We start from the raw sequence: 56,938 nt of genomic DNA on the forward strand, positions 1-56,938 counted from the left end.
CAAACAAACTCACTTATTTTTTCGAGTTTTTATAACCCCCCCCCGCCAAATACTGTGCCCCCCCCCACCCCGGGGGGGGCCCCCCCCCCCGGGGGCCCCCACGCTCCCCCAACAGATCAGACCAGCGGGAATTAACCAATGAACGTACCCATTCTTCAGATGCGCGGGATCACCAAGACCTTCCCCGGCGTCAAAGCCCTCCAGGACGTCACCCTGGATGTCAACCGCGGCGAGGTACACGCGATCTGCGGCGAAAACGGGGCAGGCAAGTCCACCCTGATGAAGGTGCTCTCCGGCGTGTACGCCCACAACACCTTCGAGGGGGACATCCTCTTTGAGAACGAGCCGTGCGACTTCGCCTCCATCAGCGACAGCGAAAAGCGCGGCATCGTGATCATCCACCAGGAACTGGCCCTGAGCCCGTACCTGTCCATCGCGGAGAACATCTTCCTGGGCAACGAAATGGCTTCCCGCGGCTGGGTCGACTGGCGCAAGACCAACTTGGAGGCAGCCAAGCTGCTCGCCCGGGTGGGCCTGGACGAAAACCCCGTCACCCCCATCCAGCACATCAGCGTCGGCAAGCAGCAGCTCGTCGAAATTGCCAAGGCACTGTCCAAAGAAGTGAAGCTGCTCATCCTGGACGAGCCCACGGCCGCCCTAAACGACGAGGACTCTGACCACCTGCTGGACCTGATCCTGCACCTGAAGGGCCAGGGCGTCACCAGCATCATCATCAGCCACAAACTCAACGAGATCCGCAAAGTGGCTGACGCCGTCACGATTATCCGCGACGGCAAGTCCATCGAGACACTGCGCGTGGACCAGGGACAGATCACCCAGGAACGCATCATCCGCGGCATGGTGGGCCGCGACCTGGACAGCCTCTACCCCGAGCGCGAACCGCAGATCGGCGAGGAAGTCCTGCGCATCGAGGACTGGACGGTCCAGCACCCGCAGGACCACACCCGTACCGTGGTCCACAACGCCAGCCTCAACGTCCGCAAGGGTGAAGTGGTGGGACTCGCCGGCCTGATGGGCGCCGGCCGCACCGAACTGGCCATGAGCGTCTTCGGCCGGACCTACGGCCGCGCCGTTTCCGGAAAGGTGTTCAAGTACGGCAAGGAAATCAACACCGCCACGGTCCCGGACGCCATCCGCCACGGCATCGCCTACGCCACCGAGGACCGCAAGCACTACGGGCTGAACCTCATCGAGGACATCAAGCGGAACATCTCCATGGCCGCCCTGCCCAAGCTCGCCAGGCGCGGCTGGGTGGACAAGAACAAGGAAACCACGGTGGCCAACAGCTACCGGAAGAGCATGAACATCAAGGCCCCCTCGGTTGCGGCCATCACCGGGAAGCTCTCCGGCGGCAACCAGCAAAAAGTGGTCCTGAGCAAGTGGATGTTCTCGGACCCCGACGTGCTGATCCTGGACGAGCCCACCCGCGGCATCGACGTCGGCGCCAAGTTCGAGATCTACACGATCATCGCCGAGCTCGCCGCGCAGGGAAAAGCCGTCATCGTGATCTCCTCCGAGCTCCCCGAACTCCTGGGCATCTGCGACCGGATCTACACCCTGTCCGCTGGCCACGTCACGGGTGAAGTCCCCATCGCCGAGGCCTCCCAGGAAACCCTCATGCACTACATGACCCAAGAGAAGGAATAACGAACCATGTCCGCCTTACGAGAATCCCTCGGCTTCCTGGCAAGCCGCCTCCGCCAGGTCGGCATCTTCGTCGCCCTGATCCTGATCGTCCTGCTGTTCCAGGTCCTCACCGACGGAATCCTGCTGGAACCGCAGAACGTCACCAACCTCGTGGTCCAGAACAGCTACATCCTCATCCTGGCCATCGGCATGGTCATGGTGATCATCGCCGGCCACATCGACCTCTCCGTCGGCTCCATCGCCGGGTTCATCGGCGCCGTCGCCGGCGTCATGATCGTGCACTGGGGCTGGGCCTGGTGGGCTGCCATCCCGGCCTGCCTCCTGGTCGGAGCGCTCGTCGGCGCCTGGCAGGGTTACTGGATCGCCTACGTCGGCATCCCCGCGTTCATCGTCACGCTGGCCGGCATGCTTATTTTCCGCGGCCTGACCCTGATCACCCTTAAGAACCAGCAGATCACCCCGTTCCCGGACGAGCTCCGCGCCCTCGGCGGCGGCTTCCTGCCCGACATCTCCGGCGGCACCTCCGTCCTCGAATGGCTCACCGTGATCCTCGGCGTCGGCGGCACCGCGGCCCTGCTGTTCCAGTCCATCAAGGAACGCCGCATCCGCCGCAAATTCAACCTCGAGAACGAGCCCATGGCCTGGTTCGCCACCAAGACCGCGTTCATCGCCCTGCTGATGCTCGTCATCACGTTCCTGCTGGCCAGCTACCGCGGCACCCCCATCGTGCTGATCGTCCTCGCCGGCCTGGTGATCGCCTACTCCGCGCTGATGAACAACAGCATCTTCGGCCGCCACACGTACGCCATCGGCGGCAACCTGCACGCCGCAGAGCTCTCCGGCATCAAGACCAAGGCCGTGACCTTCCGGCTCTTCGTGAACATGGGCGTCCTCGCCGCACTGGCCGGCCTGATCTTCACCGCGCGCCTGAACTCGGCCCAGCCCGCCGGCGGCACCGGCTTCGAACTCGACTCCATCGCCGCCGCCTTCATCGGCGGAGCCGCAGTCCAGGGCGGCATCGGCACGGTCGCCGGTGCCATGATCGGCGGCCTCATCATGGGCGTCCTCAACAACGGCATGTCCATCCTGGGCCTCGGCACCGACTACCAGCAGCTCATCAAGGGCCTGGTCCTCCTGCTCGCCGTCGGCTTCGACATCTTCAACAAGAACCGCGCCGGCGGCGGATCCTCCATCGCCAAGCGCTTCAAGCTGAAGACCACACCGCCCGCCTCCGAAGGGACCAAGGCGCCCGCCGAACCCCAGGCACCGGTAACCGCCGGCGCCAGGGAGTCGAGCCACGCGTAGCAGGCAGCACAGAAGTACGACGGCGGCCCCGCACCTTTTGCGAAAAAGGTGCGGGGCCGTCGTCGTACTGTTTCCCAAAAACTATCCGGGTGCCGCGGTAGAGCCCCGCACCACCAGCCTGGGGTTGAGGACCGTGGCCGCCCCCGACGGGCCGTTTTCCAGGTCGGACAGGAGCATCCGCATGCAGCGGGCGCCGAGCTCCTTGAAGCCCTGGTTCACCGTGGTCAGCGGCGGGACGAAGTAGCCGGCCTCGGGCTGGTCGTCGAAGCCCACCACGCTGATGTCCTCCGGGACGCGCAGTCCGGCCTCGCTGAAGGCGCGCAGCGCGCCGAGGGCCATCTGGTCGTTGGCCGCGAACACGGCCGTCACGTCACCGGCGGCGGCCAGTTCCAGCCCCGTCCGGTAGCCGCTTTCGGCACTCCAGTCCCCCGGGATCAGCACACGGTCTGGGAGCCCGGCCTGCTGCAGTGCGCGCCGCCAGCCCTCGGTGCGGGCCGCGGCGTCCATCCAGTCCTGCGGGCCTGAAATATGGGCGATCGAGGTGTGGCCGAGGCTGGCCAGGTGCTGCACGGCAAGGGCGGCGCCCGCGCGCTGGTTCACGGCAGCTACCGTCAGGCGCTCATCGGCACCGAATCCCACTGCCACCAGCGGGACGGACACGTTGATGGATCGCAGCGACTTCAGCATGGTCTGGTGCGGAACGATCACCACGATTCCGTCCACGGACTGCAGCAGGAAGTGTTCGAGGGCACCGTGGATGCCGGCAGGTGTGACCTCGCTGAGGCTGGCCATGCTCACGGCATAACCCTCGTTCCGGGCTGCCTCCTGGACGCCGAGCAGCGTGTTGGCCGGGCCGTACTGGGCGGTGCCGGCGGCCAGGACGCCGATGGCCTGGGAACGCCGCGTGACCAGGCTGCGGGCCGCGGTGTTGCGGCGGTAACCCAGCTCCGCGATGGCGCGTTCCACGCGCTTGCGGGTGCGGGCGCTGACATTTGGATGCGCGTTCAGCACGCGCGACACGGTCTGGTGGGACACGCCAGCAAGACGCGCCACGTCCTCCATCACAGGAGGACGTGGCGCGGGGGTGGCTGTCACGTTATAGGGCTTGCTGTCGGGTTTGATCTCATAGGGCGAAGATGGTCCAGGACGCCGAGTGCGTGGCCCCCGGCTCCAGCCGGATCAGGTCCACGCCGCTGTTGAAGGCATCCGGCGGGCAGGTCATCGGTTCCACGGCCAGGCCCAGGCGGTTGGGGAACGGGGGCTTCTTGTCGGCGGTGTGGATCTGGAGCCACTGGCAGGTGCCGTCCCAGGCCATGCCGACGCCGGTCCCGCCCGGGTCCCGGACCAGCACGCGGGCCTGCCCGCCGCCGTCGAACGCCAGGTCCGTGAAGGCGTGGTCGATCTCCGTGGCGCCAATGCGGCGCGGTGAGCGGAAATCAAACTCGTGCCCCTCCACAGTCCGCGTCTCCTTGGGCAGCAGGCGGTCCGGCGTGACCTCCAGGAAGGTCGCGGCCGGAATTTCCAGGGTCCACTCATCGAGCCGTGCCGGCCCCGCCACCAGGTAGGGGTGCGGGCAGGCGCCGTACGGCGCCGCCGTGCCGCCGAGGTTCGTGGCGGTGACGGTGCCGTGCAGTCCGTCTTCCGCCAGCCGGTATTCGACGGCGACGCGAAGCTGGTGCGGGTAGCCCGCCGCCGGCTCCGGCGAGCAGGACAGCATCACGGACGACTCATCCTGCGACTCAAGGGTCCAGTCGAGCGGAAACACCAGCCCGTGCAGCGCGCAGCCACGGTCGGTCTCGTTGACCGGCACCTCGTATTCGGCGCCGTCGAACGTGTACCGGCCGTCAGCGATCCGGTTGGGCCACGGTGCCGCGACGATGCCCCGGTAATCCGGGATGGGCCCGCCCTCCGGGAACGGGACGATGAGGTTCCGTTCCCGGTGGCGCAGCTCCCGCAGGGCTCCCGCATGGGCAGTGACGGTTGCGGTGTACTCCCCCGCCCGGATCCTGTATTCGCTCACAGCCCTATTCTGGGTCACAGCCTGCCGGCCAGCCGGTAGTAGGCGGCGTTCCAGGCAAGTTCTTTCTTGAACTGCTTCAGGGTGGTGCCCTCGTCGATGGTGAGCAGTTCGGTCTGGGCGATCTCGGCGAAGTCCTCGAACACGTCCACGCCCACCTGGGTGGAGAGGACGGTGTGGTGCGCCGCGCCGGCGGTCAGCCAGGCGGCGGCGGAGGTGGCGAAGTCCGGCTTCGGTTCCCAGAGGGCGCGGGCCACCGGCAGGTTGGGCAGCGGCTGGTCGAGGTCGACGACGTCAACGGCGTTCGCCACGAGGCGGAACCGGTCGCGCATGTCGGACAGGGCGACCACGACGCCGGGGCCGGCGTCGGTGTCGAACACCATCCGCACCGGGTCCTCCTTGCCGCCGATGCCCAGCGGGTGGATCTCCACGCGCGGCTTCTTCGCGGTCAGCGAGGGGCAGACCTCCAGCATGTGTGCGCCGAGGATCTTCTCCTGGCCGGGTGCGAGGTGGTAGGTGTAGTCCTCCATCAGGGAGGCGCCACCGGGCAGGCCTGCACCCATCACCTTGGCGGCACGGATCACGATGGCGGTCTTCCAGTCGCCCTCGGCGCCGAAGCCGTAGCCGTCGGCCATGAGCCGCTGCACGGCCATGCCCGGGAGCTGGCGCAGCTCGCCGAGGTCCTCGAAGGAGGTGGTGAAGGCCGCGGAGCCGTTGGCCTCGAGGAAGCTGCGCAGGCCCAGCTCGATCCGGGCGCTGTAGCGGAGGGACTCGTGGCGGGCCCCGCCGGAGCGCAGCTCCGGCGCCACGTCGTAAAGCCGCTCGTACTCGGCAACCAGGGTGTCGACGTCGGACTCCGCGGCGCCGTGGACGGCGTCGGCGAGCTCATTGACGGACCAGGTGTTGACCGAGACGCCGAAGCGCAGCTCGGCTTCGGTCTTGTCGCCCTCGGTGACGGCGACATTGCGCATGTTGTCGCCGAAGCGGGTCAGCTTCAGGTTCCGGACGGCGGCCCAGCCGGCAGCCGCACGCTGCCAGACACCCACCTGCCGGGCCACCTCCGGGTTGGACACGTGGCCCACCACCGTCTTGCGCGGCACGCCCAGCCGGGACTGGATGTAGCCGAACTCGCGGTCACCGTGCGCGGCCTGGTTCAGGTTCATGAAGTCGAAGTCGATGTCGGCCCAGGGCAGGTCCACGTTGGCCTGGGTGTGCAGGTGCAGGAGGGGCTTGCGGAGCAGGTCCAGGCCCTGGATCCACATCTTGGCCGGGGAGAACGTGTGCATCCACGCCGTCACGCCGATCACCGAGTCGTCCGAGTTGGCCTCCAGCGCTGTGCGGCGGATCGCGTCGGAGTCCGTCAGCACGGGCTTCCAGACCAGCCTGACCGGGACCTCGGACGATGCGTTCAGGGCTGCCGCGATCTCCTGGGACTGGGCGGCCACCTGCTTCAGGACGTCCTCGCCGTAGAGGTGCTGGCTGCCGGTGAGGAACCAGACCTCGTAGTGCTCGAGGGAGGTGTTGTTGGCCTTGGACATGGTGTGTCTCCTAGGGGAAGTCTTGGGGTGTATGCGGTCCGGGCCTAGCGCCCGTAGACGTTCTGGTAGCGGTCGTAGAGCGACTCGATCTTGGCCGGGTCGATGGCCAGCGGTTCGCCGAGCTGCCGGGAAACGTGGACGGTGCGGGCCACCTCCTCGCACATTACGGCGGCCTTGACCGCGGAGCGGGCGTCCTTGCCGATGGTGAACGGGCCGTGGTTCTGCATGAGCACCGCGGGCGAGTTGGAGCCGCGCAGGGTCTCCACGATCCCGCGGCCGATCGAATCGTCGCCGATCAGCGCGAACGGGCCCACCGGGATGGGGCCGCCGAACTCGTCGCCCATCATGGTGAGCACGCAGGGGATCTCCTCGCCGCGCGCCGCCCAGGCCGTGGCATAGGTGGAGTGGGTGTGGACCACGCCGCCGACGTCGGGCATGTTCCGGTACACGTAGGCATGCGCTGCCGTGTCCGACGACGGCGTGAGGTCCGGGTTGTCCCACTCGGCCGGGACGCCGTCGAGGTCGGCGCTGAGGCTGCTGACCGGCGTCCCGTAGAGGTCGGTGACCACCATGACGTCCGGGGTCAGCGCATCGTACGAGACGCCGGAGGGCTTGATGACCATGAGGTCGTAGCCGGGGATCCGGCCGGACACGTTCCCGGCAGTCCAGACCACCAGGTCGTAGCGGGTCAGCTCGGCGTGCAGGTCGCAGACCTCGCGGCGGACACGGGCGATGGTTTCCAGCAGGGCGCTCATGCCGAAACCTCCTCGGCGGTCAGGGATTCGGGGTTCAGGGATTCGGGGTTCAGGGTTTCGGCGCTTGGTGGCCCCGCTGTCAGTGACCGGGCGGCACTGCGCTGGATGGCCTTGAGCCGGTGCATGACTTCATTGGTTCCCCGGCCGAAGTAGTCATGCAGGGTCCGGTATTCGCGGAACAGTTCGTCGTAGGCTGCGACGTTTTCCGGGATGGGGGTGTAGACGGCGCCGGGTGCGGCGCCCATCGCCGCGGAGGCGGCCCTGACGTCGGCGTACTTTCCGGCGGCGACGGCAGCGTGGATGGCCGAGCCCAGGGCAGGTCCCTGCGCGGAGCCGATGGTGGAGAGCTGCAGGCCGGTCACGTCCGAGTAGATCTGCATGAGGAGCCGGTTCTTCAGCAGGCCGCCGGCCACGATGAACTCCTTCACCGGCACGCCGGAGTCCCGGAAGGCCTCGACGATGGTGCGGGTGCCGAAGGCCGTGGCCTCAAGCAGTGCCCGGTAGATGTCCTCCGGCCGGGTGGCCAGGGTCTGGCCGACAACAATGCCGGAAAGCTCGTGGTCCACCAGCACCGAGCGGTTCCCTGAATGCCAGTCGAGTGCGATCAGGCCGTGCTGCCCGATCGCCTGCCTGGCGGCCAGGTCCGTCAGGTATTCGTGGATGCCCTTCCCCGCCCCGGCGGCGGCCTGGTGGTATTCGGGCGGGACGCCGTACTTGGTGAACCAGCCGAAGATGTCGCCCACGCCGGACTGGCCTGCCTCGTAGCCCCAGAGCCCGTCCATGATGCCGCCGTCCACCACGCCGCACATGCCCGGCACTTCGCGGAGCTCGGTGCCGTTCATGACGTGGCAGGTGGAGGTGCCCATGATGGCCACCAGCTGGCCGGGTTCCACGGCCTTGGCTGCGGGGGCGGTGACGTGGGCGTCGACGTTGCCGACCGCGACGGCGATCCCCTCCGGCAGCCCGGTCCAGGCGGCGGCCTCGGCCGTCAGGTAGCCGGCGGCGTCGCCCAGCCGGCCGATGGTGTGGTCCAGCTTAGCGCTAACAAAATCCTTGAACTGCGGATTCAGCGCGGCGAGGAAGTCATCGGACGGGTAGTGGCCGTCCTGGTAGATGCCCTTGTACCCGGCCGTGCAGGCGTTCCGGACGTAATTGCCGCAGAGCTGCCAGACAATCCAGTCGGCGGCCTCCACCCAATGGTCCATTTCGGCGTAGGCCTCGGGGTCCTCCTCCAGCAGCTGCAGCCCCTTGGCGAACTCCCATTCCGAGGAGATCAGCCCGCCGTACCGCGGCAGCCAGGATTCGCCCAGCTCCGCGGCCAGCGCGTTGATGCGGTCCGCCTGGCCCTGCGCGGCGTGGTGGCGCCACAGCTTCACATACGCGTGCGGCCGGTTCGCGAAGCCCGGCACCTCGTTCAGCGGGGTGCCGTCCGCCTTGACGGGAACCATGGTGCAGGCTGTGAAGTCCGTTGCGATTCCGACGACGGCGGCCGGGTCGATCCCGGCGTCAGCAATGGCGGCCGGAACAGCGTGCCGGAGCACGTCGCGGTAGTCGCCCGGCACCTGGAGCGCCCATTCCCCGGGAAGTTGCGGGGCGCCGTCGCCGGCCACGTCCGCCGGGAGCGCGTCCGTGACTACCGCGTGCGGGTAGTCGAACACGCCGCTGCCGAGTTCCTTGCCGTCCCGGACCCGCACAACCACGGCCCGGCCGGACAGGGTGCCGTAGTCCACCCCGATGACATAGTTTTCGCTGCCGTCTGCTGTGACGTCCATGAATCCTCCAGATAACCCGCCCGGCTGTGTCGCGGGCTGAAACTATTGTGAGCGCTAACAACTTAGTGCGTCAAGTGCTGGGGATCACTGAGTTCCGGATCCGCGCCGTCAGGCCGGCGCGGCGGTGCTCCGGCGGACCACGAGCTCGGGTTCCACCACCGTGGTGCTGACCGTGTCACCGTTGGCGATGGCGTTCAGCATCAGGTCCATGCAGCGCCTGCCCAGTTCCTCGAAGTCCTGGCGCACGGTGGTCAGCGGCGGCGTGAAGTAGCCCGACTCGGGCTGGTCGTCGAAGCCCACCACGGAAATGTCCTCGGGAACCCTGACGCCTGCCTCATTGAAGGCGCGCAGCAGGCCCAGGGACATCTGGTCGTTGCCCACGAACAGTGCCGTGGCAGTCCGTTCGGCGGCCAGCTTCCGGCCGATTTCATACCCGCTGCCGGCGCTCCAGTCCCCCTCAACCACCAGGCTGTCGTCCAGCCCGGCCGAGCGCAGCGCGGCACTCCAGCCCTCGGCACGCGCCACCGCATCGATCCAGTCCTGCGGGCCGGCGATGTGGCCGATCCGCCGGTGCCCCTGCTCAATCAGATGCCCGACGGCGAGCTCGGCCCCCCGCTTCTGGTCCACCATGGCGCCGCTCACCGCCTCACTCCCCAACGACCCCACGGCCACCACCGGCACGCCGGGGTTCAGCTCAGCCAGTGCCACGAGAGTCTCGGAATGCGGAACGATCACCACAATGCCGTCCACAGACTGGTCCAGGAAGTGCCGGATGGCATCGAAGATCGCCTCCCGGTTCACCGACCGCAGGGCGGCGATGCTCACGAAGTAGCCGGCGTCGCGGGCGGCCTGCTCAACCCCCAGGAGTGTGTTCGCGGGGCCGTACTGCGACAGCTCGCTGCCCAGCACGCCGATGGTCTGAGACTTCCGCGTGACCAGGCTCCGCGCTGCCGTGTTGCGCCGGTAGCCGAGCTCGGCGATGGCGGCCTCGACGCGCTCGCGCGTGGCCTTGCTGACATTGGGATGGTTGTTGATCACCCGGGACACCGTCTGGTGCGAGACTCCCGCGCGCTCCGCCACATCCTCCAGCCGGGGTGACCGGGCATTGCTTTTTGCCATGTGGTAATTCTGCTGGACCGCGGCCGTATGCACGAATAGGCGCAGCGCGACAGATCCAGGCGGACGTAAACTGGTGGGAGTAAAGGAGCGCTGGCGATGGACGGCAAAGTTCATCATTCTGGGGCCGGTTTTTCCGCACGGCACATGCTGACGGGCCTCTTGGTGTTGCTCGCCCTGTTCTTCGCATACCTTCCTGGCGCGACCCCTGCACGCGCCGTATCGCTCAACGGCCACGATATCTCCTGGCCCCAATGCCCGACGGCGGTGGGCGGCTTTGGCCTGCCGCTGCCGCCGGCGTCGTCCCAGTTCGTGGTGATCGGCCTGACGAAGGGACTGCCCTTCACCGAGAACCCGTGCCTGGCCAGCCAGGTTGCCTGGGCGTCCGGCAACCGGAAGCCGGCGCAGGCCTACACGATGGCCGCCTTCCCCACGGCCGCCCAGCTCAGCACCTACCGCGCGCAGGGGCCATGGTCCGCCGCCACCAGGGCAGGCCAGCTTTCCAATGTGGGCTACGCGGAGGCCAAGTTTGCGGCGGCGAGCCTGGCGCGGGTGCGGTTTGCGCCGCGCGTGGTGTGGATCGACGTCGAGCCCCGCCCGGCCCAGCCGTGGCCCACCGCGGGCGCGGCCCAGCAACGGGAGAACCGGTACATCATCGAGGGCCTGATGCGCGGCCTGCGCGACTCCGGCTACTCGTACGGCCTGTACTCGTTCGCGTCCGGTTGGGCCAGCATCACCGGTTCCTGGCGGCTCTCCGGCGTTCCGGTGTGGGCCACCGCCGGCCGGCTGGACTTCCCCGGCGAAGCCCAGAACCTTTGCCGCACCGCCAGCTTCTCCGGCGGCCGCGTGTACCTGTCCCAGTGGTACGACGACACCCGGGACTACGACCTGACCTGCGACCCCTACGCCTTCACTCCCCTGCCTGTTCCCGCGTCCACGCTGTCCCGCTCGACGGCCGACTTTAACGGTGACTGGAACACGGACATCCTGGCCCGGGTGACGGCAACGGCCGAGTTGCGCCTGTACCCCGGCAACGGGCGCGGCGGCAGCCTCGCCCCGGTGCGCATCGGCACCGGCTGGAGGAACTTCAACGCCCTTGAAACGCCCGGCGATTTCAACGGCGACGGCCCGCAGGACGTCCTTGCCAGGGAGACATCCACCGGATATCTCTGGCTGTACCGCGGCAACGGCACGGGCGGGTTCCTCCCGCGGATCAGGATCGGAACCGGCTGGAACAATTTCAGCGCGATTATTGGCCCGGGTGACTTCAACGGCGACCAGCGGGTGGACATCCTTGGCCGCGAAAAGGCCACGGGACTCCTGTGGCTCTACCGCGGCAACGGTACGGGCGGGTTCCTGCCAAGGGTCCGCGCGGGCTCCGGCTGGAACGCCTTCACCGCCCTGGCTGGTCCGGGCGATGTGAACGGCGATGGCGCCGCCGATGTGCTGGCCCGGGAGGCGGCCACCGGCGTGCTGTGGGTGTACCGCGGCAACGGCGCGGGCGGCTGGCTCCCCCGCATCCGGGTGGGCGCCGGCTGGAACGCCATGACCGCCGTCGTAAGCCCGGGCGACTACAACGGCGACCGCAACCCTGACCTGCTGGCCCGTGACGCCGCCGGTGTCCTGTGGCTCTATCCCGGGCTCGGCACGGGACAGTTCGCCGCGCGCATGCGAATTGGCGCCGGCTGGAACGCGCTCGCTCCGCTGTTCTGACCTCGCTCCGCTGTTCTGACGCGGATCTTTGATCGATCGTTTCACCAGCAACCTTTATTACCCGACCGTAGCCCTATGCCGGCCACCCCCTCTTACCCATCTTCTTGCGGGGTTATGCACCGCATCGATCCAACGTTTTTCCAAGCCTCCGCCCGCACTGTAGTTGCGCGGGGCAACGACAAGCGCGGCCAACCTCCGCAAAGCCAGGCTCTTCCGGTGATGAAACCGCCGGAGAGGGCCCTGAGACAGCTCGATAGCCGGGGCCAGCAGGCCATTCTTTTTTGCCCCGAAGGAGGCGCGTGACCATGTCAGAAGAAGCCGCAACACCGAAAAAAGTGGTGACGAACACGGAAACCACGACCGGCGTGTCCCGACGCACCCTCTTGCGGCTCGGCGCGGCCGGAGGCGCCGGCGCGGCAGTCGTCGCCGCCCAGGGCTGGGCCGGCCCACTGCTCGCGCAAAAGGGGCTCCTGTCGCCGGACGGAGCCTTCGCCGCCTCGTCCACCGCGTTGGGTGACCTGTTGTTCTACATCGAGGCGTTCCCCACCAGCCCGCTGATCCTGACTCCGTTCAAGGACCAGCTGCCCGTCCCCAAGGCGCTGGCACCGACGCCGGCCGTGGGCGACGGCAACATCAAGGGCTACACCGAGTGGAGCGACCCGCCCGGCCCGGGACAGGGCCAGCAGAGTTCCTTCAAGAATGAGCGGCACCAGATCTGGCCGTCCAAGCTGAACTACCCGGACCCCCTGGTCTACAAGATCGACCTGCTCCTGCGGCAGCACGCGTTCACCACCTCGCAGGTCCTGCCAATCGACGCGAACGGCCGGCCGACGATCTCGTTCGACGCGGACCGCAAGACGTACCCCGCCGGCACCAAGAGGTACCTTCCGCTCAGCACGATCTACGGCTTCAACGGGACCTTCCCGGGGCCGATGATCAACGCCGAATACGGCAAGCCGGCGCTGGTCCGGTTCGAGAACCACCTGGACGAGAACCCGCTGAACCTGGACCGCCAGGACTTCGGTTCCCCGGACTGGTCCTTCCTCACCCACCTGCACAACGGCCACACCGCACCCGAAAGCGACGGCAACCCGCACTACACCATGGTGAGCGGCCCCAAGTACGAGGGCTACATGCCAAAGACGTTCTGCGACAACCTGTACCTCAACTGGCCGGCCGGTGGCGACGACCGGGAGAAGCAGAGCTTCTTCTGGTTCCACGACCACCGGATGGACCACACCGGCTCCAACGTCTACAAGGGCATGGTTGGCCTCTACCCGATCTACGACCCCAAGGGCGGGATGGACATGGGCGACGAGCGCCAGGGCCTGCACCTGCCCGGCGTGCGCAAGGACAACCCGGACGGGTCGTTCGACGTCGACTACGACATCCCGCTGGCCTTCTACGACTGCCGGCTCGACGACGGCGTCACCATGCACAAGGACATCCACGACGTGCAGAAGGAGTTCCCGGACGCCAAGAACCCGGCCAAGCACCCCGAGTGGTGGGGCAAGACCTTCTACAAGCACTTCCCCAACCACGGCTTCGTGGGCGACATCTTCACAGTGAACGGCACCGCCTACCCGGAACTGGTGGTGCGGCGGCGCAAGTACCGCTTCCGGTTCCTGGACGCCTCCATCGCCAGGATCTACGAATTCAAGCTGATGAGCTCCACCAAAGGGCCCAAGAGCTCCGCCTCGCTCGGCTACAAGGGCGACGAACTGGAGGGCCAGTACCGCATCCCCGACGGGCAGCAGTGCATGCAGTTCACCCAGATCGCGTCCGACGGCGGCCTGCTGCCGTTCCCGATCAAGCGCGACTCCTTCGAGCTGTGGCCGGCCAAGCGGCGCGAAGTGGTGGTCGACTTCACCCGGTACCAGGACGGCACGCCCACCACCAAGGGCGACGTCATCTACCTGACCAACGTGATGAAGATGCCCAACGGCCGGATGTGGAGCAATTCGTCCCGCTTCTCTCCGGATCCGGCCTACAAGGTGCCCGTGATGAAGATCGTCATCGGCGATGACGCCCCTGATGACAGCGTTATTCCCGCGAAGATGCGCGACCTGCCGCCACTGCCAGGCAACTGGCAGACCATGCTGGACAACCGGCTGATCTTCGAGGTGGAGCGCGGTTCCGGCGGCGGTGAAACGGAGTGGCTCATCAACGGCAAGCCCTTCACACCCAACACCGTTGCCACCAGCCTCAAAAACCGCGCCGGCCGGTCACCGCTTGCCCAGCAGAAGATGGGCAGCTACAACCTGTGGGAGATCCGCAACGGCGGCGGCGGCTGGGTGCACCCGTTCCACCTGCACATGGAGGAACACCGGACCGTCATGCGCAACGGCAGGGACGTCACCCGCGGCGGCGACAAATCCCATCCGGACGACGTGTCACGCGAGGACTTGGTGGCCCTGGATCCCGGCGAGTCGGTGATCATCTACCGCGGCTTCCGGGACTTCGTGGGCCCCTACGTCGCCCACTGCCACAACCTGGCGCATGAGGACCACGCCATGATGTTCGGCTGGGAGATCACGCCATGACCGCGGTGCCGGCGGGCCAGGTCAGCGGGGGCAGCGGCGGAGCCGCCACCGGGAGCGTTGGCGAAGCCGGCGCCCTGGCGCCGGCCCGCCCCGCGGTCCCGTGGCGGACGATCATCCCGCTCGCCGCGATGATGGCGTACGCCGACGGCTTCTGGATGGTGTCCCTCCGGGGCGCCGTCGGGGCCATCGAGCGCACCCAGGAGCCTTTCCTGAGCTGGCTTCGCGAGTCGACCGTGCTGCTTCCGCTGTTCGTCGCGGCGGTCATCGCAGCCCTGGCCCTGGCGCTGCGGTGGTTCGGGCCGGTACTGGCGGGCAGGAAGGCATTCTTCACCACAGCGTTGCTGGTTGCCGCGGCCGGCACCGTGGCAGGCGCGCTCACGCTGGCCGCCAGCGAAGCGTGGGACTACGCCCTGCAGCACAACCTGATGGGCGCCCTGCACCACGCGAACTCCGTCCAGTCAGTGGAGCAGCTGGACCAGGCATCGCTCGGGCTCCAGCTGGCCGCCTTTGGCTATGGTGCGGCCCTGCTCCTGGCCACCAACCTTGTGGTCACCGGCTGGACAGTGGCCATCCAGGGCGGACGGCTGGAGGTCAGCCGCCGGGCAAAGGCGTCTCCGCCAAAGAAGGCGCCGCAACGCGCCCGGCGCCGCCCGCAGCTCGCCGGTGCCACCGGCATGGACCTCAGGCAAAGGCTGGCGGCGGTGGCACTGTTCGGCTGCGCCGCTATCCACATCGCCGTCATCCCCGACCACCTCAACCACTGGGTGGTCGCGAGCGCCTTCTTCCTGGCCCTGGCCCTGGCGGAGGTGGCTGGCGGTGTCCTGCTGCTGGGCCGGACGGGCCAGAACGTCCTCGTTGGAGTGGCAGCCGCCTCCGTGGTGCCGCCGCTGCTGTGGCTCTGGTCCCGGACGTCGGGCCTGCCGTTCGGCCCCAACGCCGGCGTGCCCGAGCCCGTGGGCCTGGCCGATCTGGCCGCAGGACTCCTGGAGCTTGGCACCCTGGCGATTGCCGTCGTCCTGCTCCGCGCCAGGCGCAGGAGAACAGCCAAGCCGGAGCGGCCGGCGACGGCGTCCGCCCACCTCCGTGCACTGGCTGTGGCGGGGGTAATCGCGGTCGGATCCCTGGGCGTGGCCGGAGCCATTCCCGGCTGGCTGGGCGACGTGGACACCTCGGGAAACACCACCCACACCATCCCCCATTAGCGGCATTTCCGCTCTGCGGCAGATACGGCGACGGCGGCCCCTCCCCCAGGGGCCGCCGTCGCCATGTGGGCGAAAAAACAGCGGTGACGAGCAATTTACATGGCCGAAACCCACTGCCGTTTCCGGAGTTCTATGTTGTGGGGACAAACGGCATTCGTCCGGTCTCAGCAAAATGCCACACACCGATTTCTTGAGTGGAGTTCGACGTGAACGCTGGAGATGTTGCCTGGATCCTGGCAAGTTCTGCACTGGTGTGCATGATGATTCCCGCCCTCGCCCTCTTCTATGGAGGCATGGTGGGGTCCCGCCGGATCCTGAACATGATGATGATGTGCTTCGGCGGCGCCAGCCTGGTGGCCGTCCTGTGGGCACTGTTCGGATACTCGATGGCCTTTGGCAACTCCGTGAACGGCCTGGGCCTGATCGGGGACATTACGCAGTACGCAGGCCTCGAGCCCGTGCTGCAGGACAATCCCGACGCCGCGCTCCCGGCGGCCCTGTTCACCGCCTTCCAGCTGTTCTTCGCCTGCGTCACCACGGCACTGGTTGCCGGCGCGGCCGCCGGGCGGATGAAGTTCGGCGCCTGGATGGTGTTTGCCGGTGTATGGGCCACCCTGGTCTACTTCCCCATCGCACACTGGGTTTTCGCGTTCAGCTCGGCGGACGGCTCGGTGACCGGCGGGTGGATCGCCAGCGGCATCAAGGCCATCGACTTCGCCGGCGGAACGGCCGTGCACATGAACGCGGGTGCCGCCGCCCTGGCGCTGGCACTGGTCCTGGGCCGCAGCTCCGGCTGGCCCAAGATGGAGCATTCGAAGCCCCACAGCCGGCCCCTGGTGCTGGTGGGCGCCGGCCTGCTCTGGGTGGGGTGGTTCGGATTCAACGCCGGCTCCGCGCTGGCCGCCGGCCACTCGGCGTCGGTGGTGTTCCTCAACACGGCCGTGGCAGCTGCCGCCGGCCTGCTCGCCTGGGCCCTCGTGGAGCGGATCCGGCACGGCGCCACCACCAGCATGGGCGCGGCGTCCGGGCTGGTCTCCGCCCTCGTAGCCATCACGCCCGCCTGCGGCGCGGTCAGCCCGCTGGGCGCCGTGGCCATAGGCGCCATCGCAGGTGCCGTCTGCTCGCTCGCAATCGAATGGAAGTTCCGCCTGGGCTTCGACGACTCACTCGATGTGGTGGGCGTGCACCTGGTGGGCGGCATCATCGGCACGCTCCTGATTGGCATCTTCGCCACCAGCAGCGCACCCAACGGCGTCAGCGGACTGCTCTACGGCGGCGGGCTGCGGCAGCTGGGCATCCAGTCCCTGGCCACCGTTGCTGTGCTGGCCTACTCCTTCGGCCTGACCTGGGTGATCGCCAAGGTGGTGGACCTGGCCATGGGCCTGCGCATCCACGAAGAGGACGAACTCCGCGGCATCGACATCGCCGCGCACTCGGAGTTCGCCTACCTGACGGATGAAGACCCCGTGAACCTCGGCTCCTCGCCCCGCTCCTGAGCCGGGGCCTGAGCGGGGTCTCCTGCCTGCACTGAAACCAGGTCCTTGGTGAACGCCAGCGGCCCGACGGTCACGGGATCGGCGGCAAGGTCGAACTGCGCCGTGTACCCGGTGTTCAGGTACAGGTGCTTGGCCTCCGGCTGGCGCGGGCCCGTGGTGAGGTACACACCCCGGTACCCGCGGCCGGCCGCCAGCTGTTCCAGTTCCGCCAGCACCCGCCGGGCCAGACCGCGCCGCCGGTGCGCCGAATGCGTCCAGATCCGCTTGAACTCGGCGGTTTCGGCGTCGTACCGGCGGAAGGCCCCGCCGGCCACTGATTCGCCGTTTTCCTGGATGATCAGCAGGGCCCCGCCGGGCGCCTCGAATTCCTCGGCCGGGTACCTGTTGAGTTCCTCCGCCGCGGCACCGCGGCCGAACAGGTCCCCGTAGCGGGAGTCATACTCGACGGCGAGCTCGTCCAAAAGCGGCCGGACCCGGGGATCGTGCATGGGCAGTTCGAGCACGGTGAGGCCGGCGGGGGCTTCCGGGGCTTGCGGGGCTTGGGCTGTTTCAAGTGTCTGGGCTGTTTGAAGTGTCTGGGCTGTTTCAAGTGTCCGGGCTGTTTGAAAAGTCATGAGTCAGGCCTTTCCGGCGGCGGCTGTGCGTGGCCGGCTGGTGCCGGACACCGCATCAAGTATTTTTCGGGCCAGGGCGTCGTTCTCCCGGAACGGCGCCGCGTTGGTGTTCGGCCGGGCAAACGCGCCGGCTCCCCAGCCGGAGGTCCCGGGGCCGATGCCGAACAGGCGGCTCCCGCGTTCGCCGCCGCGGCCCACAATCTCGTGGTCCGGGGTGATCAGGAGCCGGCCGGTGGAGTGGGCGCCGTCGGAGGTGAGCAGGTGCTGCTCGGCCCCAAGGCCGGTGCCGTGCAGCGAGCGCAGCAGCGGATTGGCAGAGCGGGCCACGGCGGGGCCGGGGAGCCGGGCCTCGATGAAGGCCCTGGCCCGCACGGCCACCGGTGACTGCGCCGACGTCGCCACGAAATCGCCGGTGGCATCATCAGAGGCGACAGCAAGTCCCGGCCCGAGGAAATTCAGGAGCCCGGCGCGGTGGACGGCCAGCAGTTCGCGGAGCCGGCGGGGCGGCGGGCCGGAGTCAACGAAGCTGAAGAAGCCGTGCCACCAGCCGTGCACTTCCTCCTGCGAGCGGGCATTCAGCCGCTCGGGCGGAACGATCCTGCCGAGCTCCATGTACACCTTCAGCAAGGACATGAACAGTGCCAGCGTTTCCGGGTGGTCGGGCCCTGTCCGCAGTTCAAGGTCGTGCTCGATATAGGCGGTGACCGCGGCCTGGACGTCATCGTGCCCGGCAAAGAGCTGCCCGCCGAAAGGCTTGTCCAGCCGCTCGAGGTCCAGGTGCAGCTCAACGTCCGGCACGGCCGCCGCAACCAGCTCCCGCCGGGCACTGCTGTACCAGTCAACGGCAGCGAACCGCCCGGCAAACTCGTCCCAGCCGAGGGCCACCCGCTCGGGGCTGCCGGTGAACACCTCGCGGTAGTAGCCGTAGCCGGCATCCTTCGCGATGAGGGGCCAGAGGTGGCTGCGGAAGTCCAGCTCGGCATGCTCCGCCAGGAGCGCCCCGACGGCGCCGGCGGTGAAGAACCTCGGTGCCGCGGCCGGTTCGCCGCGCAGTGCCACCGAGATCTTGGAGTGGAACGGCACGCCGCGGCGCGACCCGGCCCAGAGCCTGGGCTCGGCGCCGGACGGCAGGTAGCGCAGCCCGCCGTCGGGCGCCTCCTCGAAACGGCCGCCGCGGCCTTCGGTGAGCAGCACCAGGAGGTCCACAAAGGCCAGGCCCATGCCGGAGACGATGACGTCCTGGCCGGGGGCGATTGGGGAATAGTCGACGTCGGTGGTGTAGCTGGGTGCCGCATGGAACCCGCCGTGCGTGGCCGCGAACGCGGACCAGGCCGCGGAGCGGGCGTCCGGTTCGGCGTCGGTGTGCCCCAGCGCGGTGACCACGACGTCGGCGTGCAGGGTGGCACCGCCGGCCAGCCGCACGCTGTACCCGCCGTCGCCGGAAGCGTCCTGCCCTTCAGCGCTGACGGGCTCAATGCCGACGGCGGTCTCCCGGTGGACCGTGACACGGACGTCCCCGCCCAGGGCGCGGACCGCGCGGCGGAAGAACCACTCCAGGTATTTGCTCTGCAGCTGGCGGGTGGGAAAGGCGCCGCCCGTCAGCGAGCGCAGCTGTTCCTGCAGGTGCGGCGGCAGCGCGGGCACGTCGGTGATGGAACCGTCCAGGACGCCGGCGGCCCAGGCCGCGAGCCCCGGCCCGTCAATGGCGGGTCCCTCGCAGGCCACTGAGGAGTCGGTGAACATGGTGACGTCGGCGGCCGTGGAATTCAGCATCAGGCCGGGGTTCTGGCCGTAGCGCCAGATCCTGCCCGACCCCGGCTCATGCGGCTCCACGATGTGGAGCTGCAGCGGCCCCTCCCCCAGTGCGGGCCGGTTGGCCGCGAGCCGCTCGAGAATGCCGGCCGTGCGCGGGCCGCCGCCGATGAAGACCACGGATGGGTGCTGCGCTGGCATCGGAGACTCCTGGGGAAAGGCGGTTGGAAGGGCTTGGTTGAAACGGTTTGGGAGCCCTCAATCTAGGGTCTGGACAAACCCCCGGTCGAGGGCCCTGTCACGGCCGTTCACCCCGCGTCATGCCGCGTAAATCCGCGCAAAGATTCGTCTCATGACGCCCCGCTAAGCCCCGTGAACGAATGCAACAGGGCGCTTTGCCGGACCTTCCGGACGCACCTAGATTTGCAGCCAACTACCCCCGAATGACCAACCGGAAGAGGCGAGATGGCTTCGAGTTCAGCAGCAACCAGGACGTCCCAGTCGTTCACTGAGACGACTGAAACACCGTCCGCCGGCGGCACGCCGGCCGCACCTGGGCCGTCTGCCGTTTCCGAAACCCCGGCTGCCGTCGCTTCGGGCTCCGCGGGAGAACCGCCTGCCCCCGAAACCCGCGCCGCCGTCGACTACGCCGACTACCGCCTTGTTCCGGCCCGCCGCCCGTGGCGCTGGGTTGGCACCGCAGTGGTGGCGCTCGGGGTAGCCGCCGTCGTCTGGTCCCTGGCTACGAACCCGCGCTGGGAATGGGGCGTGGTGGCCCAGTGGTTCACCGCCAAGTCCGTGGTGAACGGCCTGGTGGAAACCCTCAAGCTCACCGCCATCTCCGGGGCGCTCGGCTTCATCCTGGGCTTCATCCTCGCCCTCATGCGGCTGTCCGCTTCGCCGCTGCTGGTCTCCGTGTCCTGGACGTTCTCCTGGATCTTCCGGTCCACGCCGCTGCTGGTCCAGATGCTCCTTTGGTACAACCTCGGCTACCTGTACGAGAAGATCAGCTTGGGCATCCCGTTCACGGACATCCGGTTCTTCGAGGCGCAGACCACCACGCTGATCAGCCAGTTCGCGGCCGCCGTGCTGGGCCTGACCCTGAACCAGGCCGCCTACTCGGCGGAGATCATCCGCGGCGGAATCCTGTCCGTGGACCAGGGCCAGCTCGAGGCGGCCTCGGCCCTGGGCATTCCGGCCTGGCGCCGGTCCACCCGGATCGTGCTGCCCCAGGCCATGCGTGCCATCCTGCCGACCGCCTTCAACGAAATCATCGGCCTGGTCAAGGGCACCTCGATCGTCTACGTCCTGGCCTACTCGGAGCTCTTCTACACCGTCCAGGTCATTTACAACCGCACCCAGCAGGTCCTGCCGCTGCTGCTTGTGGCCACGCTCTGGTACGTGGTGATCACCTCCGTGCTCAGCGTGTTCCAGTACTACATCGAACGCCACTACTCCAAGGGAGCCGTGCGCACCCTGCCCCTCACACCGCTGCAGAAGGCCCGGAAGTTCTTCGCCACCCACGCACCGGTCAACACCAAAGACACGGTCAACACCGCCGGAAGGAAATGATTCCGATGAGCACAACTCTTCAGGCCCCCGCCAATGCTGAGACCCCCGCCGTCACCCGCGGACTGGTGGAAATCACCAGGGTCAGGAAGTCCTTCGGCGCCACCGAGGTGCTGAAGGGGATTTCCCTCACCGTGGAGCCGGGCGGTGTGGCCGTCATCGTGGGACCGTCCGGTTCCGGGAAGTCCACCCTGCTGCGGACCATCAACCACCTCGAAAAGGTGGATGCCGGCTTCATCGCCATCGACGGCCAGCTGGTGGGCTACCGGGTCAAGGGCAACAAACTGCATGAGCTGCCTGAGCGGGACATCCTGAAGCAGCGCACCGAGATCGGCATGGTGTTCCAGAACTTCAACCTGTTCCCGCACCTGACGGCACTGGAAAACGTTGCCGAGGCACCGGTCGTTGCCCCGCGTTCCGGCAAAGCCCGCAGGTCACCGGCGGAGGCCCGGGAGCGCGGCCTCGAACTCCTGGACCGCGTGGGCCTGCGGGACCGCGCCGATGCCTACCCGCGGCAGCTCTCCGGCGGCCAGCAGCAGCGCGTCGCCATCGCCCGGGCGCTGGCCCTTGACCCCAAGATCCTGCTCTTCGACGAGCCCACCTCGGCCCTCGATCCCGAACTGGTTAACGAAGTGCTGGACGTGATCCGCGAGTTGGCCAAGTCCGGCACCACCCTGGTCATTGTCACGCACGAGATGGGCTTCGCCCGCGACGTGGCGGACACCGTGGTGTTCATGGACCAGGGCCAGATCGTCGAACAGGGCAAACCCCAGGACATTTTCACCAACCCGCAGGAAGAACGCACCCGGAGTTTCTTCTCCAAGGTGATCGAGCCCGCCTTCAACATCTAAGGAAACTCCCATGGCCCCCTTCTCCACCCGGCAGCCCCGCAGCCGCGCCCTGCCCGCCGTCGTACTTCTCGGCCTCCTGAGCACCGCGGCGCTGTCCGCCTGCTCCGATCCCGGCGCCGCCGCCTCCGGCGCTTCAGCCGGCAGCTCCGGAGCACCGGCGACGACGGCGGCCCGCAACGGCGTCGTCTACAACACCTCACCGGACCAGCAGCGAATCCGCGCCGACAAGGACGCCGCCCTGGCCGCCAAAGTGCCTGCACTGATCGGCAAAGACGGCAAGCTCACCGTGGCCACCACTGCCGGCTCCATCCCGCTGTCCTTCCACGCCACGGACGACAAGACACCCATAGGCTCCGAGCTGGACATCGCGCAGCTGGTGGCCGACAAGCTGGGACTGGAACTCGACATCCAGGTCACATCCTGGGAGAACTGGCCCCTGAAGACGCAGTCCGGCGATTTCGAGGCCGTGTTCTCCAATGTGGGCATCAACAAGGACCGCGTGAAACTGTTCGACTTCGCCAGCTACCGCGCCGCCTACATGGGCTTCGAGGCCAAGAAATCCTCGACCTACAACATCCAGGGCGCCGACGACATCTCCGGCCTGAAGATCTCGGTTGGTTCGGGCACCAACCAGGAGAAGATCCTGCTGGCATGGAACAAGGAGCTCGAGGCCAAGGGCAAGGAACCCGCCAGCCTGCAGTACTACCCGTCGGACGCCGACACCATCCTGGCGCTGTCCTCCGGCCGGACCGACCTGAACATCGCGCCCTACCCCTCGACGCTCTACCGGGAGAACACCCGCGACGACCTCAAGGTGGTGGGCAAGGTCAATGCCGGCTGGCCCTCCGAAAGCCTGGTGGCCGCCACCACGCTCAAGGGCAACGGCCTGGCACCCGTGATCACGGAGGCGCTGAACTCGGCCATCAAGGACGGTTCGTACGCCAAGGTCCTGGAGCGCTGGGGCCTGTCCGACGAAGCCCTGCCGGAATCCAAGACCGTGACCGAGGCCAACTTTGCCTCCACCCAGAAGGGTTTGTAGCACAGCCCTGCTACAACGCCGCTTACGCCGTCAGCACCGACCACCACAGGAGCCATGATGCCCACGTCTACGCAAACTGAAACTGCCGCGGCTTTCGCCACCGAATGGGAGCAGTGGCATGCCACCCACGAGTTCCACCGCGCCGATCCCCACGGTTTCCTCGCCGTCACCCACCTGCACTGGTTGGGTGCAGAGCCCTCCCGCCTCGAGGGCGTTCCGGGCTTCTGGAGCGTGAAGGACGACGCCGTCACGGTGGTTCTGGAGGCGGGCGAAAGCCTGCTGCGGGACGGCACGGAACTGAACAGCAACCCAGCTGCGAACGGAAGCACCGCCGTCGTCTTCGATCCCATCGCCGAGCGTGACGGCATCAACCTCACCGCCGGTCCCGCCATCGTCGAACTCGCCAAACGCGGCGGGGAGTACATCGTGCGGCCCCGGCACCCGGAGAACCCGCTGCTCAAGGAGTACCGCGGCACCCCGGCGTACGCGCCGGACCCGCGCTTCGCCGTCGAAGGTGTGTACGTGCCGTTCGACGAGCCGCGCCCCACCACTGTGGGCGCCGCCGTCGAGGGCATCGTGCACGTGTACCAGGCGCCGGGCGAGATCCGGTTTGCCCTGGATGGCCGGGAGCTTGCCCTTACGGCGTTCAACGGCCACGCGCCGGGCACACTGTCCGTGCTGTTCACGGATGCGACGTCCGGCAAGACCACCTACGCGGCGAACCGCTCGCTCACGGTGGGGGCACCCGATGCGGACGGCCGCGTGACCCTGGATTTCAACCGCGCGGTGAACCTGCCGTGCGCCTACACCGACCTCGCCACCTGCCCGCTGCCGCCGTCCGAAAACCGCCTGGCGGTGGCCATCGAAGCCGGCGAACAGATTCCCCACGAAAGGCAGGCCGGACAGTGAGCACGACTCCCACCGCTGCACCTTCTACTACGGCACGTGCTGCTAAGGCACTTGGGCAGGGCTTCCTCGCCCTGGAACTCGACGGCGACGGCGCCCACCCCGCCGCCTGGCGCAGGGCCCGGCACACCCCCGCCGAACTGCTCGACGGAACCCGGGTCCGCGCCACGGTGCTGGCCGCCGAATCGGCCGGGTTCCACGTGGCGACGTTCGCCGACGGATCCCTGCCGGCCGCGTCTTCCGGGCCCGGCGGCCGCGACGTCCCGGGCCGGCTGAACGCCCTGCAGCGCGCGGCGTTCGCCGGCCCCGTCACCGGCTCCATTGTCCTGGTCCCCGAGGTGGACACTGTCTACACGGAGCCGTTCCACATCTCCACACAGCTGGCCAGCCTGGATTACGTGTCCGGCGGCCGGGCCGGGTGGCTGGTCGCCGCGTCGGACAAGGCTTCTGATGCCGCGGCCGTTGGGCGGTCCCATGTTTCCGGTGAGGGGCTGGGCCGGGAGGCGGCCGATTCCATCGAGGCCGGCCGCCGGCTCTGGGACTCCTGGGAGGACGGCGCCGTGATCCGCGACGTCGCCACCGGCCGGTACATCGACGTCGACAAGCTGCACTATGTCGATTTCCAAAGCACTCCCGCGGCCGCCGGCGCCGGCTATTCCATCAAGGGGCCGTCCATCATTCCCCGGCCGCTGCAGGGCCAGCTCCCGGTCCTCGCACCGGCCGGCCTGCTGAACGCGGACCAGCTGTCCGCCGGGGCGGCAGACGCCCTGCTCGTGTCCGCGCCCACGCCGGAGCTGCTGGCCGGGGAGGCCGCCGAGGCCCGTGCAGCCGCTCCCGCCGCGGCCATCATCGCCGAGCTCGACGTCGTCCTCGACGCCCGCGGGCAGAGCGCCGCCGGCAGGCTCGCCGAACTGGATGCGCACACCCCGTGGCAGAGCAGCCGTGCACGGTTCGTTGGCACCGCGGCGGAGCTCACCGAGCTGCTGTCCGCCGTGTTGGAAACCGCCGACGGCGTGCGCCTGCACCCGGCAGTGCTGGATGTGGACCTGGAGGAGCTGGCCCAGCTGGTGCTTCCCGCCCTGCGCAGCCGGGGCCTGCTGGCCCCGCAGCAGCCTGGTTCCACGTTCCGGGACCTGCTCGGCCTGCAGCGCCCGGTTAGCCGGTATGCCGCTTCGCCCGCTGCGCCAGCAACTGTTTTCGCATTGTCCGCGGCCGACCACTAGGGAGACCCATGACAGACACACACATCGGCAACGGCTTCGTTCCCTCCGGCCGGCTGCAGCTCGGCGTCTTCTTCCAGGGCGTGAACTCGGGCACCGTCTGGAAGTCGGCCGAATCGGGATCGCAGACGGACTTCGAGTCCTTCCGCCGCATCGCCCAGACCGCGGAACGGGGCCTGTTCGCAGCGTTCTTCCTCGGTGAGGGGCTGCGGCTCCGCGAGCACCTCGGCCGCCCGCACGCGCTGGACGTCGTGGGCCGGCCTGACGCGCAGACCATGCTGGCCGCCCTGGCCTCCGTGACCAAACGGATCGGCCTGGTGGCCACGCAGAACACCACATACAACGACCCCGCCGACCTGGCACACCGGCTCTCCTCGCTGGACCTGCTCTCCGGCGGCCGCGCTGCCTGGAACGTGGTCACCACGGACAACGCCTGGACCGGCGCGAACTTCCGCCGCGGCGGCTACCTGGACCACTCCGACCGGTACGTCCACGCCGAAGCGTTCGTCACCACGGCCAAGCGGATCTGGGACTCCTGGGAGGACGGCGCCATCGCCGCATCCGCCACTGCTCCCGCGTGGGCCTCGCCCCGTTCGGCCCGGCCCGTGCGCCACGAAGGGCAGCACTACACGGTGGACTACGTGGCGAAGCTCCCTCGCAGCGCCCAGTACCGCCCGGTGCTGTTCCAGGCCGGCGACTCACCGGAAGGCCGCGACTTCGCGGCCCGGCAGGCCGACGTCATCTTCTCCGCCCACCCGCGGCTCGACGACGCCCTCGACTTCCGCCGCGACATCGTCCGGCGCACGGTCAACGCCGGCCGCGGCGCGAACGACGTCAAGATCATGCCCGCCAGCGAGTTCATCCTCGCCGCCACCCCGCAGGAGGCACTCGAGAAGAAGAACTGGGTGCGAAACCTGCAGATCGGGCCCGAGCAGGCCATCGCCTACCTGGAACAGTTCTGGGGCCGCGAGCTTCAGGCATTCGATCCGGACGGGCCGCTGCCCGAGATCGACCCCGTGGTGGAAGAGACCTCCGAAACCCGCGGCAGCGGATTCCACGGAGCCAAGGCCAAGCAGCTGGCGGACCAGTGGCGCGCCGAAGCCAGGGACAAGGGACTGAGCATCCGGCAGTTCGTCTCGGCCCGGACCAGCCGCGGGGACTCCAGCTTCACGGGCTCCTACACCGAGGTGGCGGACCGGCTGGCGGAATATGCCCGCACGGGTGCCGTGGACGGCTTCAACATCTCGCCGTGGCTGATCCCCACCGGCCTGGACGACATCGTTAACCACCTCGTCCCGGAGCTGCAGGAGCGCGGCGTCTACCCCACCGAGTACGCAGGCAACACTCTGCGCGAGAACCTCGGGCTTTCGACGCCGGTCCGGCAGGCGGACTCGGGGCAGCACACCGCCGTCGGGAACACCGCCGTCGGTCTGGAAGTCTAGGCTTGTGGACGGCGGCCGTGGCGGTGACGACCGCGCCGTTGAAGACCGGGTGTCGGGCCTCGGCGGGTCGAACAACGGCGGGCCGAAGTGGTCCGGGCACACCGATGCCGCCGCCGAAACCATCCGGCTCCAGCTGACTGTTGCTGAGCTGCTCCTCTAATGGCTTCTCGACTGCTCCGTAGGTGCCCTTTTCGCGCCTCATAAGGGCCTCTACAGAGCAACGGATTGGAATTTTCTGGCCGTACCGCTGTCAGCGCGCAGCTCCAGCCGGGACCGCCAGGGACAGGAAGTCCTCGATCCAGGTCTGCATCCGGGCGTCCTCCAGATGCAGACGGTGCCTGCCGCCGTCGACCCGGATTAGCTGCGCATCCGGAATCCGCCCGGCCATCTCGGCGGCGTTGGCAACCGGTGCCAGGGCGTCCTCGCTGCCGTGAATGACCAGGGCCGGGGCCTGGATTGAGGAAAGAACGTCCCAGGCATCGTGCAGGCGGCTGGCCCGGAAGTGCCTGCTCTTGACCGCTGCGGAGGCCTGAACCCGGAAGAACGCAGCTACAACCGCAGGATTTTGCTCGACAAAGCCGGGGCTGAAGAACAGCGGCGCCATGCGTGCAAGGTCCCCGCTGGTGAGCGCGGCTGTGGCCGCAGCGGTCCGGGCCGGCCCCCTGGCGTCGCCGGCACTCGTGGCCGCCAGGATCAGGGACGCCACCCGGTCGGGGAAGTCCACGGCCATCCACTGGGCAGCGCGGCCACCCATCGAGTGCCCATAGACGTGAGCCCTGCGGACACCGGCAGCATCCAGAACAGCAACGGCATCTGCCGCGAAGGCCGGCGTGGTGTAGTTTTCCGCGCTGCCTTCCGAGCTGGCGCCGATGCCGCGGTGATCGAAGCGGATGACCCGGAACGAACGGGCCAGACCAGGAACCACCGGGTCCCAGCCGGCCATTCCCGTCGCCTGGCCAGCCACGAGCAGCAGGGGTTCCCCGCTGCCTTCCTCCGTCCAGGCAAGCTCCGCGCCGTCTTCGGTCACGGCCTTTTTCAACGTCGGGGTCACCTGTTCAATGTACCTTCGCCCGGGTGCGGCCAAAATAAAAGGCGCGAACGTAGAGTTGCGGCCCCGATTCCGGGCGGAAATGGGGCCGCAACTGTCCGTTCGCGCCGTGATTGGGGGCTCAGGAGGCCTTCGCGCCTGCCTTTGCGCTCCAGTCCATCGCGGGCTGGGTTTCGACGTTGTTGAAGGTGTAGAGGTGGATGCCGGCGAGTGCGGGTTCCGTGACGGCCAGCTCGGAGACCAGCGACCCGGAGGAGTAGCTGCCGGCATTCAGGAGCCTGCGCGCGAGCGGGCCCTTGCGGTTCAGGAACTTCAGCGACGGACCGACGCCGATCTTGGTGGCCAGCGAGATCAGCTTCGCCCGCGGCACGGGCCCGGCCACTCCCGCCCAGATGGGAAGGTCAACGCCCTCACGGCGGAGCAGTTCCGCGTACCAGCCGACCCTGGCCGCCGAAAAGCACATCTGGGTGACCACGTTCGAGGCCAGATGCTGCTTTTCGAGCAGCGCATCGAGCATGTGCAGCTCGTTGTGCTTCGGATGGCCTTCCGGATATCCGGCCACGCCGATGGCCATGGTCCCGCCGGTCAGTTCGGCGATGTCCTCCATGAGACGGAAGCTGTTGCCATAGGGGCCGGCGGCTTCGGCAGCATCCCCTCCGATGGCGAAAACCTCCGTGATTCCCGCGGCCTCGCAGTCGCGGAGCAGGCCCGCGAGCTGGGCCCGGCTGCCGAGGCCCCGCGCGGCCAGGTGGGGTATCACGCTGTAGCCGAGCCCGCCCAGCTGGACGGCGGCCCGCACAGTGGACTCCGGCCCGTGGTGCGGCAGGCAGGTCACCGTCAGCGTGGATCCGGCAGGAACGTGAGCCTGGACTTTGGGAATGATGCCGTCCGTGGGAATGATCTCCAGGCGTACCGGGAATGGGTTGAATCGCTCGTTTGTCACCGCAGGATGACCGTCCGGTTCCCGGAGAGGATGATTCTTCCCTCGGCGTGCCAGCGGACGGCATTCGTCAGGGCCTTGCACTCCGCGTCCTTGCCCACCGACACCAGGTCCGCGGGAGTGAAGGTGTGGTCGACCTCGATCACCTGCTGCGCGATGATCGGCCCCTCATCCAGCTCTGAATTGACGTAGTGCGCTGTGGCGCCGACGGTCTTGACGCCGCGCTCGTACGCCTGGTGGTAGGGCTTGGCACCCTTGAAGCTGGGCAGGAACGAGTGGTGGATGTTGATGGCCCTGCCGGCGAGCCGTGCGGTGGCGGAGTCGCTGAGGACCTGCATGTAGCGGGCCAGGACCACGAGTTCGACGTCGAGCGCCTTCACGAGTTCCAGCAGGGCAGCTTCCGCTTCGGGCTTGGTAGCTGCTGTCACGGGGATGTGGTGGAACGGGATTCCGTGCCAGGCCGCGAGCCCCGCCAGGTCAGGGTGGTTGGACACCACGGCTGCGATCTCCACCGGGAGTTCGCCGCTGCGGGTGCGGACCAGCAGGTCGTTGAGGCAGTGGTCGTACTTGGAGACCATCACCAGGATGCGCTGCCTGCGGCTATGCCGCTCCAGGCGCCAGTCCATGTTCCACTCGTCGGCAAGCGGCGCGAAGCTTTCGCGGAGCTGTTCGACGGCGGGCTGTTCGACGGCGTCCGTGTCACCAGCGGTTTCGCCCGGGGCGGCGGCTGAGGCGAAGTGCACCCGCATGAAGAAGTGCCCCGCGCTCCGGTCGCCGAACTGCTTGAGGTCCACGATGTAGCACTCCTGCTTGAGCAGGAAGTCCGCGACCGACTGGACGATCCCCAGGGAGTCCGGGCAGTGGAAGGTGAGCACAAACTCCCCTGCACCTGGCTGCCGGGCCTGGCCCGCCGTCGTCGGCTTTTCCTCGATGGTGATCATCCCTTGACGCTTTCCTTCTCCTGGAACTGGCTGTCCGCACCGTTGCGGGCGGTGTTTTCCTCGGCGCGCAGCTCGTCCTGGAAAGCCTCGTAGCGGGCAATGTGGGCCGGCCGGCGGCGCAGCACCAGCCAGGCAGCACCGAGGAGGACGAACCAGACGGGCGTGACCAGCAGTGCGGCCAGGGTGTCCGGCTGGGTGGTGAGCGTCCACAGCACGAAGCCGAAGAACGCGAAGACCGCCCACACCATGGGAATGCCGCCGGGCATCTTGAACTTGGAGGCGCTGTGCAGGTGCGGGCGCCGGCGGCGGAAGGCGATGTAGCTGGCGAGGATGATCGACCAGACGAAGACGAAGCAGACGGCGGAGACGGTGGTAACCATGTCGAACGCCTTGCCGACGTCCTGGCCGGCGTACATGAGCACCACACCGGAGAGCAGCAGCACGCAGGACAGGAACAGGGCGTTGTTGGGTACCTTGCGGCGGGACAGGCTGCGGAAGACGGCCGGCGCGTCACCTTCCTCCGCGAGGCCATAGACCATGCGCGAGGTGGAGTAGATGCCGGAGTTGGCCGAGGACATCGCCGAGGTCAGCACGACGAGGTTGACCACCGTGGCGGCGGCTCCGAGGCCGGCCAGCGAGAACATGGCAATGAAGGGGCTGTGGCCGGCGGCGAACTGGGTCCAGGGCGTGACGGACATCAGGATGATGAGGGCGCCCACGTAGAAGAGCAGCACGCGCACCGGAATGGAGTTGATGGCCTTGGGCAGGTTCCGCTCCGGGTTCTTGGCTTCGGCGGCCGTGGTGCCCACCAGTTCGATGCCCACGAAGGCGAACACGGCGATCTGGAAACCGGCCACGAAGCCCATGAATTCATTGGGGAAGAAGCCGCCGTGGCTCCACAGGTTGGTGAAGCTGGCCTGCCCGGAGTCGCTCTGGAAGCCGATGAAGATCATGAACATGCCTACGATGATCAGGGCGGCGATGGCGATGATTTTGATGAGGGCGAACCAGAATTCCGTTTCGCCGAAGGCCTTGACGGTGGTCAGGTTCAGCAGGAGCAGGATGGCCACGGTGGCCAGGCCCGGGATCCAGAGCGGCAGTCCCGGCCAGAGCTCGCGGGAGTACCCGGCGATCGCTATGACGTCCGCGATGCCGGTGATCACCCAGCAGAACCAGTAGGTCCAGCCGGTGAAAAAGCCGGCCCAGGGGCCCAGCAGGTCGGCGGCGAAATCGCTGAAGGACTTGTAGTTGAGGTTGCTCAGCAGCAGTTCGCCCATGGCCCGCATGACGAAGAACAGCATGAAGCCGATGATCATGTACACGAAGATCACCGACGGCCCGGCCGCGGAGATTGTTTTGCCCGAACCCATGAACAGGCCGGTGCCGATGGCGCCGCCGATGGCGATCAGCTGGATGTGGCGGTTGCTCAGCTGCCGTTCCAGTCGCGGAGCCTCCCCGGCCGGGGACGCAGAAGGGTGAATCGTCATAAGGAACTCCATTGTTCAAGTGGCACCAAATGGCCACACTGACAGGGTTCCTCCCCGCTCTGTACTGGACCTGAGAGATTCCGCGGACATGGATGACCGCTTTGCACCTTCGGTGAGCCCGGGCACGCCGGGCTGCTTTTCAGAGTTGCCTCGCCGCGGCGGTACGTGGGCCTGAGAGTTTCCTGGGGAGGGTTTGCTCCTACGGCGCCCGCTGATGTACCGGCAGGGCTCTCCCGCCGCAGATCGTAAGCGTTTTCAGTTATGAATTCGGCGTGCCGACGGCGCCCGGCCTGTCCGGCGCCTGCCGGTCAGCCCAGTCCCGCTGGCCACCGGTTCAGTGTGGTCTCGGTCACGAAGAATTGTCAAACCCGGCTCCCCGGGCCCTTCATGGGCAGCGCCGCAGCGGTTTGGCCCGGCCCCGTTTTGGCATTCGGCGCCGAGTGCTGTACTGTGTGAGCCGAATCACCCACATCTTCATAGCCTTTCGAACCGTGGCGGGAGAGTCCTCCCAGTCATCCATCGGGCAGGCGCCGTAGGAGCAAATCCTCCCCAGGAATCTCTCAGGCCCCAGTACCGCCGCGGCGAGGCAACTCTGGAAAGCAGCCAAACTTTGGTTTGGCTCACCGACGGTGCAAGCGGACACGACTGTCCGCGGAATCTCTCAGGTCCAATACAGAGCGGGGAGGAACCCAACCCATGCCGTGCCACCCGTGGCCGGCCAGACCTGGAGTTCCTCATGACGATTCAATCCCTTCCGTCAACGTTTGCCGACCGGCATATCGGCGCCCGCCGCCAGGCCGACATCGACACCATGCTCAAGCACGTCGGCTACGACACCGTCGACGGCCTGGTTGACGCCGCCGTTCCGGCACCCATCCGCCAGGAAAACGCGCTGCGCCTCACCGCTGCCCTGAGCGAAGTCGAGGTCCTGGCCGAGCTCCGCCGGCTCGCGGCCAAGAACAAGACCGCCGTGCAGATGATCGGGCAGGGCTACTACGACACCGTGACGCCTCCGGTGATCCGCCGCAACATCCTCGAGGCCCCCGCCTGGTACACCGCGTACACGCCGTACCAGCCGGAGATCTCCCAGGGCCGGCTCGAGGCGCTGCTGAACTTCCAGACCATGGTCCAGGACCTGACCGGCCTGCCGATCGCCAACGCTTCCCTGCTGGATGAAGCCACCGCCGTGGCCGAGGCCGTGCTGCTGATGCGCCGCGCCAACAAGAAGAACGACGGCAAGACCGTCCTGGACGCGGACTGCCTGCCGCAGACCATCGCGATCGTCAAGGGCCGCGCCGAGGCGCTCGGCTTCGAGGTGGAGGTCGCGGACCTGTCCCAAGGGCTGCCCGACGGCGAGATCAACGGCGTCGTGCTCCAGCAGCCCGGCGTCTCGGGCCGGGTCTTCGACCATTCCGGCGTGATTGCCGCTGCCAAGGAGCGCGGCGCGCTGGTGACCGTGGCCGCGGACCTGCTGGCGCTGACCCTGATCACGCCTCCGGGTGAGCAGGGGGCCGACATCGCCGTCGGAACCGCCCAGCGCTTCGGCGTTCCGCTGTTCTTCGGCGGCCCGCACGCCGCCTACATCGCCGTCCGCGCCGGCATGGAGCGCACGCTTCCCGGCCGCATCGTCGGCGTCTCCAAGGACAACGCCGGCGCCCCCGCCTACCGGCTGGCGCTGCAGACCCGGGAGCAGCACATCCGCCGCGAGAAGGCCACCTCCAACATCTGCACCGCGCAGGCCCTGCTGGCCATCGTGTCGTCCTTCTACGCCGTTTACCACGGCCCGGAGGGCCTGAAGGCGATCGCCGAGACCGTGCACCACAACGCCCGTGTCCTGGCCACCGCCCTGAAGACCGCCGGCCGCGAACTGGCCAGCGAGACCTTCTTCGACACCCTCACCGTCCGCGTGCCGGGCAAGGCCGCCAAAGTCATCACCGCCGCCGAGGCCCGCGGCATCAACCTCCGGCACATCGATGAGGACACCGTTGGCGTCTCCATCGATGAGACGACGACGGCGGAAACACTTTCCGCCGTAGCCGTCGCCTTTGGCGCCGGTCCGGTCGGGGACGCAGCCGGGTTCGAACTGCCCGAGTCCGTGCTCCGCACCTCGGACTACCTGCAGCACCCGGTGTTCAACACGCACCGCTCCGAAACCCAGCTGCTGCGCTACATCCGCAAGCTCTCCGACCGCGACCTGGCACTGGACCGCACCATGATCCCGCTGGGCTCCTGCACCATGAAGCTGAACGCCACCGCCGAGATGGAAGCCATCTCCTGGCCCGAATTCGCCTCGATCCACCCGTTCGCCCCGGACTCCCAGACCGAGGGCTGGCGCGAACTCATCGGCGGTCTGGAAGCCGACCTCGCCGAAATCACCGGCTACGACCAGGTGTCCATCCAGCCCAACGCCGGGTCCCAGGGCGAACTCGCCGGCCTGCTGGCGATCCGCGGCTACCACCTCTCCCGCGGCGAGGGACAGCGCAACATCTGCCTCATCCCCGCCTCCGCGCACGGCACCAACGCCGCCTCGGCCGTGCTGGCCGGCATGAAGGTGGTCGTCGTGGCCACCGCCACCGACGGCACGATCAACCACACGGACCTGTACACCAAGATCGAGCAGTACCGGGACGTTCTCTCGGCGATCATGATCACCTACCCCTCCACCCACGGGGTGTACGACGGCGATGTCCGTGAGGTCTGCGACGCCGTCCACGCCGCCGGCGGACAGGTCTATGTCGACGGCGCCAACCTCAACGCCCTCGTCGGCCTGGCCCAGCCCGGCAAGTTCGGCGGCGACGTCTCGCACCTGAACCTGCACAAGACCTTCTGCATCCCGCACGGCGGCGGCGGACCCGGCGTCGGACCCGTCGCAGCCAAGGCACACCTGGCACCGTTCATGCCGGGCGACGCCAACAGCGCTTCGTCCGAGGGTGGAGTGGACCGGCATGGCGTTGCCATCAGCGCGTCGCGGTTCGGCTCTGCGGGCGTCCTGCCCATCTCCTGGGCCTACGTGAAGCTCATGGGCGGCCAGGGCCTGACCGAGGCCACCAAGTCTGCCCTGCTCGCGGCGAACTATGTCGCTTCCCGTCTGGATGAGTTCTTCCCGGTGCTCTACACCGGCGACAGCGGGCTCGTGGCGCACGAGTGCATCCTGGACCTGCGCGGCCTGACGGCCAAGACCGGCGTGACCGCCGAGGACGTGGCCAAGCGCCTGATCGACTTCGGCTTCCACGCGCCCACGCTGGCGTTCCCGGTGGCCGGCACCCTGATGGTGGAACCCACCGAGTCCGAGGACCTGGCCGAGATCGACCGGTTCATCGACGCGATGATCACCATCCACGCCGAAATCCAGCAGGTCGCCAACGGCGACTTCACCCTGGAAAACTCGCCGCTGCGCAACGCACCCCACACGGCAGCCGCCGTCGTCAGTTCCGGCTGGAACCGTTCCTACCCGCGCGAGCAGGCCGCCTTCCCGGTGCCTTCGCTCCGGCAGGACAAGTACTTCCCGCCCGTGGGCCGCATCGACGGCGCCGCCGGTGACCGCAACCTGGTCTGCTCCTGCCCGCCCCTTTCCGAGTTTGAAAACTAAGGACTTCCCATGACCGAGAACTACACCGCCCTCTACGACCAGCACAAGAAAGCCGGCGCATCCTTCACCGACTTCGGCGGCTGGCAGATGCCGCTGAAGTACGAATCGGAACTCGCCGAGCACCACGCCGTCCGCAACGCCGCCGGCCTGTTCGACCTCTCCCACATGGGCGAAGTCTGGGTCACCGGCCCGGACGCCGCCGCCTTCCTGGACTACGCCCTGGCCGGCAAGCTGTCCGCCATCGCGGTCGGCAAGGCCAAGTACTCCCTGATCTGCGACGCCGACGGCGGCATCATCGACGACCTGATCTCCTACCGCCGACCGTCTCCGACAGAAGGCGAGGACAAGTACCTCGTGGTCCCCAATGCGGGCAATGCCACCAAGGTGGCCGCAGCACTCGCCGAGCGCGCCGCGGACTTCAACGTCACGGTCGAGGACGCCTCCTCGGAGATTTCGCTGATCGCGGTGCAGGGGCCCAACGCGGAGGCCATCCTCCTGCAGCTGGTCCCGGCCGAACAGCATTCCCTGGTGACGGACCTGAAGTACTACGCGGCAGTCGAGGTGCAGATCGCCGTCGGCGGAACTGCGCGGGACCTCCTGCTGGCCCGCACCGGCTACACCGGCGAGGACGGCTTCGAGATCTACGTGCCCAACGCCGAGGCACCCCGGCTGTGGGAATCGCTGCTTGAGGCCGGCGAAGGGCACGGGCTGGTCCCCGCCGGCCTCGCCGCCCGCGACTCGCTGCGCCTGGAAGCCGGCATGCCGCTGTACGGCAACGAGCTCTCGCGCCGCGTGAACGCCTATGCGGCAGGACTCGGTCCGGTGGTTTCGCTGGCCAAGGAAAGCGACTTCGTCGGCAAGGAGGCGCTGGCCGCACTCAAGGCAGCCGGCGTCGGTTCCACCATCGGCCAGAAGCTCGTGGGCCTCAAGGGTACCGGCCGTCGCGCGGCCCGCGGCCACTACCCGGTGCTCAAGGACGGCACGCTGATCGGTGAGGTCACCTCTGGCCAGCCCTCCCCCACCCTTGGCTACCCGGTCGCCATGGCCTATGTCGACGTCGAACATGCCGAGGTGGGCACGCTGGTGGATGTCGACCTCCGCGGGAAGCCCGAGCGCTTCGAAGTCGTCGCACTGCCGTTCTACAAGCGCCAAAAGTAACCATCCACGAACTTCTAGATACAAAGGAATTGATATGAGCAAGGTTGTTGCCGAACTGAAGTACTCCGCCGAGCACGAATGGGTCGCCGTCGACGGATCCGGGCCTGTGGGGATCGGGATCTCCGCCGTGGCCGCCGACGCCCTGGGCGATATCGTGTACGTGGACCTGCCCGAGGTGGGTGCCACCGTCACGGCAGGCGAAACCTGCGGTGAGGTGGAATCCACCAAGTCCGTCTCGGACCTGTACGCCCCGGTCACGGGCGAGGTCACGGAGATCAACGACGGTGTCGTCGCGGACCCGGCCCTCATCAACAGCGACCCGTACGGCGCCGGCTGGCTGTTCAAGGTGGCCGTCACCGACGAGGGCCCGCTGATGTCGGCCGAGGAATACGCAGCAGCCAACGGCGGCGAACTCTAGCCCCGGCCTCACTCCCCTTAACCTCCCCAGCCCGAACCGATCACAACTCTCCAGTTAGGAACCGACCATGGCTGTTGGCGTCTTTGACCTCTTTTCCATTGGAATTGGCCCTTCGAGTTCCCACACGGTCGGGCCGATGCGGGCTGCCGCCGTGTTCGCGGAGGAGCTGAAGGCCTCGGGGACGTTGGCGGACGTGGCGTCGCTGCGGGTGGATCTGTACGGGTCGCTGGCGGCGACGGGGCACGGGCATGGGACCATGACGGCGGTTCTGCTCGGCCTGGAGGGGTACCACCCGGAGCTGATCCTGCCGGATGAGGTGGAGGAGCGGCTGGCGTCCATCGCGGAGACGGGAATCCTGAACCTGGCGGGGTCGGTTCCGTTGCCCTATGGCGTGGAGGACATGGTGCTGCGGCCGCTGACGGTGCTGCCGCGGCACACGAACGGGATGACGTTCACGGTCTTTGATGTGGACGGGGCGGAGCTGCAGAAGGCGACGTTCTTCTCGGTCGGGGGCGGGTTCATTGTCCGCGAGGGCGAGGAAGAGGCCGCGCAGCAGGAGCTGGACGAGTCGAAGAAGGACCTGCCGCTGCCGTTCCGGACCGCGGCGGAACTGCTGGGGCACTGCCGTGCCCAGGGCCTGTCGATTGCCGACATCATGCTGGTCAATGAGTGCGCGTCCCGGTCCGAGGAGCAGATCCGGGAGGGGCTGCTGCACATTTATTCGGTGATGGAGGGCTGCGTGCAGGCCAGCCTGAAGCGGGAGGGGCTGCTGCCCGGCGGGCTGAAGGTCCGCCGCCGTGCCCCCGACTGGCATGAACGGCTGCTGAAGGAAGGCCGTGACCACGGAGGGGACTACCGGGACCCGAAGTACTGGCAGGAATGGGTGAACCTCATCGCCCTGGCCGTGAACGAGGAGAACGCCTCCGGCGGGCGGGTGGTGACCGCCCCGACGAACGGGGCGGCTGGGATCATCCCCGCCGTCCTCTATTACGCGCTGCACTTCGCGCCCGGGATGGAGAACGCGACCCAGGAGGACCGCGACGACGTGGTGGTCCGGTTCCTGCTCGCCGCCGGCGCCGTCGGGGTGCTGTACAAGGAGCAGGCGTCGATCTCGGGTGCGGAGGTGGGCTGCCAGGGCGAGGTGGGATCGGCGTCGTCGATGGCCGCCGCCGGCCTGGCCGAGGTGATGGGCGGGTCCCCGGCGCAGGTGGAGAACGCGGCCGAGATCGCGATGGAGCACAACCTGGGCCTGACCTGTGACCCGATCGGCGGGCTGGTGCAGGTCCCGTGCATCGAACGGAACGCGATCGCCGCCGCCAAGGCGATCAACGCCGCCAAGATGGCGCTCTGGGGCGACGGTTCGCACCGGGTCTCGCTGGACGAGGTCATCGTGACCATGCGCGAAACCGGCAAGGACATGTCCTCCAAATACAAGGAAACGGCGATGGGCGGCCTCGCCGTCAACGTCGTGGCCTGCTGATTTTGCACTCCTGCTGATTTAGGACTACGGAAAGAGAACCATGACACTGGCACCAGAAGGCCGGAAAATGCTGCGGATCGAGCAGCGCAACGCGGCCACCCCGGTGGAACGCAAACCGGACTGGATCAAGGCCAAGGTCCAGATGGGCCCGGAATTCGTCGGCCTGAAAAACCTGGTCAAAAAGGAAGGCCTGCACACCGTCTGCGAAGAGGCCGGCTGCCCCAACATCTTCGAATGCTGGGAAGACAAGGAAGCCACCTTCCTCATCGGCGGCTCCGAATGCACCCGCCGCTGCGACTTCTGCCAGATCGACACCGGCAAACCCTCCCCCGTGGACCGGTTCGAACCCACCAAGGTCGCCCGCTCCGTGCAGTCCATGCAGCTGCGCTACGCCACCGTCACCGGCGTCGCCCGCGACGACCTCGAAGACGAAGGCGTCTGGCTCTACGCCGAAACCGTCCGCAAGATCCACGAACTCAGCCCCGGCACCGGCGTCGAACTCCTCATCCCGGACTTCTCCGGCAACCCCGACCACATCAAAGCGATCTGCGACTCCGCCCCCGAGGTCTTCGCGCACAACGTCGAAACCGTGCCCCGGATCTTCAAGCGCATCCGCCCCGCATTCCGCTACGAACGCTCCCTGGACGTCATCACCCAGGGCCGGAACCTGGGCATGGTCACCAAGTCCAACCTCATCCTGGGCATGGGCGAAACCCGCGAGGAAATCTCCGAAGCGCTCCGCGACCTGCACGCCGCGGGCTGCGACCTGATCACCATCACCCAGTACCTCCGCCCCTCCGAACGGCACCTGCCCGTGGACCGCTGGGTCAAACCCCAGGAATTCGTCGACCTGCAGCACGAAGCCGAAGAGATTGGCTTCCTCGGCGTCATGTCCGGGCCCCTGGTCCGCTCCTCCTACCGCGCCGGCCGGCTCTGGGCCACCGCCATGCGCAAAAAAGGCCGCGACATCCCCGCCGAACTCGCCCACATCGCAGACGGCATCCAGGACTCCGGCACCACCCGCCAGGAAGCCAGCACCCTCCTCAAAAGGCCGGCCTGAAACCGCGGGTATAGCGTTGTTGCATGACCGAAACCTACAGATACGACGTTGAGGTCCTGCATCTGCTCGTGTCGCCTGGCCATGCGTATTTCGGCCGTGCGCGGGACGGCGCCGCTGACGTGCCGACGACGGACGCCGAGCAGGTCGAGGTGGTGGCCGGCAAGGGCATCGTCGGGGACAGGTTCTTCGGCAAGGCAGCGCACATGGACGCCGCCGTCACGCTCTTCGCGGTGGAAGCGCTCGAGGCCATCGCCGAAGAACTCGACGCCGGTCCCTTCGATCCCCTGCTGACCCGGCGCAACGTGATCCTCCGGGGCGCCCACCTGGCCCCGCTCCTGGGCCAGGACTTCACATTGGAGTCACAGGGCAATGTGGTGCGGTTCAGGGGCGGACGCCCCGCCCACCCCTGCGCCTGGATGGACAGGATGCTCGCGCCCGGCGCGCATGCCGCGATGCGCGGGCGCGGCGGCATGCGCTGCCATGCGCTTTCCGACGGCGTGCTGCACCGCGGGCCTGCGGTGCTGGTCAGTCCCGTGCCGCTCCAGCCCGGGCAGGCGGGCGTTCCGAGCGTGCTGCGGCCAGGCCGGCTGCCGTAGCGCTGTTACAGCCCCGGCGCCTGCCCCAGCTCGGCCCGCAGCTGCGAAAGCCGGGCGTAGGCGCTGTCCCGGTAAGCGACGAGGTCATCCCGGCTGGCGGGGTCGATGTCCAGGAACCCTCGGCCGGTTTTCAGCCCGAGGTTGCCTTCCTCGACCGTTGATGTCAGCGCGGCGGGCGGGGAAAACCGCTCGCCGTAAGCCTTCTCCAAGGTCCGGTACGAGGACTCGTAGACGTCCAGCCCGGCCATGTCGCCGATAGCGAAGGGCCCGAAGAGCGCCAGCCGGAACCCGAAGGTGCTGCTGACCACCGCATCGATCTGTGACGGGGCGGCGACTCCCTCTTCCACGATCCGGGCCGCTTCCTTGTACAGCGCGAACTGCAGGCGGTTGGCCACGAATCCCGGAGTGTCGGCCACCCGGGCCGGAGTCTTGCCAAGGGACCGGATGAGCTCTTCGGCAAGGTCCATCACGCCGGGCGCCGTCTGCGGCCCGGGGATCAGCTCCACCCCGGGAATGAAGGGCGCAGGGTTCATCCAGTGGACGCCGAGGAAGCGTTCCGGGTTGCTGACCGCCGCTGCCAGTTCCCCGATCGGAATGGCGGACGTGTTTGATGCGATGACCGCCCCGGCGGGCGCTGCCGCGGAGATGCGGCCCAGGATGTCCGCCTTGATGACCCGGTCCTCCGGGACCGCCTCGGCGACGTAGTCCGCCGTCGAAACGGCCTCCTCGATGCTCGCGGCAGCGGTGAGGTTGCCCGCGATCGTGTCGGCGGCACCGGCAGGCAGCAGCCCCCGGGCCTCGAAGTCCCGCGCCTGGTTTACAAGGCGAACGCGGGAGCGTTCGGCGATTTCGCCGTCGACATCCCCCAGCGCCACCCCGTAGCCGTGCAGTGCCAGGACCTGGGCTATGCCGCCGCCCATGTAGCCGGCACCGACCACTGCGGTGGCCGCGATGCTCTGTATGGTTTGCATGTTGCTCCTCTTCAAGACGCCAAACGGGAGGGTCAGCGGATGGTGTAGCCGCCGTCGACGGTCAGCGTGTGACCGGTGATGAGCGACGCCGCGTCGCTGAGCAGGAACGCCACGCCGCCGGCGATGTCTTCGGGTTCCCCGAATCGGCCCGCCGGGATCCGGGAGAGCAGTTCGCTGGCCCAGTCTGGCCGGCTGAGGGTCGATGCCGTCAGTTCCGTCCGCACGAACGTCGGGGCGACGGCGTTGACCCGGATTCCGGCGGCGGCCCACTCCAGGGCCAGGATCTTGGTCAGGTGGATCATCCCGGCCTTGCTGGTGCCGTAGGCCGCGCGCTCCTCGATCCCGACGATCCCCGCCTGGGAGGCGATGTTGACGATGGCCCCGCGGGTGCCGGCATCCATCCAGCGCCGCGCCAGTGCCGTGGTCAGGAAGAAGGTGCCCTTGAGGTTGGTATCAAAGACGGTGTCCCAGTCATCCTCCGTCAGCTCCAGGGCCGGCTTGGGCACGTTGACCCCGGCGTTGTTGACCAGCAGGTCAATGCCGCCGCTGGCCTGCTGGAGCGATTCGACGAAGCCTTCGACGTTGCTGGTATCGGTGAGGTCCACGGCCAGCGGCGGAGTCCCGTACCGTTCACTGATCTGTTTGGCGGTTTCGGCGTCGCGGCTGGTTCCGTAGACGGTGGCGCCGCACCCGGCAAGGCCATCAGCAATGGCCTTGCCGAGCCCGCGGCCCGCCCCCGTGACCAGGGCTTTCTTGCCGTCCAGTCGGAAATTCGGCGCTTCCGGCATTTGCGGTCCCCGTTAGCTGTCGAAGGTGTGGTCCGACCAGGGCAGGGACGTGCCGCGGTACTTCGCGGCGCGGACATCGCCGGACCGGGCGTGGCCCTCAAACCGCTCCACCCTGGACGCGCGGCCGCAGAGTTCGCCGAAGAAGGCGCTGGATTCTGTGTTGGTCACTTCCTGGTAGGTGACGGTGCGCAGGTACTTGCCCACCCAGAGGCCGCCGGTGTAGCGGGCCGCGCCGCGCGTGGGCAGCACGTGGTTGGTGCCGATCACCTTGTCGCCGTAGGACACGCAGGTTCCCTCGCCGAGGAACAGGGCGCCGTAATCGTGCATCTTCTCCAGCGCCTCGCGGGGGTTCTGCGTCAGGATCTGGACGTGCTCGTAGGCGTATTCATCAGCCAGGGCGTACGCGTCATCGAGGGTCCCCACCACGTGGACGGCGCCCCAGTCGCGCCAGGCCGCGGCGGCGTAGTCGCGGGTGGGCATGTCCACGAGAATGGTGTCGATGTGCTCCATGACCTTGCGGCCCAGCTCTTCGCTGGTGGTGATCAGGACGGCCGGGGAGTCGGGGCCGTGCTCGGCCTGGGACAGCAGGTCGACGGCGACGATGAACGGGTCAGCGTGTTCATCCGCCACGATCAGGACCTCCGTGGGACCGGCGAAGAGGTCGATGCCGACCTCGCCGAAGAGCTGGCGCTTGGCCTCGGCGACGAAGGCGTTGCCCGGGCCGGCCAGCATGTTGACCGGCTTGATGGTTTCGGTGCCGATGGCCAGGGCGGCCACGGCCTGGATGCCGCCGAGCAGGTAGATCTCGTCGGCGCCGGCCAGGTACATGGCCGCCACCGTGGCGTCCGGAACCTCGCCCTGGATCAGCGGGGTGCAGGCTGCGACCCGTTCGACGCCGGCAACCTTGGCGGTGACGATGGTCATGTGGGCGCTGGCGAGGAGCGGGTACTTGCCGCCCGGGATGTAGGCGCCGGCGGCCTGGATCGGAACGTTCTTCTGGCCGAGGAAAACGCCGGGGAGGGTCTCGATTTCAAAGTCGGACAGCGACTCCAGCTGCTTCTGCGCCATCACGCGGACCTGCTGCTGGACGAACTTGATGTCCTCGATGACCTGCTCCGGCACCCGGGCCATGATCTCATCGAGCTGCTCCTGGCTGAGCAGGAAGGATTCGGGGGCGTGCTTGTCGAACTTTGCGGAGTATTCGCGCACGGCTTCGTCCCCCCGCTCGCGGATGTCCGCAATGACAGCTTCCACGGTGGCGCGCACCTCGGGAGTGCTGCCACGGGCCACGCTGTTGCGCTCGGGCTCCTTCAGCAGGGTGGAGTCGACGGCGGTGCTAAGTGCTGTTGTAACGGTCATCAGGGTTGCCTTTCCATCTTCGTCGATGGGCGACCTATGGAGCGCCCGGCCAGTCCCTCAGGACCGGATGATCATCGAGTGTATACGTATACATTTTTTGGCACAAGGGGTTGAATCTGGTTTTTGCATACGTATACACTGCTAGTCACGAGCCAGCCGGTGTGGCTGGGCTCACTGTCCGGACGAAGACAAAGGAGTCTCTACATGAGCGCCCCCGTGACAACGGCAGCACCGCCGGCCATCGATCCGAAGATGCGCCGCAAGGCACTGGTCTCCTCAGTGCTCGGCAGCTGCATCGAGTGGTACGACTTTTACGTCTACGGCGTTGCCGCCGCCATCATCCTCAACACCCAGTTCTTCCCGCAGGTGAGCCCGTTCGCCGGCATCCTGCTGTCCTTCAGCACCTACGCGATCGGCTTTGCCGCCCGCCCGGTCGGCGGCCTGATCTTCGCCCACTTCGGCGACCGCCTGGGCCGCAAGAAGATGCTCATGGCCACCCTCGGCCTGATGGGCGCCGGCACCTTCCTGATCGGCTGTCTGCCCAACTTCGCCACGATCGGCGTCGCGGCACCCATCCTGCTGGTCCTGCTGCGGATCATCCAGGGCATCGGCGTCGGCGGCGAATGGGGCGGGGCTGCCCTCATGGCCACCGAATACGCCCCGGCGAAGCGCCGCGGGTTCTTCGGCTCGTGGCCGCAGATCGGCGTTCCGGCCGGCACCCTGCTGGCCAACGGCGCGTTCTTCATCATGGGCGGCCTCATCTCGCCCGAGCAGTTCATGGCCTGGGGCTGGCGCATCCCGTTCCTGGTTTCCATCCTGCTGGTGGTGCTGTCCTTCTACATCCGCCGCAACGTGGACGAGTCCCCCGCCTTCGAGGAGATCAAGCGCAAGGGCGAAATCGAGAAGATGCCCGTGGTCAAGGTCATCAAGACCCGGCCGCTGACCATCCTGAAGGTCATCATGATGCGCTTCGCGGAGAACGCAAACTACTACATCTACACCACCTTCCTGCTGGCCTACGGACCGGCGATCCTGCTGGAAAAGAACAGCATCCTGCTGGCAACCATGATCATGGCCGGCCTGGGCATCTTCTCCATTCCGTTCTGGGGCTGGGTCTCCGACCGCTGGGGCCGCCGCTACACGGTGATCGCAGGCGCGGCGACCATGCTCCTGATGGCCTTCCCGTTCTTCTGGGGTGTCCAGACCGGCGACTTCTTCATGGTCCTGCTGGTCCTGGTCTTGACCTGCAACGTCGGACGCGACCTCTGCTACTCAGTGGAACCGGCATACTTCACCGAGCTGTTCGAGCCCAAGCTGCGCTACTCGGGCGCGTCCGTCGGGCCGCAGGTGGCCGCGGTCTTCGCTGGCGGCTTCGCACCGCTGATCGCCACCGCCCTGATCGGCCCGGAGTTTGACCGGTTCTGGCTCGTCGCGCTGTACATGATCGCGACGTCGGTCATCACCATTGTGGGTGCCCTCTGGTCTCCCGAGACGGCACCCCGGGTCCGGCTGCGGCGCGGCCTGAGCGCCGAGCACGATCCCACCACCGGCCGATAAGCAGAGCCGGCGCCACCGCCGGTGACCTGTCATGCGCAGGTCACCGGCGGTGCCAGCTTCAGGGATTGGCTACTCTGAAACGACGAAAATGACACATCCGCAGGACGCCGGCGCGGACGGCAGCGGAAAAGGAGGACACCCCGATGGTCACCAGCCGTGATGTCGCAGAACTCGCGGGCGTTTCACAGGCCACAGTGTCCCGGGTGATGTCCTCCCCCGCGAAGCTGTCCCCCGCGACGCGCGCCCGTGTCCAGGCGGCCATGGAAACGCTGGGCTACGTGCCCCACGCCGGGGCGCAGGCCATGAAAACCAGGCGGACCAACACCATCGGCGTGGTGGTCGCCGACCTGACCAACCCGTTTTACCCCGAAGTCCTCGATGAACTCAGCCGCGAGCTGGACGCCGCAGGCTTCCGCGTCGTCATCTGGAACGCCGGAGGCGGCAGCCACCACGATGCACTGAAGGCCATCCGGGAACACGCCGTCGACGGCGTCATCTTCACGACGGCCACGGAGGATTCCGTCGAACTGCAGGCGGCCATTGAGAAGAAGAGCCCGATCGTCCTCATCAACCGCGTGGTGGAAGGCCTGGACTGCGACCAGGTCACCAGCAGCAACACTGAAGGGGGCGCCGCCGTCGCCGACTACCTCCTGAACAACGGCAGGACCCGGGTGGCCTTCATCGGCGGTGCTGAAAACGCGAGCACCTCCCGTGAGCGCGCCCGGGGCTTCCTGGACCGGATGGCCGGGCGGGGCCACGGCGTGCCGGAACACTTCCGCTTCCACGGCGGGTTCTCCCACGACGTCAGCGCACAGGTCATGAACCGGCTGCTTGCCCGCGCCGACCGGCCCCAGGCCGTCTTCTGCGCCAACGACCTGATGGCCTTCGGTGCGCTGGATGCCCTGCGGGCCAACCGCATCCCGGCGCAGGACTGCTGGGTGATCGGCTACGACGACGTCGATATGGCGGCGTGGGATTCCTTCAGCCTCACCACCGTGCGCCAGCCCAGCCGCGACATGGCCCGCGCAGGCGCGAAGATGCTGCTGGAGCGCATCCATGCCCCCGGGGAGCCGCCGCGCCGGGTGAACTTCCCGTGCGACCTGATCGTCCGGGGCAGCACCGGGCTCGCCGGGGCAGGGAAGTCAGGGCCGGCTTAGCCGGGCTCGCTTACCCCTACCGGCGCGCGCTCTCGAGCGCGGCCAGGTGCTCGGGGCGGACTGCGGATGCGCGCTCCTGGTAGTCCGGGTGCTTGCGCAGCCAGAGCTTGACGTACGGGCAGACAGGCACGACGGCGATCCCGGCATCCAGGGTTTCGTCCAGCGCGTCCTGGACCAGGCGCGCAGCCAGGCCCTGCCCGGCGTAGTCCTCGCTGACGGTCGTGTGGTAGAAAATCCGCTCCGGCCCCTGTCCCCCGTCATGCGGCAGGTAGTGCGCCTTCCCGATGACGGTGTCGCCGTCGAGCAGCTCGTAGCGGCGGCGCTCCGGGGCGCTCCGGACGGTGAATGTTGATTGCAGTTCCAAGGGTCCTCCTGGGTCGGTGATCTGTCAGCCGCGGGGCCGAAGCCGGGCGTTGGGCAACGCCGGGGCAGGCAGCGGGGCGGGATAGCCTTCCGGAAAAGGCCCAAAGCGGGGGAAGGGCGTGCCGTCCGGGTACGTGCTGCCCGCGGGAGGATCGGCAGGTTCGGCGCCGATCTCTGCCTGCCAGGCGGCGCGGTAGTCAACCACCTCCTCGTGGGTGCGCCCCACGAAATTCCACCACATCACGATCTGCTCACCGAGCGGCTCTCCGCCGAGGATCAGCAACCGCGCCGGCGCCTGCCCGGCCTCCAGCACAATCCCGGTCCGGCCCGGCCGCAGGTAGTGCAGGTGGTCCACCGCCAACGCAGTCCCGTCGACGGAAACGTCGCCGGTGTCGAGCAGGATGCCGTGTTCAAAGGACGGGTCCAGGTCCAGTTCCAGCCGGGCTCCGGCGTGAAGCACCGCCTCGGCACCCAGCAGCGGCGGGGTGTAGGTGGCCACGGGCGAGGAGGAGCCGGCGAGCGAGCCGAGGAAAACACGCAACTCGCTGCCGTCCCCCTGCACCGGTTCCGGGGCGTAGTGCTCGAACGTCGGGGCCATGTGCCTGGTTTCCTCGGGCAGGGCGTACCAAAGCTGGGCGCCGTGCAGGATCCGGGTGTCCGGGGTGGAGAACTCCTGGTGCGAGATCCCGCGTCCGGCAATCATGAGGTTGACTTCCCCGGGGCGGACGGTCGCCGCGTAGCCGGCCGAGTCGCGGTGGTCCACGTTGCCGCTGAACAGCCAGCTCACAGTCGCCAGGCCCGTGTGCGGGTGGCGCGGGACTTTCATGCCGCCCGACTCCGGGACGAGGTCCGGGCCGTAGTGGTCCAGGAAGCACCAGGCGCCGATGAGGCTGCGCTGCTTCTGGGGCAGGGTCCGGCGGACGGGCATGGCCCGCGGCCCGCCCAGGGGAACGTCCCGGGGGGCCAGGACCTCGATCGCTTCCGCGTGGCCGCCCTCCGTGCAGACGATCTCCTCGGGGAAGGTTTCCAGGTTGCTCATGCCGATCATCCTTTCAACAATGCGGCTTCCGGAGCAACGGAGACGTGCACGGACCGGATTTTGGTTGACGCTTCAAATTCGCGGAAGCACACTGGGATGAGCTGTGGAGGACCCGCAGTAAGTGTCTCGCCCATCAGAGGAAGAAGAACACAATGACTGACATCACCATCATCGGAACCGGCAACATGGCCCGCGGACTGGCAACCCGTGCGATCGCGGGCGGCAACACCGTCCAGCTGCTCGCGCACGACGATAAAGCCAAGGCGGACAGCCTCGCGGCGGAACTAGGCGGCTCAGTCACCACGGGCGTGGTGGGCGACGACGTCAGCGGCCACATCGTGATCCCCGCCGTGTACTTCGATCCGGCCAAGGAGGTCGTGGCCAGGTACGGCAGCTCACTGGACGGCAAGGTCTACGTGGACATCACGAACCCGGTGGACATGTCCACATTCGAAGGCCTCAGCGTTCCCGAGGGCAGCTCCGCCGCCGAAGAGCTCCAGAAAACCACCGGCGCCAAGGTGGTGAAGGCCTTCAACACCACCTTCGCTGGGACGCTGGCCGCCGGTGACGTCGCCGGCCAGCAGCTGGACGTCCTCATCGCCGGCGACGACGAGGACGCGGTCCGGGCCGTCGCAGCGTTCGTGGAAGCAGGCGGCCTCCGGCCGATCGTCGTCGGGCCACAGCGGCGCGCCCGGCAGCTCGAGCAGGTCGGCTTCCTGCACATCCTGCTCTCGGCCAACGACCAACTGCCGGAGTTCCAGTGGAACTCCGCGCTGAAAGTGGTTTCTGGCAGCTAGCCACCGAAAAAACCGATCGGTTGCTCCGCAACTGCCGTTTTGGGGGGCTGATAAGGGCAGTTACGGAGCAATCGATGGAGGGACCTAGCTCTTGGGCAGGCCGGCCGGGTTCAGCTCCGACTTGGCCACGGCTTCCGATGACAGGCCCCAGCGGTCCAGGATCTTGCCGTAGGTGCCGTCCTCGATCAGGTGGTTCAGGCCGGCCTGGGCGGCCGCGGCAAAGCCGTTGCCCTTCTTGGTGGTGGCGGCGATGCTCGCCTTCAGCGGCCAGCCGCCGTCGACCAGGCCCACCAGCTTGGTCTTCTCGTCCGTGGCGGCCTTGTAGGCGGCCGTGGCGTTCGGCCCAAACGCCAGGTCAGCGCGGCCGGACTGCAGCGCCAGGTTGGAGGCGGAGTCGTCGTCGTAGTACTGGAACTCGACCGGCTTCAGCCCCTTGGCCTTGTTCTCCGCGTCCCAGCGCAGCAGGATGGACTCCTGGTTGGTGCCCGAGCCGACAATGATCCGCTTGCCGGCGACGTCGGGGGCGGACTCGACCTTGCTGATGTCGCTGTCGCTCTTCGCGTAGAAGCCGAGCTTGTCGTCCCGGTAGCTGGCGAAGTCGAACTTGAGCTTACGCTCCTGCGTCACGGTGACGTTGGAGAGGACGGCCTCGTACTTGCCTGATTCGACGCCGAGGGGCCAGTCGGCCCAGGCGGTCGGAACGATTTCGGCCTCCAGCCCCAGCGTCTGGGCCAGGGCGACGGCGATGTCCACCTCGTTGCCCACCGGCGTCTTGTTATCGGTAGCGTAAACCGCCAGCGGCGGGGCGAACGGGCTCACGGCCACGGTCAGCTTCCCGTCCTTCTTAATGGCTTCCGGAACCAGCGCCGCGGCTTTCTCGTCCGCGGTGACGGGAAAACGGTCCTGCTCGGGCGTCAGGTTGAAGGCCTTGGCCGTTGACGTGGCTTTGGACGTGGAGGTGCTGGCGCCGGCCGGCGCGCTCCCCGACGCTGCAGCCCCGGGATCGGAGCACGCGGAGAGTGCCAGCAGGCTGGTGGCGGTGAAGGCCAGGGCCACTCCCGGCTTGAGTGCACGCGTGCGGGACTTGAGAGACTGACGGACCATTGTTTGCCCCCTGGAAGTATTGAATGGAAGTAGCGGTTGTGGCTGCAACTATCCGTCAGCGGAAAAGGGCGGTCAAAGCACGGGGAAACCGTAAGATACGCGGCGTAACCGTCATTAATAATGCTTTCGACGGCGTCATTCATCCTGCCCCGGACCGCACCGCCGCGCCTAGCATCGAGTATGAGCGATCAATTCACCACCGAACGTGACAGTTACGGCCGGCTCCTGGCGGACCGCGAAGTCTGGCGGCAGGCGGCCACCCTCCCCGCCGCCGGCGAGCTTACCGCGCGCTGGCTCGAGGGCACCAGCGAATACCAGCCTGGAACCCTCGCGCCGCGCTTCGATGACGAGACCCTGCCCATTGCCGGCCAGCTGGCCGAGCTCAACCGCAACGGCCTGTTCACGAAGGAATCCCAGCCGGGCCACGGCCCCGACGCCGGCCATGCCCAGCGCGAGTACGTCACCGGTTTCTGCTCAGCTGCGACTGCCGGTCGCTTGCTGCGGCTGTCGGCAGAGACGGAACTCATTGCCATCGCCCACGCCCCGGGCGAGGTCAGCCAGGCTTCCGTTCCGGTCACACTGCACGACGGCGAAGTGGTCACGGTCCTGGGAAGCAGCGAAAACCCTGTCGAGTCCGAGCAGATCCAGGACTGGGCGCGCGAAAGCAACGAAACCCTCGCCCTCCTGCTGGCCGATTCCTGGTACATCGAACTGCTCGATCCCGTCTGGGGCCGGCAGCAGCATCTTTTGCCTGCCGTCCTGGAGACCCTGAAATCAGCCCCGGAGGATCTTTAACCCGCGATTTTTGACGTTGCGCGACTCCCGATGAAGGCATAAGACCGCGGGGATGACCGCGTGCGACGCAGGGTGAACCCCTGCGTCGGCAGCCATTGTGGCTGCCGGAGGGGCCTCCGTAATCTCATTCCAACGCTCAGCGCCATCCCCTCCGCTCAATCTTCCAAAAGGAAAATTCCATGTCTTCTTCTCCCAACCAGAACCCGGGCTCCACCCGGATCGCCGCGGGACAGCCCAGCGGCCGCAAACGTCCCAGCGGACTCAAAATCGGCATCGCGGCCGGCATCCTGGCCGTCCTGGGAGCAGGCGTCGCCGTCGCCACCACGGCCGCCAACAGCTCCGCCCCGGACACCGCCAGCGCGGCCTCCGCCACCGGTCCCGCCGCCGAGCTGAAGCTGGGCTACTTCGGCAATATCACCCATGCCACCGCGCTGGTGGGAGTCCAGAAAGGCTTCATCGCCAAGGAGCTGGGCGAGACCAAACTCAGCACCCAGGTGTTCAACGCCGGCCCGGCCGCGATCGAGGCGCTGAACGCCGGCGCGATCGACGCCACGTACATCGGCCCGAACCCTGCCATCAACTCCTTCGTCAAGAGCAAGGGCGAATCCATCAGCATCATCGCCGGCGCAGCCTCCGGAGGCGCGCAACTGGTGGTCAAGCCCGAGATCAAGACGGCGGTGGACCTGAAGGGGAAGATTCTCGCTTCCCCGCAGCTGGGCGGCACCCAGGACGTGGCGCTGCGCGCCTGGCTGGGCAAGCAGGGCTACAAGACCAATCCCGACGGCGGCGGGGACGTTGCGATCAACCCCACCGAAAACGCCCAGACGCTGAAGCTGTTCCAGAACGGCAAGCTCGACGGCGCGTGGCTGCCCGAGCCGTGGGCCTCCCGCCTGGTGCTGCAGGCCGGGGCGAAGGTGCTGGTGGATGAGAAGGACCTGTGGGACGGGTCGCTGACTGGCAAGCCGGGCGAGTTCCCCACCACCATCCTGATCGTGAACAAGAAGTTCGCCGCCGAGCACCCGCAGACCGTGGACGCCCTGCTCAAGGGCCACGTCGAAGCCGTGAAGTGGCTGAATGACACCCCGGCCGCAGAGAAGGCCACGGAAGTGAACGCCGCCCTGAAGGAAGTGGCCGGCAAGGCGCTCTCGCAGGACGTCATTGACCGTTCACTGAAAAACATCGTGTTCAGCGTGGACCCGCTGGCCGGCGCTTTCAAGAAGTTGCTGCAGGACGGCGTCGACGCCGGCACCACCAAGCAGGCCGACATCAACGGCATCTTCGACCTGACTCAGCTGAACGCCGTCACCGGCGAAAAGACCTCCGCCGCAGGGCTGGGCAAGGAATAAAGCCGGGCAGGGAGTAATCCGGTAAGACAGACAAAAAGGATCCGGCGGGAACATTCCTGCCGGATCCTTTGTGGTTCAAGCCGCAGCCCCCGACAGCGCGAACTGGCAGGAAATGCCCTCAAAACGGGGATTTGCGGGCATTAGCTGCCAGTTCGCGCGGGGTGGCGACAACGTCGGTCCTGTTACAGCGCCTTGGAATAGTGCGGCACGGCGGAGTACTCGGGCACGGCTGCGGGGTCGTCCGCGTTTTTCAGTGCGTAGTGAAAGACCATCCCGTCGGGGCTCTCCTGGCTTCCGACATATTCGGCTGCCGCCCACTCCCCGCCGGCCACGGCCCCAGCCCAGGCATGGGCCTCCTCCCAGTGGACAGCGGAGGCCATCCGGCCCGGCTGCAGGCTCAGGGACACGGCAACCCGCACCGACGGTTTCCCGGCGGAAGAACGGGGGCAGGTGAAGCCGACGATGTCAACCGAAACTCCAGGGGTGGCCAGGCACGGGCGGCGGGCCATGGTGGTGGCTGCCGCGTCCAGGCCTCCGGCACCGAAGTCCTGCCGCGCCAGCGCGTTAACCTGGCTGCGGAAGGTGTTCAGTTCAGCGCTGCATTGCGTCCGGATTCTATGAACCAAAGCTGTGATCATGTCCCCCTCGTTTCAGGGAGGGCGCTACGCCGCCCCGTCGTGATTATGGACTTACCCAACCACCCGGTAACTTGCTTCACAACGCTTGGCGACACCCGCCGTCGTGCAACGCAACAGTGCTTCATCTGCCGCAGTTGGGCGTAACACAGCGCATGCCCCACGGAAGAAACGCCTGCTCAGACGTGCATCCGCGCGACGAAGCGGAAGCGGTCGCCCCGGAAGACCGACTCCGTCCACTCGACTGGCCGCCCCTCGGGGGTGAAGCCCAGCCGGTGCACCAGCAGCATGGGAGCACCCATCTCGACGTCGAGCAGCTGCACCTCGGCCGGACCGGCCAGCTTCGTCTCCACGGTGTCCTCCACCTCGGCGATCCGGATTCCGTAGTCCTCCCGCAGTGCCGTGTACAGCGAACCGCGTTCCGCGACAGTCCGCTCAAGGTCCGGCAGCGGCCCGGCGAGGAAGGCGACCTCGTGCGCCAGCGGCTCGCCGTCGACCAGCCTGATCCGCTCCACCCGGTGGATGTCCGTACCCGGCTCAAGCGCCAGGCGCCGCGCCGTGGCCGGGTCCGCCGGCAGCACGCTCACATCCACAATCCGGGCAGCAGCCGTGTGGCCCTGGCTGGCGGCGTCGTCGGAAAAGGACGTGAGCTGGCGGACGTGCGTCACCTTAGGCGGCGCCACGTAGGTGCCCCGCCCCTGCGTCCGGTCCAGGCGGCCCTCAGCCACCAGCTCGCCGATGGCCTGCCGGACGGTGGTGCGGGACGTTCCGTACTGCTCCGCGAGCGCCCGCTCGGTGGGGATCAGCGTTCCGGGTGCCGCGTCCTCGATGAGGGCGAGGATCTGCTCCTTGAGTACGTAGTACTTGGGCAGGGCTGCAGCCGCGGAGGTTTCCATGGATCTGATGGTACCTATTGACACAAAAATTGGTCTAGGCCAAAATGATGGAAATTGGTTTACACCAATTCAGTAGAGCCAACCCCTCCCCATCACACTTCCAAGGACCCCAAAGATGTCGTTCCTGCAAGACCTGCGCCAGACGCCCCGCCTCGGCCTTCTGGTGGGCGGCACCGCCGCCACCATCGGCATAATCTACGGCTACGACCTGTCGAATATTGCCGGCGCCCTGCTGTTCATCACCAAGGAGTTCCAGCTCTCCACCAGCCAGCAGGAGCTGGTGACCACCGCCGTCGTCGTCGGTGAAGTCCTGGGCGCCGTCCTCGGCGGCTGGCTGGCCAACAAGGTGGGCCGCAAGGCCTGCATGGTGGGAGTGGCCGGAGCGTACGCGGCGTTCGCGGTGCTCAGCGCCATCGCCGCCGACGTTCCCATGCTGCTCATCGCCCGACTGCTGCTGGGCCTGACCATCGGCATTTCCGTGGTGGTGGTGCCCGTCTTCGTGGCGGAATCAGCGCCGCCCAAGGTGCGCGGTGCCCTGCTGGTGGCGTACCAGGTGGCCACGGTCATCGGCATCATCATCGGCTACCTGGCCGCCTACGTCCTGTCCGCCACCGAAAACTGGCGGCTGATGCTGGGCCTGGCCGCCGTGCCCGCCATCGCGGTCCTCGCCGTCACTCTCCGCCTCCCCGACACTGCCCGCTGGTACATGATGCGCGGCCGCACCGAAGAGGCCCGCCGCACCCTCAGCTCGATCGAGCCTGATGCCGACGTGGACGCCGAACTCGCGGACATGCGCCGCGCCATCAGCGAGGAGCGCGGCGGGGGCCTCCGCGAGATGCTGCGCTCCCCCTACCTGAAGGCGACCGTGTTCGTCGTCGGGCTCGGCTTCTTCATCCAGATCACCGGCATCAACGCCGTGGTGTACTACAGCCCGCGGATCTTCGAGGCCATGGGCTTCACCGGCAACGCAGCCCTCCTGCTGCTGCCCGCACTGGTCCAGGCCGCCTCGCTCGTGGCCGTCTTCGTCTCGCTGTCCCTCGTGGACCGCGTGGGCCGGCGCCCCATCCTGCTCGGCGGCATCGGCATGATGATCGTGGCCAACGCCATCCTGGTGGGGGTCTTCATGGCCGGACGCGACTTCGGCGGCGTCCTGACCGTGGTGGGCTTCCTCGGGGTCCTGCTGTTCACAGTGGGCTTCACCTTCGGCTTCGGCGCGCTGGTCTGGGTCTACGCCGGCGAGTCCTTCCCGGCCCGGCTGCGTTCCCTGGGCGCCAGCGCCATGCTGACCTCCGACCTGGTGGCCAACGTGATCGTCGCCGCCTTCTTCCTGACCATGCTGCAGCGGCTCGGCGGCGCCGGAACGTTCGCGGTGTTCGGTGCGCTGGCCATCGCCGGCTTCGTCTTCGTCCACCGGCTCGCCCCCGAGACCAAGGGCCGGAACCTCGAGGAGATCCGCCACTACTGGGAGAACGGCGCGCGCTGGCCGGAAGCTAGCGGCAATGCTGACAGCAACACGCCGGCGGCCAAGTGATGCGTGTTCTCGGACTGGATATTGGCGGCTCCAAGACCCACGCCATGCTTGCGGATGCTGGAACGGACGCCGTTGTTAAGGACGACGGCGGCACAACAGTTCCCCGGCAGCCCGCCGAGTGCACGGTGGGCAGCGCGAACATCGCCTCCGTCGGGGAACACGAAGCCGCCGCGGCGCTGGACGACCTGGCAACCCGGCTTGGCATCGGCGATCCTGCGGCCCACGGAATCCACACCGTGTTTGCCGGCGCCGCCGGGGCGGACACACCGGCGGCCCGGGAACGCCTGGCGAGTTTGCTGGCCGGCCGCTTCCCCGGAGCCCGGATCCACGTGGACCACGACACCCGGATCATCCTCGCCGCCGGAGGCCTCACGGCCGGCACCGTCCTCATCTCCGGCACCGGCTCCGCCGCCTGGGCGAAGGCCGGTGACGGCCGGGAAGCCCGCGCCGGCGGCTGGGGCTACCTGCTCGGCGACGAAGGCAGCGGCTACGCCGTCGCCCGCAGCGCGGTCCGCAACGCCCTCGAGGAGTCGGACCAGGGGCTGCGCGCCGGACCGCTGACCGCCCGGCTGCTGGCGGAGACCGGCACCATGGAACCCGCCGGTCTGCTGGACCTTTTCTACCGCATGCCGGAGCGCCGGTTCTGGGCCGGGCTGGCCGGAACCGTCTTTGCCCTGGCGGTCACGGATTCCGCGAGCGCAGCGATCGTTGAGGACGCCGCCGGGCACCTCGCCACACTGGCCGTGACGGTGAACCGGAGGCTGGGCACCCTTGCGGAAGGGGCACCGGAACCCTCCCCCGCACCGGTACTGCTGGCCGGGGGCATGCTGGTGAACCAGCCTTCCTTGGCCGCCAAGGTGCGCGACCTGCTGGCAGTTCGCGGCCTCACCGACGTCCGCGTACTGGAGCGGGCGCCCGCCTGGGGCGCCGTGGAGCTGGCCGGCCAGCTCGCCCTTACACCGCTCCGGCCGGCCGCCGGAGTCCCAGTCTGATCCCCTCTCTCGATAGCTACCCCGACCGACCGCACCTAGGAGACCCATGACCACCCAAAACATCACCGCCCCCGGCGCCCTGATGGCCGCCGAAATCCTCGAACAGCCCGAATCGCTGGCCCGGCTGCTTGAGCACGGCCGCCCCGACGTAGCCCGGCTGGCCGGCATCCTCCGGGACGCCGACATCCGGTACGTCCTGCTGGCCGCACGCGGCACCAGCGACCACGCGGCCCTGTACGCGAAGTACCTCATCGAGACGGTGCTGCGGCTGCCGGCCGGCCTTGCGTCGCCGTCGAGCCTTACCGTGTATGGTGCCGAGCCGAGGATGGACGGGGTGCTGTGGCTGGCGGTCAGCCAGTCGGGCGGCTCCCCTGACCTGGTGGACTCCACCGCCGCGGCCGCCCGGGGCGGTGCCCTCACCGTGGCCGTCACGAACGCCCCGTCCTCGCCGCTGGCGGCTGCCGCCCGGCACCACCTGGACATCCTGGCCGGGCCGGAGCGTGCCGTGGCCGCGACCAAGAGCTACACGTCGCAGCTGCTGGGGCTGTGGCTGCTTATCGACGCGTGGGCGGGAGGGAATGCTGCGGAAGCGGCGGACCTGCCGCGTCTCGCCGCCGATGTACTGGCCCGGCCGGAGATACTGGAGGTGGCTGACCGCTACCGCTTCGTGAACCACATCATCACGACGGGCCGCGGCTTCTCCTACCCCACCGCACGGGAGGCGGCACTGAAATTGATGGAAACGTCCTATCTGGCCGCGCACGCCTTTTCCGGCGCGGACCTGCTGCACGGGCCGTTCGCGATGATCGACGCCGACCGGCCCGTCATCGCCGTCGCCTCCCCCGGCGCCGGCGGCCGGGCCCTCGATCCGGTGCTGGACCGCCTGGCGGAGCGGGGCGCAGACATTTGCCTGGTGGGCGACGCCGGGGCTGCCCGGGCCGGGAACCACGTGGTGCCGCTGCCGGCCGTCCACGAGCAGCTTGCGCCGGTCCTGGAAATCATGCCCCTGCAACGGCTGGCCCATGCGATGGCGGGCGCCCGGCGCCATGACCCGGATGCGCCCCGGGGGCTGCGCAAGATCACGGAAACCTGGTGAGTCCGACGCTCATTTCTGCTGCCCGGGTCATCCTGCCGGACACCGTGCTGGAGCCGGGCTGGGTGGAAACCGACGGTTCCGTGATTGTTGCCGCCGGTCCCGGACTGCCCGCCCGGGAACCCGACTTCAGCTTCGCGGACAACACCCTCGCCCCGGGTTTCGTGGACGCCCACATCCACGGCGGCGGCGGCTTCAGCTTCAATGACGCTGATCCCGCTGCCGCCGCGGTCCGGATCGCAGAGGTGCACCGTTCGCACGGCACCACCACGCTGATGGCCAGCCTGGTCACCGCGCCGCTTCCGGAGCTTGAGAAGGCAGTGGCCGCGCTGGCGTCGCTGGTGGAGCAGGGGGTGCTGGCCGGGATCCATCTTGAGGGCCCGTGGCTCAGCCCCGACCACCGGGGCGCCCACGTGGAGGAACTGCTGCTCGCGCCGGAACCGGCCGCCGTCGACCGGCTGATGCTCGCCGGGCGGGGCACAGTGAAGATGGTCACGATCGCCCCTGAACTGGACGGCGGCCTGGCCGCCGTCCGGCAGGTCACCGGCTACGGCGCTGTCGCGGCCATCGGCCACACAGGTGCCGGCTACGATCTCGCCCGGCAGGCAATCGCTGCGGGGGCCACGGCCGGAACGCACGTGTTCAACGCGATGCGGCCGCTGCACCACCGGGAGCCCGGCCCTGCACTGGCGCTGCTGGAGGACCCTTCGGTCTTCGCGGAGGTGATAGCCGACGGCGTCCACCTCCATCCGTCACTGGTCCGCTTCATCCTGTCCAGCCCGGCGCGGGCGGTGTTTGTCACCGACGCGATGGCGGCGGCCTGCGCGGACGAAGGCACCTACCAGCTGGGCGGGCTGGACGTCCGGGTGTCCGACGGCGAGGCGCGGCTGGTCCGCGACGGCACGATCGCCGGCAGCATCCTCACGCTGGATGCAGCGGTCCGGCACGCCGTCCTTGACGCCGGCATCCCGCTCGCCGACGCCGTCCGTGCGGCGAGCCAGAACCCGGCGGACATGCTGGGGCTGTCCGACGTCGGCCGGATCGAGGCGGGGCGGCAGGCGGATTTGGTGGTTCTGGCACCGGACCTTCAGGTGGCGGCGGTGATGCACGCGGGGCGGTGGTTGTAACCGCGGTGGTTGATCTTCTGACGCCGGGTTCCCCGGCATGACGGGCCGCTTGTAGGGCGGCGAGCTTACCTGCAGGGCGGCGAGACGTGACGTCGCAAGCCCCTGCCCGAAGAGATGTCCATCAGGCCCCGATTCTTCGGACCATTTAGATGA

Annotated in this window: 48 protein-coding genes and 2 riboswitches; of the genes, 28 read left to right on the forward strand and 20 right to left on the reverse strand. The window is 67.9% G+C overall.

Annotation, left to right across the window (positions count from 1 at the left end; translation table 11 throughout):
* Window positions 1–138 precede the first annotated feature (138 nt).
* A complete protein-coding gene (mmsA, locus tag ACFUTU_RS00185; RefSeq protein WP_377959751.1) occupies window positions 139–1,668 on the forward strand; it encodes a multiple monosaccharide ABC transporter ATP-binding protein in 1,530 nt (509 codons plus the stop codon).
* Window positions 1,669–1,674: 6 nt separating this feature from the next.
* Entirely contained in the window at window positions 1,675–2,973 is a 1,299-nt protein-coding gene (gene mmsB / locus ACFUTU_RS00190; protein ID WP_377959752.1) for a multiple monosaccharide ABC transporter permease, read from the forward strand.
* An 81-nt stretch (window positions 2,974–3,054) separates the two neighbouring features.
* Here the strand turns inward: mmsB and ACFUTU_RS00195 are convergent, their stop codons facing one another.
* From ACFUTU_RS00195 to ACFUTU_RS00220, 6 genes are all read right to left on the reverse strand, one after another.
* The gene (locus ACFUTU_RS00195; RefSeq protein ID WP_377959918.1) at window positions 3,055–4,035 is read right to left on the reverse strand and encodes a LacI family DNA-binding transcriptional regulator; all 981 of its coding nucleotides are present in this window, start codon (window positions 4,033–4,035) and stop codon (window positions 3,055–3,057) included.
* Window positions 4,036–4,096: 61 nt separating this feature from the next.
* Window positions 4,097–4,993 carry an aldose 1-epimerase family protein gene (locus tag ACFUTU_RS00200; RefSeq protein ID WP_377959753.1) on the reverse strand — a complete coding sequence of 299 codons (897 nt, stop codon included), beginning with the start codon at window positions 4,991–4,993 and terminating at the stop codon, window positions 4,097–4,099.
* Between the two features lie 14 nt (window positions 4,994–5,007).
* Window positions 5,008–6,528, reverse strand: a complete 1,521-nt coding sequence (gene araA / locus ACFUTU_RS00205) for an L-arabinose isomerase (protein WP_377959754.1) — start codon at window positions 6,526–6,528, stop codon at window positions 5,008–5,010.
* A gap of 44 nt (window positions 6,529–6,572) precedes the next feature.
* Window positions 6,573–7,283 (reverse strand): L-ribulose-5-phosphate 4-epimerase, encoded by a 711-nt coding sequence (locus tag ACFUTU_RS00210; protein ID WP_377959755.1) that lies wholly within the window; start codon window positions 7,281–7,283, stop codon window positions 6,573–6,575.
* Window positions 7,280–9,055: a ribulokinase gene (gene araB, locus ACFUTU_RS00215; RefSeq protein ID WP_377959756.1), complete on the reverse strand. Its 1,776-nt coding sequence runs from the start codon at window positions 9,053–9,055 to the stop codon at window positions 7,280–7,282. Before araB ends, ACFUTU_RS00210 begins: the two co-directional genes overlap by 4 nt.
* A 108-nt stretch (window positions 9,056–9,163) precedes the next feature.
* Window positions 9,164–10,174: a LacI family DNA-binding transcriptional regulator gene (locus tag ACFUTU_RS00220; protein ID WP_377959757.1), complete on the reverse strand. Its 1,011-nt coding sequence runs from the start codon at window positions 10,172–10,174 to the stop codon at window positions 9,164–9,166.
* 96 nt (window positions 10,175–10,270) lie between these two features.
* Here ACFUTU_RS00220 and ACFUTU_RS00225 point away from each other — a divergent pair, with 96 nt between their 5' ends.
* From ACFUTU_RS00225 to ACFUTU_RS00240, 4 genes are all read left to right on the forward strand, one after another.
* Complete coding sequence (locus ACFUTU_RS00225; RefSeq protein ID WP_377959758.1) at window positions 10,271–11,884, forward strand: FG-GAP-like repeat-containing protein; 1,614 nt, start codon at window positions 10,271–10,273, stop codon at window positions 11,882–11,884.
* A 305-nt stretch (window positions 11,885–12,189) separates the two neighbouring features.
* Window positions 12,190–14,427 carry a multicopper oxidase family protein gene (locus ACFUTU_RS00230; RefSeq protein ID WP_377959919.1) on the forward strand — a complete coding sequence of 746 codons (2,238 nt, stop codon included), beginning with the start codon at window positions 12,190–12,192 and terminating at the stop codon, window positions 14,425–14,427.
* Entirely contained in the window at window positions 14,424–15,629 is a 1,206-nt protein-coding gene (locus ACFUTU_RS00235; RefSeq protein ID WP_377959759.1) for a hypothetical protein, read from the forward strand. The genes ACFUTU_RS00230 and ACFUTU_RS00235 overlap by 4 nt, the downstream gene beginning before the upstream one ends.
* 206 nt (window positions 15,630–15,835) lie before the next feature.
* Window positions 15,836–17,125 carry an ammonium transporter gene (locus ACFUTU_RS00240; RefSeq protein ID WP_377959760.1) on the forward strand — a complete coding sequence of 430 codons (1,290 nt, stop codon included), beginning with the start codon at window positions 15,836–15,838 and terminating at the stop codon, window positions 17,123–17,125.
* Here the strand turns inward: ACFUTU_RS00240 and ACFUTU_RS00245 are convergent.
* Window positions 17,074–17,613 carry a GNAT family N-acetyltransferase gene (locus ACFUTU_RS00245; protein WP_377959920.1) on the reverse strand — a complete coding sequence of 180 codons (540 nt, stop codon included), beginning with the start codon at window positions 17,611–17,613 and terminating at the stop codon, window positions 17,074–17,076. The genes ACFUTU_RS00240 and ACFUTU_RS00245 overlap by 52 nt on opposite strands.
* A 129-nt stretch (window positions 17,614–17,742) precedes the next feature.
* Entirely contained in the window at window positions 17,743–19,692 is a 1,950-nt protein-coding gene (locus ACFUTU_RS00250; protein ID WP_377959761.1) for an FAD/NAD(P)-binding protein, read from the reverse strand.
* A 264-nt stretch (window positions 19,693–19,956) separates the two neighbouring features.
* Between ACFUTU_RS00250 and ACFUTU_RS00255 the strand changes: the two genes are divergently transcribed.
* From ACFUTU_RS00255 to ACFUTU_RS00285, 7 genes are all read left to right on the forward strand, one after another.
* Window positions 19,957–21,063 (forward strand): ABC transporter permease subunit, encoded by a 1,107-nt coding sequence (locus ACFUTU_RS00255; RefSeq protein WP_377959762.1) that lies wholly within the window; start codon window positions 19,957–19,959, stop codon window positions 21,061–21,063.
* A 5-nt stretch (window positions 21,064–21,068) separates the two neighbouring features.
* Entirely contained in the window at window positions 21,069–21,911 is an 843-nt protein-coding gene (locus ACFUTU_RS00260) for an amino acid ABC transporter ATP-binding protein (RefSeq protein WP_377959763.1), read from the forward strand.
* A gap of 10 nt (window positions 21,912–21,921) precedes the next feature.
* The gene (locus ACFUTU_RS00265; protein WP_377959764.1) at window positions 21,922–22,950 is read left to right on the forward strand and encodes an ABC transporter substrate-binding protein; all 1,029 of its coding nucleotides are present in this window, start codon (window positions 21,922–21,924) and stop codon (window positions 22,948–22,950) included.
* 57 nt (window positions 22,951–23,007) lie between these two features.
* Window positions 23,008–23,859: a DUF1684 domain-containing protein gene (locus ACFUTU_RS00270; RefSeq protein WP_377959921.1), complete on the forward strand. Its 852-nt coding sequence runs from the start codon at window positions 23,008–23,010 to the stop codon at window positions 23,857–23,859.
* Window positions 23,860–23,930: 71 nt separating this feature from the next.
* Window positions 23,931–25,079 (forward strand): LLM class flavin-dependent oxidoreductase, encoded by a 1,149-nt coding sequence (locus ACFUTU_RS00275; protein WP_377959922.1) that lies wholly within the window; start codon window positions 23,931–23,933, stop codon window positions 25,077–25,079.
* An 8-nt stretch (window positions 25,080–25,087) separates the two neighbouring features.
* A complete protein-coding gene (locus tag ACFUTU_RS00280) occupies window positions 25,088–26,518 on the forward strand; it encodes an NtaA/DmoA family FMN-dependent monooxygenase (RefSeq protein WP_377959765.1) in 1,431 nt (476 codons plus the stop codon).
* A gap of 4 nt (window positions 26,519–26,522) precedes the next feature.
* On the forward strand, window positions 26,523–26,678 hold the full coding sequence (locus ACFUTU_RS00285; RefSeq protein WP_377959766.1) for a hypothetical protein: 156 nt from the start codon (window positions 26,523–26,525) through the stop codon (window positions 26,676–26,678).
* A gap of 90 nt (window positions 26,679–26,768) precedes the next feature.
* Here the strand turns inward: ACFUTU_RS00285 and ACFUTU_RS00290 are convergent, their stop codons facing one another.
* From ACFUTU_RS00290 to cycA, 4 genes are all read right to left on the reverse strand, one after another.
* Window positions 26,769–27,545: an alpha/beta fold hydrolase gene (locus ACFUTU_RS00290; protein WP_377959767.1), complete on the reverse strand. Its 777-nt coding sequence runs from the start codon at window positions 27,543–27,545 to the stop codon at window positions 26,769–26,771.
* 142 nt (window positions 27,546–27,687) lie between these two features.
* On the reverse strand, window positions 27,688–28,509 hold the full coding sequence (locus ACFUTU_RS00295) for a methylenetetrahydrofolate reductase (RefSeq protein WP_377959768.1): 822 nt from the start codon (window positions 28,507–28,509) through the stop codon (window positions 27,688–27,690).
* Window positions 28,506–29,447: a formyltetrahydrofolate deformylase gene (gene purU / locus ACFUTU_RS00300; RefSeq protein ID WP_377959769.1), complete on the reverse strand. Its 942-nt coding sequence runs from the start codon at window positions 29,445–29,447 to the stop codon at window positions 28,506–28,508. Before purU ends, ACFUTU_RS00295 begins: the two co-directional genes overlap by 4 nt.
* A complete protein-coding gene (gene cycA, locus ACFUTU_RS00305) occupies window positions 29,444–30,934 on the reverse strand; it encodes a D-serine/D-alanine/glycine transporter (RefSeq protein WP_377959770.1) in 1,491 nt (496 codons plus the stop codon). Before cycA ends, purU begins: the two co-directional genes overlap by 4 nt.
* A 149-nt stretch (window positions 30,935–31,083) precedes the next feature.
* Window positions 31,084–31,180, reverse strand: a riboswitch (glycine riboswitch).
* Between the two features lie 239 nt (window positions 31,181–31,419).
* Window positions 31,420–31,520: riboswitch (glycine riboswitch) on the forward strand.
* A gap of 150 nt (window positions 31,521–31,670) precedes the next feature.
* Here cycA and gcvP point away from each other — a divergent pair.
* The 6 genes from gcvP to ACFUTU_RS00335 all read left to right on the forward strand — a co-directional run bounded on the left by gcvP (window position 31,671) and on the right by ACFUTU_RS00335 (window position 39,235).
* On the forward strand, window positions 31,671–34,523 hold the full coding sequence (gene gcvP, locus ACFUTU_RS00310; protein WP_377959771.1) for an aminomethyl-transferring glycine dehydrogenase: 2,853 nt from the start codon (window positions 31,671–31,673) through the stop codon (window positions 34,521–34,523).
* A 9-nt stretch (window positions 34,524–34,532) separates the two neighbouring features.
* Entirely contained in the window at window positions 34,533–35,681 is a 1,149-nt protein-coding gene (gene gcvT, locus ACFUTU_RS00315) for a glycine cleavage system aminomethyltransferase GcvT (protein WP_377959772.1), read from the forward strand.
* Window positions 35,682–35,715: 34 nt separating this feature from the next.
* Complete coding sequence (gene gcvH, locus ACFUTU_RS00320) at window positions 35,716–36,099, forward strand: glycine cleavage system protein GcvH (protein WP_377959773.1); 384 nt, start codon at window positions 35,716–35,718, stop codon at window positions 36,097–36,099.
* A 67-nt stretch (window positions 36,100–36,166) separates the two neighbouring features.
* Window positions 36,167–37,579: an L-serine ammonia-lyase gene (locus ACFUTU_RS00325; protein ID WP_377959774.1), complete on the forward strand. Its 1,413-nt coding sequence runs from the start codon at window positions 36,167–36,169 to the stop codon at window positions 37,577–37,579.
* A 40-nt stretch (window positions 37,580–37,619) separates the two neighbouring features.
* Window positions 37,620–38,639 (forward strand): lipoyl synthase, encoded by a 1,020-nt coding sequence (gene lipA, locus ACFUTU_RS00330; RefSeq protein ID WP_377959775.1) that lies wholly within the window; start codon window positions 37,620–37,622, stop codon window positions 38,637–38,639.
* Between the two features lie 23 nt (window positions 38,640–38,662).
* Window positions 38,663–39,235, forward strand: a complete 573-nt coding sequence (locus tag ACFUTU_RS00335) for an MOSC domain-containing protein (RefSeq protein WP_377959776.1) — start codon at window positions 38,663–38,665, stop codon at window positions 39,233–39,235.
* A 5-nt stretch (window positions 39,236–39,240) separates the two neighbouring features.
* On the opposite strand, the gene ACFUTU_RS00340 is transcribed toward ACFUTU_RS00335, so the two are convergent.
* Genes ACFUTU_RS00340 through hisD form a run of 3 tightly spaced genes read right to left on the reverse strand, consistent with a single transcriptional unit; the run spans window position 39,241 to window position 42,353 of the window.
* A complete protein-coding gene (locus tag ACFUTU_RS00340; protein ID WP_377959777.1) occupies window positions 39,241–40,206 on the reverse strand; it encodes a 3-hydroxyacyl-CoA dehydrogenase family protein in 966 nt (321 codons plus the stop codon).
* Between the two features lie 32 nt (window positions 40,207–40,238).
* Entirely contained in the window at window positions 40,239–40,994 is a 756-nt protein-coding gene (locus ACFUTU_RS00345) for an SDR family NAD(P)-dependent oxidoreductase (RefSeq protein ID WP_377959778.1), read from the reverse strand.
* Between the two features lie 12 nt (window positions 40,995–41,006).
* Window positions 41,007–42,353, reverse strand: coding sequence for a histidinol dehydrogenase (gene hisD, locus ACFUTU_RS00350; protein ID WP_377959779.1), 1,347 nt, complete (start codon window positions 42,351–42,353; stop codon window positions 41,007–41,009).
* Window positions 42,354–42,557: 204 nt separating this feature from the next.
* Between hisD and ACFUTU_RS00355 the strand changes: the two genes are divergently transcribed.
* Together ACFUTU_RS00355 and ACFUTU_RS00360 are read left to right on the forward strand one after the other, a co-directional pair.
* On the forward strand, window positions 42,558–43,910 hold the full coding sequence (locus ACFUTU_RS00355) for an MFS transporter (protein ID WP_377959780.1): 1,353 nt from the start codon (window positions 42,558–42,560) through the stop codon (window positions 43,908–43,910).
* A gap of 143 nt (window positions 43,911–44,053) precedes the next feature.
* The gene (locus tag ACFUTU_RS00360; RefSeq protein ID WP_377959781.1) at window positions 44,054–45,067 is read left to right on the forward strand and encodes a LacI family DNA-binding transcriptional regulator; all 1,014 of its coding nucleotides are present in this window, start codon (window positions 44,054–44,056) and stop codon (window positions 45,065–45,067) included.
* Window positions 45,068–45,083: 16 nt separating this feature from the next.
* On the opposite strand, the gene ACFUTU_RS00365 is transcribed toward ACFUTU_RS00360, so the two are convergent.
* A complete protein-coding gene (locus tag ACFUTU_RS00365; protein WP_377959782.1) occupies window positions 45,084–45,431 on the reverse strand; it encodes a GNAT family N-acetyltransferase in 348 nt (115 codons plus the stop codon).
* 24 nt (window positions 45,432–45,455) lie between these two features.
* Window positions 45,456–46,469 carry a pirin family protein gene (locus ACFUTU_RS00370; protein WP_377959783.1) on the reverse strand — a complete coding sequence of 338 codons (1,014 nt, stop codon included), beginning with the start codon at window positions 46,467–46,469 and terminating at the stop codon, window positions 45,456–45,458.
* A gap of 152 nt (window positions 46,470–46,621) precedes the next feature.
* Between ACFUTU_RS00370 and ACFUTU_RS00375 the strand changes: the two genes are divergently transcribed.
* Window positions 46,622–47,266 carry an NADPH-dependent F420 reductase gene (locus tag ACFUTU_RS00375; protein ID WP_377959784.1) on the forward strand — a complete coding sequence of 215 codons (645 nt, stop codon included), beginning with the start codon at window positions 46,622–46,624 and terminating at the stop codon, window positions 47,264–47,266.
* An 84-nt stretch (window positions 47,267–47,350) separates the two neighbouring features.
* On the opposite strand, the gene ACFUTU_RS00380 is transcribed toward ACFUTU_RS00375, so the two are convergent.
* Window positions 47,351–48,370, reverse strand: a complete 1,020-nt coding sequence (locus ACFUTU_RS00380) for an ABC transporter substrate-binding protein (protein WP_377959785.1) — start codon at window positions 48,368–48,370, stop codon at window positions 47,351–47,353.
* Between the two features lie 180 nt (window positions 48,371–48,550).
* On the opposite strand from ACFUTU_RS00380, the gene ACFUTU_RS00385 reads away from it, so the two are divergent.
* Window positions 48,551–49,165, forward strand: a complete 615-nt coding sequence (locus ACFUTU_RS00385) for a DUF6919 domain-containing protein (protein WP_377959786.1) — start codon at window positions 48,551–48,553, stop codon at window positions 49,163–49,165.
* A gap of 179 nt (window positions 49,166–49,344) precedes the next feature.
* Window positions 49,345–50,511 carry an ABC transporter substrate-binding protein gene (locus ACFUTU_RS00390; protein WP_377959787.1) on the forward strand — a complete coding sequence of 389 codons (1,167 nt, stop codon included), beginning with the start codon at window positions 49,345–49,347 and terminating at the stop codon, window positions 50,509–50,511.
* A 182-nt stretch (window positions 50,512–50,693) separates the two neighbouring features.
* Here ACFUTU_RS00390 and ACFUTU_RS00395 read toward each other — a convergent pair whose 3' ends face one another.
* Window positions 50,694–51,149, reverse strand: coding sequence for a hypothetical protein (locus ACFUTU_RS00395; RefSeq protein ID WP_377959788.1), 456 nt, complete (start codon window positions 51,147–51,149; stop codon window positions 50,694–50,696).
* 176 nt (window positions 51,150–51,325) lie between these two features.
* Window positions 51,326–52,042, reverse strand: a complete 717-nt coding sequence (locus ACFUTU_RS00400; RefSeq protein ID WP_377959789.1) for a GntR family transcriptional regulator — start codon at window positions 52,040–52,042, stop codon at window positions 51,326–51,328.
* A gap of 115 nt (window positions 52,043–52,157) precedes the next feature.
* On the opposite strand from ACFUTU_RS00400, the gene ACFUTU_RS00405 reads away from it, so the two are divergent.
* From ACFUTU_RS00405 to nagA, 4 genes are read left to right on the forward strand one after another with little or no spacing between them, the layout of a single operon-like run.
* Window positions 52,158–53,573 (forward strand): sugar porter family MFS transporter, encoded by a 1,416-nt coding sequence (locus ACFUTU_RS00405; protein ID WP_377959790.1) that lies wholly within the window; start codon window positions 52,158–52,160, stop codon window positions 53,571–53,573.
* A complete protein-coding gene (locus ACFUTU_RS00410; RefSeq protein WP_377959791.1) occupies window positions 53,573–54,565 on the forward strand; it encodes an N-acetylglucosamine kinase in 993 nt (330 codons plus the stop codon). Before ACFUTU_RS00405 ends, ACFUTU_RS00410 begins: the two co-directional genes overlap by 1 nt.
* Window positions 54,566–54,611: 46 nt before the next feature.
* A complete protein-coding gene (locus ACFUTU_RS00415; RefSeq protein WP_377959792.1) occupies window positions 54,612–55,661 on the forward strand; it encodes an SIS domain-containing protein in 1,050 nt (349 codons plus the stop codon).
* Complete coding sequence (nagA, locus tag ACFUTU_RS00420) at window positions 55,658–56,785, forward strand: N-acetylglucosamine-6-phosphate deacetylase (RefSeq protein WP_377959793.1); 1,128 nt, start codon at window positions 55,658–55,660, stop codon at window positions 56,783–56,785. The genes ACFUTU_RS00415 and nagA overlap by 4 nt, the downstream gene beginning before the upstream one ends.
* Window positions 56,786–56,938: the final 153 nt, after the last annotated feature.

It is taken from the genome of Arthrobacter sp. NPDC057388, from assembly GCF_042668165.1.
In the GTDB taxonomy this organism is placed as follows: domain Bacteria; phylum Actinomycetota; class Actinomycetes; order Actinomycetales; family Micrococcaceae; genus Arthrobacter.

Bases quoted from the DNA above. Each gene is read 5' to 3' on its own strand.
- ACFUTU_RS00375 (WP_377959784.1), top strand. From the start codon at position 46,622: ATGACTGACATCACCATCATCGGAACCGGCAACATGGCCCGCGGACTG.
- ACFUTU_RS00370 (WP_377959783.1), bottom strand. From the start codon at position 46,469: ATGAGCAACCTGGAAACCTTCCCCGAGGAGATCGTCTGCACGGAGGGC.
- araB (WP_377959756.1), bottom strand. From the start codon at position 9,055: ATGGACGTCACAGCAGACGGCAGCGAAAACTATGTCATCGGGGTGGAC.
- cycA (WP_377959770.1), bottom strand. From the start codon at position 30,934: ATGACGATTCACCCTTCTGCGTCCCCGGCCGGGGAGGCTCCGCGACTG.
- ACFUTU_RS00355 (WP_377959780.1), top strand. From the start codon at position 42,558: ATGAGCGCCCCCGTGACAACGGCAGCACCGCCGGCCATCGATCCGAAG.
- ACFUTU_RS00385 (WP_377959786.1), top strand. From the start codon at position 48,551: ATGAGCGATCAATTCACCACCGAACGTGACAGTTACGGCCGGCTCCTG.
- ACFUTU_RS00265 (WP_377959764.1), top strand. From the start codon at position 21,922: ATGGCCCCCTTCTCCACCCGGCAGCCCCGCAGCCGCGCCCTGCCCGCC.
- lipA (WP_377959775.1), top strand. From the start codon at position 37,620: ATGACACTGGCACCAGAAGGCCGGAAAATGCTGCGGATCGAGCAGCGC.
- ACFUTU_RS00325 (WP_377959774.1), top strand. From the start codon at position 36,167: ATGGCTGTTGGCGTCTTTGACCTCTTTTCCATTGGAATTGGCCCTTCG.
- ACFUTU_RS00345 (WP_377959778.1), bottom strand. From the start codon at position 40,994: ATGCCGGAAGCGCCGAATTTCCGACTGGACGGCAAGAAAGCCCTGGTC.
- ACFUTU_RS00230 (WP_377959919.1), top strand. From the start codon at position 12,190: ATGTCAGAAGAAGCCGCAACACCGAAAAAAGTGGTGACGAACACGGAA.
- ACFUTU_RS00280 (WP_377959765.1), top strand. From the start codon at position 25,088: ATGACAGACACACACATCGGCAACGGCTTCGTTCCCTCCGGCCGGCTG.
- gcvT (WP_377959772.1), top strand. From the start codon at position 34,533: ATGACCGAGAACTACACCGCCCTCTACGACCAGCACAAGAAAGCCGGC.
- ACFUTU_RS00245 (WP_377959920.1), bottom strand. From the start codon at position 17,613: ATGCACGATCCCCGGGTCCGGCCGCTTTTGGACGAGCTCGCCGTCGAG.
- ACFUTU_RS00235 (WP_377959759.1), top strand. From the start codon at position 14,424: ATGACCGCGGTGCCGGCGGGCCAGGTCAGCGGGGGCAGCGGCGGAGCC.
- ACFUTU_RS00195 (WP_377959918.1), bottom strand. From the start codon at position 4,035: ATGGAGGACGTGGCGCGTCTTGCTGGCGTGTCCCACCAGACCGTGTCG.
- ACFUTU_RS00220 (WP_377959757.1), bottom strand. From the start codon at position 10,174: ATGGCAAAAAGCAATGCCCGGTCACCCCGGCTGGAGGATGTGGCGGAG.
- ACFUTU_RS00390 (WP_377959787.1), top strand. From the start codon at position 49,345: ATGTCTTCTTCTCCCAACCAGAACCCGGGCTCCACCCGGATCGCCGCG.
- mmsA (WP_377959751.1), top strand. From the start codon at position 139: ATGAACGTACCCATTCTTCAGATGCGCGGGATCACCAAGACCTTCCCC.
- ACFUTU_RS00380 (WP_377959785.1), bottom strand. From the start codon at position 48,370: ATGGTCCGTCAGTCTCTCAAGTCCCGCACGCGTGCACTCAAGCCGGGA.
- araA (WP_377959754.1), bottom strand. From the start codon at position 6,528: ATGTCCAAGGCCAACAACACCTCCCTCGAGCACTACGAGGTCTGGTTC.
- ACFUTU_RS00395 (WP_377959788.1), bottom strand. From the start codon at position 51,149: ATGATCACAGCTTTGGTTCATAGAATCCGGACGCAATGCAGCGCTGAA.
- ACFUTU_RS00360 (WP_377959781.1), top strand. From the start codon at position 44,054: ATGGTCACCAGCCGTGATGTCGCAGAACTCGCGGGCGTTTCACAGGCC.
- ACFUTU_RS00405 (WP_377959790.1), top strand. From the start codon at position 52,158: ATGTCGTTCCTGCAAGACCTGCGCCAGACGCCCCGCCTCGGCCTTCTG.
- ACFUTU_RS00410 (WP_377959791.1), top strand. From the start codon at position 53,573: ATGCGTGTTCTCGGACTGGATATTGGCGGCTCCAAGACCCACGCCATG.
- hisD (WP_377959779.1), bottom strand. From the start codon at position 42,353: ATGACCGTTACAACAGCACTTAGCACCGCCGTCGACTCCACCCTGCTG.
- ACFUTU_RS00270 (WP_377959921.1), top strand. From the start codon at position 23,008: ATGCCCACGTCTACGCAAACTGAAACTGCCGCGGCTTTCGCCACCGAA.
- purU (WP_377959769.1), bottom strand. From the start codon at position 29,447: ATGATCACCATCGAGGAAAAGCCGACGACGGCGGGCCAGGCCCGGCAG.
- ACFUTU_RS00225 (WP_377959758.1), top strand. From the start codon at position 10,271: ATGGACGGCAAAGTTCATCATTCTGGGGCCGGTTTTTCCGCACGGCAC.
- gcvH (WP_377959773.1), top strand. From the start codon at position 35,716: ATGAGCAAGGTTGTTGCCGAACTGAAGTACTCCGCCGAGCACGAATGG.
- ACFUTU_RS00210 (WP_377959755.1), bottom strand. From the start codon at position 7,283: ATGAGCGCCCTGCTGGAAACCATCGCCCGTGTCCGCCGCGAGGTCTGC.
- ACFUTU_RS00400 (WP_377959789.1), bottom strand. From the start codon at position 52,042: ATGGAAACCTCCGCGGCTGCAGCCCTGCCCAAGTACTACGTACTCAAG.
- gcvP (WP_377959771.1), top strand. From the start codon at position 31,671: ATGACGATTCAATCCCTTCCGTCAACGTTTGCCGACCGGCATATCGGC.
- ACFUTU_RS00260 (WP_377959763.1), top strand. From the start codon at position 21,069: ATGAGCACAACTCTTCAGGCCCCCGCCAATGCTGAGACCCCCGCCGTC.
- ACFUTU_RS00415 (WP_377959792.1), top strand. From the start codon at position 54,612: ATGACCACCCAAAACATCACCGCCCCCGGCGCCCTGATGGCCGCCGAA.
- mmsB (WP_377959752.1), top strand. From the start codon at position 1,675: ATGTCCGCCTTACGAGAATCCCTCGGCTTCCTGGCAAGCCGCCTCCGC.
- ACFUTU_RS00255 (WP_377959762.1), top strand. From the start codon at position 19,957: ATGGCTTCGAGTTCAGCAGCAACCAGGACGTCCCAGTCGTTCACTGAG.
- ACFUTU_RS00340 (WP_377959777.1), bottom strand. From the start codon at position 40,206: ATGCAAACCATACAGAGCATCGCGGCCACCGCAGTGGTCGGTGCCGGC.
- ACFUTU_RS00250 (WP_377959761.1), bottom strand. From the start codon at position 19,692: ATGCCAGCGCAGCACCCATCCGTGGTCTTCATCGGCGGCGGCCCGCGC.
- ACFUTU_RS00335 (WP_377959776.1), top strand. From the start codon at position 38,663: ATGACCGAAACCTACAGATACGACGTTGAGGTCCTGCATCTGCTCGTG.